The following is a 56,306-nucleotide window of genomic DNA, read 5'->3' on the forward strand; positions in this document are numbered from 1 at the left end:
GGAGACCAAGCCTAAGTCGCAGGCGCCCGCGCCGCGTAGCACGGCACCGCCCAAGGCCGAGCGTCAGGCCGCGCTCGCCGCTGCGGCGCGGGCAGGGCAGGCGGCTGCCGAGCACCTGACCGCCGCGGCCGACTGTGAACGACAGCATCGCGGTGCCCTGCTCGCGCGCAGCCCGGGAGCCGGCCGGATACTGCCGATAACGGACGAGATGTGCGGCGAGCCGGTCACGGTAAGACGGCAGTGCCGCAGCGGCAGCCGCCTGCCCTGCCCGCGCCGCAGCGGCGAGCGCGGCCTGACGCTCGGCCTTGGGCGGTGCCGTGCTACGCGGCGCGGGCGCCTGCGACTTAGGCTTGGTCTCCTCGCGCTTGGCGTAATCGCGCTTCGGTTTGGCGGGCTCGCGCTTAACCGGCTCCGGCTCAGCCGGCTGACGTTGCTGCGGCAGCACCACTTCGGGCGTCGGCAGCACCGGCGCCGGCGACTCCGGCAGTTGCTCGGCGAGCTGCTGCTGGGCTTCGGGCCGCTGAGGCGTTGCCTCCTCGTGCGGCGCCGGCGCTTCCTGCATCTCCGGCCCCGGCGCCAAATCCTGAGGCTGCGGCGCCGGCGCGGCGGGAACCGGCGCCATATCGACCATGATGACCGGCATCGCGACGCCCGGTGCCGGCGCCTGCTGATACCAGGCAACGGCGGCGGCGATCAGCCCGAAATGCGCCACCACGATCGCGGCCGCCGACAGCAGCCACTGGCTGCGGCCGCGGCCGGGCGTCTCGTGCAGCGCGTAGTCGTTCATGGCTGATCCCGGCCGTCGAGCCCGACCAGCGCGACCTTCAAGTAGCCGGCATCACGCAGCAGGTTCATCACCGCCATCAGCTCGCCGTAGCTGACCGCCTTGTCGGCGCGCAGGAAGATCCGCTCGTCCTTGTTGCCGTTCGTCGCGCTCTGCAGCGCCGCACCGAGCGCGTCGCGCGCCACGACGGCCTCACCGACTGCCAGCGTCAGATCCGGCTGCACCGACAGATACACCGGCTTGTCCGGGCGCGGCTGCGGCGCTGCGGTCGAGGCTGGCAGATCGACGCCGATATCGACGGTGGCGAGCGGGGCTGCGACCATGAAGATGATCAGCAACACCAGCATCACGTCGATGAACGGTGTGACGTTGATCTCGTGCGCGACCTCGAGATCGTCCTCCGCCGCAAACCGTCGTCCGCCGAGCCGCACGCCCATCGACTCACCCTGCCCGCATCTGCCGCGCCGAGCGGCCGCGATCGCGGCTGACCAGCAGCAGCACCTGCGCCGACGCATCGCCGAGCAGCGCCCGATACGCCGCAATGGCGCGGACGAGGTAGTTGTAGATCACCACCGCCGGCACTGCGGCGACGAGGCCGAGCGCGGTGGCGAGCAGCGCCTCGGCAATGCCCGGCGCCACCACCGCCAGATTGGTGGTGTGCGCTTCGGAGATGCCGATGAAGGCATTCATGATACCCCACACCGTGCCGAACAGGCCGACGAACGGCGCCACCGCGCCGATGGTCGCAAGAATGCCGGTGCCGCCGGCGATCTTGCGCGCCATCGCCGCCTCGACGCGCTCCAGCCGCAGCGCGACCCGGTCCTTGAAGTCGGCATCAAAGGTCCAGCCCGATAGGCTGCCTTCGCGCGCGGCGGTCTGAATCAGTTGCGAGACCGCGTCATGCGCGCCCTCGCTGCTGCGGCCGAGTTCGGCCAGAGTCGTATCGGTTTCGAGCTTGGCCAGACCGTCGCGGGCGCGTGCAGTCTCGCGCCGTAGCTCGATGGTCTTCGACAGCCACACCGTCCAGGTCGCAAGTGAAGCGATCGCGAGCCCGGCCATCACCACCTTCACGACGATGTCGGCATTCCGGAACATCCCCCACGGCGACAGATCGCGCGGCAGGTTGGCGATGTCGGCGGCGGCATGCGCGACGCTGCCGAGCAGCAGCGCAGCCGCGGCGCCGAGCGCGCCGGCACAGACGAGATTGCGGATCATCGACGGGACGCGAAACGGCGGCATCATCCACTTTCGGCAGGCAAAGGCGTTCGGCGCGGGGCCGCGAGCTATCGCACGGATCGCCGGCCGCTCGAAATCAATTCTGGCCCTTCCGCTCCTATGCCCGAGCGCCATCGCATAATCGCGGCGGACGCGGTTTGTTCTGGCTCAAAGCGGCGGTTTACCGGAACCTCATGGCAACCGGCGGCGGCCTTTCCCGACAGCGCTCCGCGACACGGAATTCCTCGGCAAATGCGGCAGAGATGCCGTTTGCAGTCGCGCGCGCGACCTGCCACACTCCGTGGAACACAACCGGCGCCATAAGCCGAGACAACAAGAAACGGGAGGACGGATGAGCTCCTACGAGACGATCCTGGTCGAGCGACCGGATCCGGCGGTCGCACGAATCGTGATGAACCGCCCCGAGGCGCGCAACGCGCAAAATCTGCAGATGACCTACGACCTCAACACAGCGTTCGACGACGCGGTGCAGGACGACACCGTCAAGGTGATTATCCTGGCCGGCGCCGGCCCGCACTTCTCCGCCGGCCACGATCTGCGCGCGCATACCAAGAACGACGCCGGCGTCGACTTTCCGCCGGTCGGCCATTGGGGCGGCTTTCGCGAGCCCGGCGCGCACGGACGGATGGCGCGCGAGCAGGAGATCTATCTGCAGATCACAAGGCGCTGGCGCAACCTGGCCAAGCCGATGATCGCCGAGGTGCATGGCAAGTGCATCGCCGGCGGGCTGATGCTGGCCTGGGCCTGCGACCTGATCGTCGCATCGGACAATGCCGAGTTCTGCGATCCGGTGGTGACGATGGGCGTCTGCGGCGTCGAGTGGTTCGTGCATCCCTGGGAGCTCGGCCCGCGCAAGGCCAAGGAGCTGCTGTTCACCGCCGATAGCTGGAGCGCGCAAGAGGCCCACCAGCTCGGCATGGTCAATCACGTGGTGCCCGCCGCCGAACTATCCACCTTCACCATGGCGCTTGCGCAGCGCATCGCCGCCAAGCCGAGCTTCGCGCTGAAGATGACCAAGGAAGCGGTCAACCGCTCGGTGGATATCCAGGGGCAGCCGGCGGCGATCGATCAGGCGTTCGCGCTGCATCAGCTTTGTCACGCTCACAATCTGCAGGAGTTCGGAATGATCGTAGACCCAATGGGACTACATCCATCGGTGCGCAAACAGGTGAAGGTGTAAGGCGATGGATCTGACGCCCAGTGACGAACAGCGGCTGCTGCGCGAAAGCGCCGACCGCTTCATCGCCGAGACCTACACAACGAAGCTGCGCGAGCAGAACGCCAAGGAGTCGTTCGGCTTCAGCGAAGCGATCTGGAAGCAGTTCGCCGATCTCGGCTGGCTGGCGCTGCCGCTGCCGGAGGCTCATGGCGGCATCGGCGGCGGCGCGATCGAAGTCGGCATCCTGATGGAAGCGTTCGGCCGCGGCCTGGTCAGCGAGCCGTATCTATCCACCGTGGTGCTCGGCGCCGGCCTCGTCGCCGAACACGGCCGCGACGAGCAAAAGGCCGCACTGCTGCCGAGCGTCGCAGAAGGAACGCTGCGGCTCGCCTTCGCCCATGCCGAACGCGCAGCCCGCGCAGATCTCGCTCGCGTCGACACCACCGCCCGCAAGGATGGCGACAGCTACATGCTGGACGGCGCCAAGGTCGCGGTGCTGGACGGCGCGTCGGCCGATCGGCTCATCGTCTCCGCAAGGCTGGCCAACAACGGCAGCGGCTCGCTGCGGCTGTTCCTGGTGCCGCGCGACACGGCCGGGCTGACGCTTGCGGACTATCCCCGGCTTGGTGGCGGACGCGCCTGCAATCTGACGCTGCAAGGCGTGCGCGTCCCCGCCGACGCCATGCTCGGCGGCGATGTCGATGCCTATCCGGCCGTCGAGGCGGTGGTCGATCGCGCGCTCGCCGCGCTGTCGGCCGAAGCCGTCGGCATGATGCAGACCCTGACCGACAAGACGCTCGACTATACCAAGGTGCGAAAACAGTTCGGCCGGCCGCTCGCCGCCAACCAGGTGGTGCGGCATCGCCTCACCGACATGTCGGTGCAGGTCGACGAAGCCCGCTCGATGGCGCTACGCGCCGCCCTCAAGGCCGAGGCGGACGCTGCCGAGCGCGGCCGCGCCGCCTCCGGCGCCAAGGCCAAGATCGGCAAGGGCGCGCGCTTCGTCGCCGAGCAGTCGGTTCAGCTCCACGGCGGCATGGGCGTCACCGAGGAACTCGACGTCGGCGCGTATTTCAAACGCCTGCTGGCGTTCGAGACGCTGTTCGGCGGCAGCACGCATCATTATCGCCGCCACGCCGCGCTCAGCGGCCGGCCTGTTTAAGCAAAGCGAGGCACCAGCATGGACATGACCTTCGGCGAAGCCGAGCTCGCCTTTCAACAGGAAGTCCGCGACTTCATCGCGGCCAATCTCACGCCCGACATGAAGCGGGCGGAGTCGCTCAACGCCTCGGTGTTCTCCGAGCCGGAGAGCGGCGTGCCGTGGCAGCGTGCCCTCAACGCCAAGGGTTGGGGTGCCCCGGGCTGGCCGGCCGAATATGGCGGCCCCGGCTGGACGCCGGCGCAGCGCTGGATTTTTGAGACCGAATGCGCGCACGCAGGGGTCCCGAGCCCGACGCCGATGGGCGTCAAGATGGTCGGCCCGGTGATCATCGGCTTCGGCTCGCCGGAGCAGAAGAACTACTTCCTGCCGCGGATTCTGTCCTGCGAGGATTACTGGTGCCAGGGCTATTCGGAGCCGGGATCGGGCTCGGACCTGTCGTCGCTGAAGACCCGTGCGGTGCGCGACGGCAACGAGTATGTCATCAACGGCACCAAGATCTGGACCACCCACGCGCACAACGCCAACATGATGTTCGCGCTAGTGCGCACCAGCGACGAGCCGCGGCAGCAGGACGGCATCAGCTTCGTGCTGATCGACATGAAGAGCCCCGGCATCACCATCCGCCCGATCCTGACGATCGGCGGCGACCACGAGGTCAACCAGGTGTTCTTCGACGACGTCCGGATTCCGGCGTCGAACCTGGTCGGCGAGGAAGGCAAGGGCTGGACCTACGGCAAATATCTCCTGGAGTTCGAACGCGGCTCGGGCATCGCCTCGGCGAAGCTCCGCAAGGCGCTGCACCGGGCGGCGGCGTTCGCCGAGTCGGAGGCGACCGGCCGGGCGATCGAGGATCCGGACATCGCGATCCGGATGTCGGAGGCCGAGGTCGATATCGACGCGCTGGAAATGACCGAGCTACGCGTGCTGTCGGCGCTGCAGAACGGCCAGAACCCCGGCGCGGTGTCGTCAATCCTGAAGCTGCGCACCAGCGAGATCTACCAGGCGGTGAGCCGGCTCGCGGTCGACGTGATCGGTAACGACGGCCTCTATGTCGAACCGACCCGCCCGCTGCACCGGCTCAACGCGCCGCCGGCAATTCCGGAGGACGAACTCGCCGTGATGCCGACGCATCTCAACGGCCGTGCCTACACCATCTTCGGCGGCACCTCGGAGATCCAGCGCGACATCATCAGCAAGCTGGTGCTCGGGCTGTAGGCCGCGGAAGAACTAACTCGCCCCGTCATGGCCGGGCTCGTCCCGGTCATGACGAGTCCGTGCGCTTCATCGATTGATTGGCGCGGACTTGGCCGTTGCCAAGGGTACTGAGTCCTCATCTTGAGGAGCCCGGCGAAGCCGGGCGTCTCGAAGGATGCGCCAAGGGCACCTGCGGCCATGGTTCGAGACGGCGCTTCGCGCCTCCTCACCATGAGGTCATGCCGGTGGCCAAGCTCCGGATCTGAAAATCACATATTCCGCTGGTCCTTCACCCGCACCGCCTTGCCCTGCGAGCGCGGCACTTCGCCCGGCGATTTCACCGCAACCTTGCAGGTGACGCCGATCAGCGACTTGATGTGATGCGTCACTTCGGCCGCCTTCTTGGCGAGCGCGGCCTCGTCGCGCGGGGCGTCGGGGGCGATCTCGACTTCGACCGTCATGGCGTCGAGCGCCTTCTCGCGGGTCAGCACGATCTGATAGTGCGGCGCGATGCCGGGGAAGCCGACCAGCACCGACTCCACCTGCGACGGATAAACGTTGACGCCGCGGATGATCAGCATGTCGTCGTCGCGGCCGGTAACACGCATGATGCGCAGATGGGTGCGGCCGCAAGCGCAGGGCTCAGTGTTGAGGCTGGTGATGTCGCGGGTGCGATACCGGATCATCGGCAGCGCTTCCTTGGTCAGCGTGGTGATCACCAGTTCGCCGACCGAGCCCATCGGCAGCACCTCGAGCGTTTCCGGATCGATGGTCTCGAACAGGAAGTGATCTTCCCAGCCGTGCAGACCGTTTTGCGCGACATGGCATTCGCAGGCCACGCCCGGCCCCATGATCTCCGACAGGCCGTAGACGTCGACCGCCTTGATGCCGAGCCGCGTTTCGAGGTCGCGGCGCATCGCGTCGCTCCACGGCTCGGCGCCGAACAGGCCGACCCGCAGCGGCGCATCGCGCAGGTTGACACCCATCTGCTCGGCGATCTCGGCGATGTTGAGCGCGTAGGACGGCGTCGAGCATAGCGCGTTGGCGCCGAAATCGGTGATCAATTGCACCTGCCGTTCGGTGCCGCCACCGGAGGCCGGCACGACCGTACAGCCGAGCCGCTCGGCGCCGTAATGCGCCCCAAGACCGCCGGTGAACAGGCCGTAGCCATAGGCGTTGTGGACGATATCGTCCGGCGAAATCCCGGCGCCGACCATCGACCGCGCCATCAGGTCGGCCCAGTTGTCGAGATCGGTCCTGGTGTAGCCGACCACGGTCGGCTTGCCGGTGGTACCCGACGAGGCGTGAATCCGCGGCATCTGATTGCGTGGCACCGCGAACATCCCGAACGGGTAGTTGTCACGCAGATCGGTCTTCTTGGTGAAGGGAAACTTCGCGATGTCGGCGAGCGAGGCCAGGTCGGCCGGCTTGACGCCGGCTTGGTCGAAGCTGTTGCGATAGTGCGGAACATCGCGATAGGCCCGCTCGACGATTTTGCGCAGCCGCTCGAACTGCAACGCCGCGAGCTGCGGCCGCGGCATCGTTTCGATGGCGCGGTCGTGCATATAGACGGTCTGTTCGCGCAATGCGGGTTGGGCGCTCATCGAAGCAATCCTTTGTCAGAAAATCAGGAAGCCGCCGCGACGGCGGGCGTCTTGGCCAGCGCGGTGCCGGCGGCCAGCGCGTCCATATTGAGATCGAGGAAACCGCGCGGCGAGGATGCGCGCACCACCTGCTCGACCGATTTGTGCTTGCAGATGCCCGACAGCTCGACCAACACGCCGAGCGCCACGATGTTGGTGACGCGCTCGCTGCCGAGCTCGATCGCGGTGCGGCTGAGCGGCAGCGGGTAGCGCTTGAAGCGACCGGCTTCCGGCAGTTCCGGGCACAGCCGGACATCGGATATCACCAGCGCGCCGGCCTTGAGTTTCGGCCACGACGGCTTGATGGCGATCTTGTCGAGCAGCACCAGATGATCGAATTCGATCGGCAGCGGATAGTCGACCTCGCCATGGGCGACCACCAGGTCTGCGTTGCAGAAGCCGCCGCGCGAGGTCGGCTCGTAGGTCTGCGATTGCGCGACGTGGCGGCCTTCCAGCGCCAGTGCGTCGGCGAGCAGCTTGGCGCTGAGCAACAGGCCTTGGCCGCCGGTGCCGCCGAAGCGCAGTTCAATGCGGGATGTCGACATGGCTGATCTCCCCGTCACTTGCCGGCGCGTGCCGCGGCGGCGGCGCGCAACGCCGCGCCGTATTCCGGCCGATTGTTCTGGGCCAGAATGCCAGTCGGCAGATCGGTCGAGCGGAACGGCTCATCGACGCTGTCGCGATACGCCGAGGGGCGCATCTCGCTCTTCTGCCGCATCACCATCTCGGCCGACGAGCCCATGTCGTTCTTGCGGCCGTAGACCTCGGTGCAGTCCGACACCACTTCGACGAAGGCGAAGCCCGGATGCTGCAGCCCGGCCTTGATCAGCTCTTTCAGCTTCGGCACATGCCGGGTGACTTCGCGGCCGACGAAGCCGGCGCCGGCGGCGGTCGCCAGCGCGCAGGCGTCGAAGTTCGGTTCGGAATTGCCGTGCGGCGTGGTGGTGGTCAGCCGCGTTTCCGACGTGGTCGGCGACACCTGGCCCCCGGTCATGCCGTAGATCTCGTTGTTGAGCATCAGGCAGGTGAGCTTGAGATTGCGCCGGCAGGCGTGGATCAGGTGATTGCCGCCGATAGCGAGGCAATCGCCGTCGCTGGTGACCACCACGACGTGCAGATCCGGCCGCGCCAGCGCAAGACCAGTCGCATAGGCCAGCGGCCGGCCGTGCGTGGTGTGGAAGGTGTTGGCGTCGATATAAGCCGACAGCCGTCCGGCGCAGCCGATCCCCGACACCACCGCGAGCTTGTCGCGGTCGATGTTCAGTTCGTGGATCGCCCACAGCAGCGCGCGCAGCGCCATGCCGTGACCGCAGCCCGGGCACAGGAAGTGCGGCATCATCTCCTTGCGGAGATAGTCGCGGACGTCGAAATGCGGCGCGTCGCGGAACATCTCAGACCTCCGAAGCAAGCTTGGCGGCGCTGGCTGCGATCTGCGCCGGCGTGATTGGTTCACCACTGATCAGATGCAGACCTTCGACGCGGCGGTCGCGGAGCTGACGCTCGATCTCGAGCCGGAGCTGGCCGATATTGAGCTCCGGCACCAGGATCGCCTTGGCGTTCCGGGTCGCTTCGCGCAGCGCGATTTCCGGAAACGGCCACAGCGTGACCGGGCGGAACAGGCCGACCTTGTAGCCCTCGGCGCGACAGGCATCGACGGCACGGCGGGCGGCGCGGGCGCTGATGCCGATCGCGACGATCACCACCTCGGCGTCTTCGCAGCGCACGGCTTCATAGCTGTCGATCAGGTCGCGATGGCGATCGAGCTTGGCGTACAGCCGGCCGAGATTGCGCGTCACCGTCTCGGGATCCTGGCTCGGGAAGCCGGTTTCGCTATGCGTCAGGCCGGTGGTGTGGGTGCGATAGCCGTCGCCGGGACGTGGCATCGGCGGCACCAGATCGGCATCGGCTGCGTAGGGCTTGTAAGCCTCGCGGGGGCCGCTGGCCCATTTGCGGGTGGCGTGCACCGGGACACGGCCGCCGAGCGCCACGGTCTCCGACGATTGCGCGATCACCTGATCGTACAGCAGGATCACCGGGGTGCGGCACAGCTCGGCGAGATCGAAAGCGCGGATGGTCTCGTCGTAGATCTCGCGCGCCGAGGCCGGCGCCAGCACGATCATCGGGTAGTCACCGTGGCTGCCGTAGCGGGTCTGGAAGATGTCGGCCTGCGACGGCCGCGTCGGCATGCCGGTCGAGGGCCCACCACGCATCACGTTGACGATGACGCAGGGAATCTCGGCGCCGGCGGCGTAGCCGATATTCTCCTGCTTCAACGAGAAGCCGGGGCCGGAGGTCGCGGTCAGCGATTTGACGCCGCCCATCGAGGCGCCGACCACCGCCGCCATCGCGGCGATCTCGTCTTCCATCTGGATGAACACGCCGCCGGCGGCCGGCAGCATGGTCGACAGCCGCTCGGCAATTTCCGAGGACGGCGTGATCGGATAGCCGGCGAAGAACTTGCAGCCGGCGTCGATCGCGCCTTGAGCGCAGGCGGCGTTGCCGGACAGCAGCTTGGCGGCGGCGGCTTTGGGAACGTGACGATCCGGCGCGTTCATTGCGCGGCCTCCATCGCGGGCGCTTCAGGGTCGAGATGGACGCGGATCGCAAAGTCCGGGCACAGCCATTCGCACAGCCGGCAGCCGGTGCATTTCTCCGGCGCCACCAGGGTGGCGATGCGATCGGCGTTCAGCGTCAGGCAGCGCTCGGGGCACAGCTTGACGCAGATTTCGCAGCTCTTGCACCAGGCGTCGGTGATCTCGAGCCGCGGCTGATATGGGGTGTGCGCCGGCATCGGCGCAGGCGCCGCATCCGCGGTCGCCGGCCCGCTCTTGGCCTCGGCGATCCAGTTGCGGCCGAGCTCGAACGCGGCCGAATTCACCGCGATGGTCTTTTTCGGCACGAACGCCGTGACGGTTCTTTCCCATTCCGGCAGCGCGAATTCCAGCACGGTCGACAGCGCTCCGAGCAGCACCACGTTGGCGGCGCGCTCGTTGCCGAGCTCTTCGGCCATCTTGGTGGCGTCGATCGCGTAGGCCTCCGAGACGTAGGCGGCAACCTGCTCGGCGGTCTCGGTCGAGTAGCGCATCGGCGCGCCGGGGCGGCGGCTGAGGCAAGCGAACGGCGGCACGATCCGCTTAGTGTCGCAGATGAACACGCCGGTGTCGCGCTTCAGATGCGGCAGCCAGCGCAACCCCTCTGCCCATTCCAGCGCGATCAGCACGTCGGCCTCGCCCTTGGCGATGGTTGGCGACCACACCCGCGGCCCGAACCGGACGTGGCTGAACACGGTGCCGCCGCGCTTGGCCATGCCGTGGACTTCGCTCTGCTTGACCTCGTAGCCATGCGCCTGCGCCAGCGACGCCAGCACCTTGGACACCAGGATCACACCCTGGCCGCCGACGCCGACGATCAGCACGTTGGTGGGCTCGGCCAATGCTGCGTTGAACGCCACCGGCTCGCTGTCCGCATTCACTGCGATGCTGCTCTGCTCGTTCATTGCGTCACCGCCGGGCTCGCGATCTTGATACAGTCGATGGTGCAGACCTGGGCGCACAGCGTGCAGCCGATGCACAGCGCCGGATCGATCTTCACCCGGTGCCGGCCCTCGAACCACTCGTCGCTCCAGGTCAGCGCCGGGCAGCCGAGATTCATGCAGGACTGACAGGCGGTGCACTGGCTGGTGATCACTTCCAGCGGCGGCCCCTTGATCTTGATCGGATCGAGCACGCACGGCCGGTTCGAGATCAGCACCGCGACGCCGCGGTAAGCGATCGCCTCGCGCAGCGCCTGATGGGTGGCTGCGAGGTCGTAACTGTCGACCTTCTTCACCCATTTGACGCCGCAAGCCTTGATCAGCGCCTCGTAGTCGACCTGCGGTGACGGCTCGCCGCGCAGGGTCTTGCCTGTGCCGGGATGCTCCTGGCCGCCGGTCATCGCCGTGATGTGGTTGTCGAGCAGCATCACCGCGATGTTGGCCTGGTTGTAGACCGCGTCGATCAGCGCCGGCAGGCCGGCGTGCAGGAAGGTGGAATCGCCGATGGTGGCGACCACCGGCTTGGTCTCGCCGGCCTTCGCCATGCCGATGGCATTACCGATCGAGGATCCCATCGCCACGCAGGTGTCGATGCCGCGCAGCGGATCAAGCACCGCCAGCGTGTAGCAGCCGATGTCGCCGGCGACGCGGGCGCCGGAGGCGCGCACCGCCATGAAGCTCGACGTATGCGGACAGCCGGCGCACAGCACCGGCGGCCGCACCACCGGCTCCGGCACCCATGCGTTGTAGGACGGCGGCGCCGGCAACAGGCCGGCCTTGACGAAACCGGCACGGACCACCTCGGGCGAGAACTCGCCGGCGCGCGGAAACAGCCGCTTGCCCTCGACCTTGATGCCGAGCGCGGCGATCTCCTTCTCGATGATCGGCTCCAGCTCCTCGACCACGAATACCTGATCGACCGACGCGCAGAACTCGCGCAACAACGGTTCGGGCAGCGGCCAGGACGCGGCGAGCTTCAGCACGGTGGCATCCGGCAGCACTTCGCGGACGTAAGGGTAGCAGGTGCCGGCGGTGACCACGCCGAAGCTGGTCTGACCTTTCTCGATCCGGCTGACCTCCGCGGTGCCGAGATAATCCTTCAGCCTGGCCTCGCGCTCGAGCACGAACAGATGACGGCCGCGGGCGTGCGCCGGGATCATCACGTTCTTCGACGGCCGCTCCAGGAACACGCGCGGCGGCACCTCGCAGCGCAGGCCGACCGACACCGTGCTGCGGGTGTGCGACAGACGTGTGGTGCTGCGCACGATCACGGGGGTGTCGAACTGCTCCGAGATCTCGAACGCCAGCTTGGTGAAGTCGTAGGCTTCCTGGGCGTCGCTCGGCTCCAGCACCGGGATACTGGCGAGCTGACCGTAGATCCGGCTGTCCTGCTCGTTCTGCGAGGAGTGAATGCCGGGGTCGTCGCAAACCACCAGCACCAGGCCGCCGTTGACGCCGATATAGGTCGCGGTCATGAACGCGTCGGCCGCGACGTTGAGGCCGACATGCTTCATCGCGCACAGCGCGCGGGAGCCGGCGAACGACGCGCCCATCGCGACGTCCAGCGCGACCTTCTCGTTGGTCGACCACTGCGCGTGCAGATCCTCGGCCGGATAGGTCGCCAGATTTTCGAGAACTTCGGTGCTGGGTGTGCCGGGATAAGCGGCGGCGACACGAACGCCGGCTTCCCAGGCGGCGCGGGCGATCGCCTCGTTACCGGTCAGCGGACGCAACTCTTTGACGTCTGTTTTCAACGCGGTGGCGGCTTGCCAAGGTGTGTGCATGATGAGCTCCCCCCGAGCGCACGCCGCTGCGGCGTTTAGAACGGCTGTAAAGGGGCCCTCTTTCCCAAATTTACCTTCTGTCGTATTTGCGCTAAGTCAACGGTACCTACAGTTATCGATCAGCATGATCACTACGCGCGCTGCATTTTCGGTGGTCATTTTGTGCTGAGTCAATTCTGTGCAGTGCAGCGACGCTTACTGCTACGCAACAGCGGATCGTGATCGCGACCGGACGGATAGTTGGACTTTAGACGAACAAGTGAGGACTGCATGACGACGACGCCCCCGGACAGCGTCCCGAACACACCGGCTTCGGGCAAACCGACGCCGGAGCGCGGCCCGGACAAGCATGTCGAAGCGCGGATGGCCCGGATTGAGGCCGCGGTGCAGCGGATGCAGATGTTCGTCGTGATGGCGGTCGGCGTCGCCGCTATCCTGTGGTGCCTGGACGTTGCCACCCAACTGATGCCCTTCCCGCCCTCGGCCGCGTGGTACTATGGCGGTCAGGCGGTTGCGGCTCTGATCGGCATGGGGATCGCCTATGCGGTGGCCAAGCTGATCGGCTATCCGCTGGAAGTGCTGAAGCGGGCCTGAGCCGCCGGCGCGCTTGGCTGCGCGGTTTTGGCGCCGTTGGTCGCACCAAGCTGTCGCGTCATCGCGGCGTAAATCTGCTAGGATACCGCGGGCGGTGAATTTCGCCCGTGTGGGACATGATGCGTCGAACTTTCCAGAAGCCTACGGCCAAGCCGGGCGCAGCCCCGGCCAACGACATCGATCTGTCGGAGATCGCCAGCAGCGGCGAGGCGTTTCGCGCGATCGTCACCGCCTTGCTGCATCTGATCGTCGCCCAGCAACCACGGGTAAGGCGCCGTGATCCGTCCGGCGTGCACCAGATGCGGATCGCGCTGCGGCGAATGCGGGCGGCGATTTCGGTGTTCGGCGACTTGGTCGACGGAACCGACACCCAGCGAATGAAGCGCGAACTGAAATGGCTGGCCGGCCGGCTGGCGCCGGCGCGCGATCTGCATTTGCTGGAAGTGAAAATCAAAGGCGCAAAGCTCAGGGCAGCCTCGCCGACCTTTCTGAAGCGGCTCGGTGCCGATCGCGGCGCCGCCTTCGACAGCGCCAGAGCGACGGTGGATCTGCAGCGCTTCCGCAAGCTGCTGGCCGATCTGGAGCACTGGATCGAGGCCGGCGAGTGGACCAAGAGGGCGGACGCGGACGACCGGCCATCGGCCGAGGTGTTCGCCCGGAAGGTGCTGACGCGTCGCGCCCGCAAGCTCAACAAGCGTCTGGCGAAGCTGGAACAGCTCGACGACGAGGAACGCCACCGGGTTCGGATCGCCGCCAAGAAGCTGAACTACGCAATCGGCTTCTTCGAGAGCCTGTTCGACGGCAAGGCCGGCAAGCGTTTGAAGCGGTTCAGGAAGCATCTGAAAAAGTTGCTCGACGCGCTCGGCGCGCTGAACGACGTCGCGGTGCACCGCAAGCTCGCCGGCAAGTTCGCCCGCCGGGCGCAGGCCAAGCTCGATCCCGACGCCGCCCGCCAGCTCGCCGACCTTGATGATGCCGAGATCCGGCGGCAGATGAAGACGGCCATCAAAGCCGCCGGCAAGCTTGCAGAGGATCCGCTTTTCGGCGATTGACGGCGATCGAGCCGCGCTGAAGGACACGATGCAGCCAGACCCCCACCCGCTCGTTGAGGCGGCGACCAACACCTCGCGCTTCGCGGTGACGCGGCGCTGGCTGGCGCGGATCTCCGAGTGGTCGGCGAAGGCGACGTTCCGGATCAAGCGCGGCACCCCGGCGGTCACGATCGCCGAACTCGGCAAGAGTTGGCCGCTGACCGAGGCGCAGACCGCCACCCTGCTGCAGCTCGGTGAGACCAAGCCCGGGGCGGCGTTCATCGACGAGAAGGTCTCCAACATCAACCGCGCGGCATTCCACCGCTCGGCCTTTGTGCTCAACGCGGCGACGCATCTGCTGTTCGTCGACCTCGCCGCCCAGCTCCTGCTGTCCCTGTGGGAATTGAAGGGGGTGCTGGTCGCAGCCAATCTGCTGCTGGCGCTGATCGCACATTTTCAGATGCGGGAGAATTATCGCGCCCTGCTGGCCGGGCCGCGGCAATTGCCGAAAAAGCGCCGACTGCTCGGGCTGCTGCGCAATCCGCGGTACAATAAAGCGGTGAAGAAGAGCTCCAGGCCCTACGCGCGCAGCGCCTGGAAGGAGCAGACGCTGTACCGCACCGCATATTTCGCCAACGCCGCGGTGATCTTTCTCGGCTCACAGTTCATCCTGCCAGCCGAGCGGTTGATTTTCCCGTTTGGATTCCTGGTCGGCAAGATCACCGGCCTGATCACCACCATGGTGGTGTTTTTCGACGGCTGGCGCGGTATCCGCGCCGGCGACGACGCCCGCCTGGCGCGCGAACGCGAGGTCTCGGTGTATCGCAATCTCAAGATCTGAGGCTGCTCGACTGGAGGGCGCCTCAATGATGCGCCGCTTCGCTCTTGCCCCAGCTCAGGAACAGGCCGATGTCACCCGGGATGCCATCGGGAAAATCGACCACGCGGGCCTGCAGCACGAAGCCGTGCGACCGCAGCTCCGCCTTCCAGCGCAGATAGATGTCGGCGGCCATGCCGCGCAGCGTGGAGGGCCATTCCGGATCGGGGGCGTTCACGGCACGGCCATGATCGCTGCATAATTCGGCCGGAAACCGCAGCAGCAGGCTTTCCTGCTCGCCCTTCTTGGCGGCTGCCCGCGCATTGCGCAGCAGCTTCTGCCAGGTCTCGTCCGACAAATGCGACGCCAGCATCTCGCTCGCCAGGCGATGGTGCTTGTCGTCGGCAAGCTCCTTGGCGTGCTTGCGCTTTTCGTCTTCCTCATGTTCGTGCTCGATGCCGAGTTCACGAAACGCTGCGGCCGACAAATCGTCGGTCGCCGGAGCGTGCGAAGGTGGCGCCGGCGGGGCAGCGGGACGCGACAGCGCCGCCAGCTTTTCGGACGGCGCCGGCCAGGCATTGGGATCGTCGTGCACCGGGTCGCGCCCGATATGATTGGTGCCGGTCATGGTCTTGAGCAGGTCGGCGCGGCTGACAATGCCGACGATGCGACCAGCGCGCAGCACCGGCACCCGCTTGATCCGCTTCTCGACCAGGACGTCGGCGACATCGGCCAGCGCCGCGGTTTCCTCGACCGTCACCACCGGGCCGACCATCACATCCCTGGCGGTCCGGGTATCGGACTTCAGGAACCGGAGGTAGTCAGGATGCACCGCCTCGCCTTCAGAAAGGATCTGCAGCCACCAGTCGTGACGCGCCTCGCGCGCGGTGTCGTCGCGCGGCATCAGGTCGCCCTCACTGACGATACCGAGCGGAGCACCGTGACCGTCGACCACCGGAACGGCACTGATGCCGTGCCTGAGCAGGGTCTCGGCGATCGCGTGAACGGGCGTGTCGGGTTGCACCGTCACGATGGCGGTGGTCATCACGTCTGCTGCCTTCATGGGGAGACTCTTCGATCGTTGCGGCCGCTACATGATACGCGGCTTGTATGGCGGTCAGGTGCGCGCTGGGCGCGGAACGGGTTTGTCGCGGCGCAGCGGCTCGTTCGGCCCGCCGTCAAGCAACTGCCATATTCCGCCACTGCTTTGCATTCGAACATCCCATATCCGGCGGCAACTGCGGTCGATCGACGCAGAACTGCTGCCACGGTGTGCATTGATCATTGAATCACAGCGCCGACGGTCGGCGCACTCGGCAAACGCCCGGCGTCGTTCATCAACCCTAACAAATTACGAAACTATCGGCCGCGATGACGGCGCCGCACTGGTCGTGCTACATCTCGCCGGACGGAGCCAGACGGTTTTGACATACCTCAACGCACCGTTGCAGATGCGTGTTCATTTGATTTTCGACAATGCAGCTCGCGGCGGGCGAAACCTATACACCTCGCGCCGGCCTGCCATGAATGGAAAGACGTAACATGGAGTATCTCTCCGCGCTCGGTCCACTGCTGATACTTATTTTGTTCGGTGGTGGCCTCGTGATCGCTGCGTATCTGACGTTCGACGATATGCGGTCCCGCGGCGGTTCGTTCGATACCGCCGCCTTCGCCGCATCGATCCGCAACACGGTCGAACGGGTCAAGGCACTGCCCACCACGACGCTGATCATGATCGGCGCAGTCGTCGTCGCGGCGCTGTTCGTCTACCTGGTGTCGGCCAGCGGCTACTATGCCCGGCCGGCCGCGGTGGAAAGCAGCTCCAGCCCGGCGGCCGTTGAAGCCGCCGCGGCGCCGGCCCCCGAGGCCGCTGCGCCCGCCCCGGCGGCCAAGGCCGCTCCGGCGCCTGCCACCAAGGCTCCGCCTACCGACAAGCAGGCCGCGGCTGCGGCCCCGGCGATCGCCTCGGTCCGTAACGTCACCTCGACCAGTTGCGCCTCGGACGGCTGCCCGGTGACCTGCGCCGCCAACGAGACGCTGACCTCGGCCTATTGCGTCAACGGCGGTGCCGCCCGGCTTGCCGATCAGCTCACGGTCAAGGACGGCGCAGTGACGGCGAAGTGCAGCCCCAGCGCCAGTTCGATCAAGGTCGCCTGCGCCCGCAAATAGCAGCCGGCCTCACGCGCCCGACCGGATTTAGGCACTGCGTTCTGCCCATCGAGCCCGTGCTTCGCGCCGGGCTTTTTGTTGTTCGCAGCAGGACAAAGCGCTGGATTGCCGGTTGGCTGCCGACGGCAGAGCGCCGCCCTGCTTCATCGCAGGACGGCGCAATGCACGACGTCAGCGGTTCGCTCGGGCCGTGACGGCCCTTACTCCTTCTTGTCCATATTCCAGAACACCGGGGTCGCGGGACCATCGAGCACGCCGGTCAGTTCGGTGCGCCACACCGTCGGGGTCTTGTACTGGCCGACGTGCAGATAGGTCACTTCCTCATAGACCCGCTTCTGGAGATCGGTCGCGATCGCCTTCTGATCCTCAGGCGACGTCGCCCGGACGAACTTGTCGAGCAGCGCTTCCATCTTGTCATCCTGCGGCCAGCCGAACCAGCCGCCGGTCTTGCCCTTGCCGTTGAGCATGACGTTGGCGACCGGGTTCATCACGTCCGGCACCACCCAGTTGGTGAAGAAGATATTCCAACCGCCTTCGGCCGGCGGCTTCTGGCTGGCGCGGCGCGACACCACGGTCTGCCAGTCGGTCGCTTGCAGGTCGACCTTGAAGCCGGCCTCGCGCAGGAGCTGCGCGGCGACGATCGGCTGCGCCTTCAGGGTGACGACGTCGCCCGGCGCCATCAGCACCACCGGCGTGCCGTCGTAGCCGGATTCGGCGAGCGCCTTCTTGGCCTCCGCCATGTCGTCGCCCTTGGTTACCGGCGCCGAGTCGACGTCGGTGGCGAGCGGAGTGCCGCAGCCGAAGATCGCGCCGCAGATCTGGTAGTAATCGGGATTGCCGACCAGCGCGTCGAGGATCGGCTTCTGGTTCATCGCCAGCAGCGCCGCGCGCCGCACCTTCGGATTGTCGAACGGCGGATACAGGAAGTTCATCCGGCCGATGGTGACGTAGCCGAGCTTGTTGAGGGTCTCGATCTTCAGTTCCTTGTCCTGCTGCAGCACCGGCAGGATGTCGAAGGACGGGTTCTCGACGAAGTCGATGTCGCCCGATTGCAGCGCGTTCACCGCGGTCTGCGCGTCCGGCATGGTGATCCATTCGACGCGGTCGACCTTCACCACCTTGCCGCCCGAGGTCCAGCTCGGCGCTTCCTTGCGCGGCACGTAGTCGGCGTTCTTGACGTATACCGCCTTGACGCCGGGCTGGAATTCAGACGCGACGAACTTGAACGGACCGGAGCCGATCTGCTCGGGGATCGCCTTGTCGGCCGGGGTCTCGGCGATCCGCTTCGGCATCATGAACGGCACGATCGACGACGGCTTGGCGATCGACTCCAGCACCAGCGCGTAAGGCTCCTTCAGCTTCAGCACGATGGTCTTGGCGTCGGGCGCCTCGAGGCTGGCGGTGAACTGCATCAGCTTCTGGCCCATGCCGTCCTTCTTGCCCCAGCGCTGCAGCGAGGTGACGCAATCCTCCGCGGTGACCGGCGCGCCGTCGTGCCACTTCAGCCCGTCGCGCAACGTGAAGGTATAGGTCAGCTTGTCGTCCGAGACCTTGTACTCGGCCATCTGCGGCTGGACCTTGAAGTTCGAATCCATCGCCAGCAGCGTGTCGTACACCATGTAGCCGTGATCGCGGGTGATGTACGCGGTGGTCAGGCCGGGGTCGATGATACGCAGATCGGAATGCATGACGGCCCGGATCGTCTTGGCATCGACGGCAGCCGGCAGCGACAGCGATGCGGCGAGCGCGAGCGCCGGCAAGGCGAATTTCGACGCGACGACCGAGTGCATCCAACGCGGTGGATGAGACATTCGACTTCTCCTGACTTGAAACTGATCAGTCACAGATGATTGCTTGTGCAAGGCGACGAGCCTCAGGCGCGACGCCGCGCCGATCGACGCAATGCCGCATCCTGATAATCGAGACTTGCACCAAGCGTGCCAAGCGTCAATCATCCGGCGGCGGCGCGGTCCGCACCCGGCCGCGTAGTCGCCCACGAATCTTCGCTTTACAAAGTCATCGGCAATCAGTCTCGTAAGCCACCTTTCAACCGAGAGCGCGCAATGAACCCCGCAAATCTTCCATTCGATTCCGACACGATGCTGCAAGGATTGCGCGCATGGGTTGAGTGCGAGAGTCCTACCTGGAACGCCGCCGCGGTCGAGCGCATGCTCGATCTCGCAGCGCGGGAGATGGCGATCATGGGCGCGACAATCGAGCGCATCGCGGGCCGGCAAGGCTTCGCCGGCTGCGTCCGCGCGCGCTTTCCGCATCCCAAGCAAGGCGAGCCGGGTATCCTGATCGCCGGTCATCTCGATACTGTGCACCCTGTCGGCACCATCGAAAAACTGATGTTCCGCCGCGAAGGCAACAAAGCGTTCGGCCCGGGCATCTTCGACATGAAGGGCGGCAACTACCTGACGCTCGAAGCCATCCGCCAGCTCGCCCGCGCCTCGTTCACCACGCCGCTGCCGATCACGGTGCTGTTCACGCCGGACGAGGAAGTCGGTACACCGTCGACCCGTGACATCATCGAAGCTGAAGCGGCCCGCAACAAATACGTGCTGGTGCCGGAGCCCGGACGCCCCGACAACGGCGTCGTCACCGGCCGCTACGCGATCGCTCGGTTCAACCTGGAAGCGACCGGCAAGCCGAGCCACGCCGGCGCGACGCTGTCGTCGGGTCGTTCCGCGATACGGGAAATGGCCAGGCAGATTCTGGCGATCGACGCGATGACCGGCGACGATTGCACCTTCAGCGTCGGCATTGTGCACGGCGGCCAGTGGGTCAATTGCGTCGCCACCACCTGCACCGGCGAGGCGCTGAGCATGGCCAAGCGTCAGGCCGATCTCGACCGCGGCGTCGAGCGGATGCTGGCGTTGTCCGGCACCAGCAACGACGTATCGTTCAAGGTGACGCGGGGCGTCACCCGCCCGGTGTGGGAGCCGGACGCCGGCACCATGGCGCTGTACGAGAAAGCCCGTGCGGTCGCCGCCCAGCTCGGCACCAGCCTGCCCCACGGCAGCGCCGGCGGCGGCTCCGACGGCAATTTCACCGGCGCGATGGGCATTCCGACACTCGACGGTCTCGGCGTGCGCGGCGCCGATGCCCACACGCTGAACGAGCATATCGAGATCGACAGTCTCGCCGAGCGCGGCCGGCTGATGGCGGGATTGCTCGCGACACTGGACTGAGCGCGGGCTCGGGCCGGCGCTCGCACCCATGCGCGCGCTGGCACGGGACTTGCTGAACTTCGAACGTGACTTTCGACAGCCGAGCGCAGGTGATGATGACGAACCGCATGGTCGAGATAAGTTTTGCTAATCGTCGATCGAAATCCGTGATGGAGCGCCGATGCTCGGCTATCTGATCCGCCGCCTGCTTGCGGCCATCCCGGTGATGGGCGTGGTCGCGCTGTTCGTGTTCCTGCTGCTGCGGCTGACGCCGGGCGATCCCGCCGCGATCATTGCCGGCGACAACGCCAGCCCTGAACAATTGATGCGCATCCGCGCCACGCTCGGGCTCGACGAACCGCTCTATGTACAATTCTTCACCTGGGTCGGCCGGCTGTTGCATGGCGATCTCGGCGTGTCGCTGATCTCGCAGGTGCCGGTGCTGCAGATGATCGGCCAGCGCATCGAGCCGACCATCACGGTGGCGCTGTCGACCATCGTGGTCTCGGTGATCGTCGCGGTTCCGCTCGGTGTCGTCGCCGCCTGGAAACACGGCACCTGGATCGACCGTTTCGTGATGGGGCTGTCGGTGATCGGCTTCTCGGTTCCGGTGTTCGTGATCGGCTACGTCCTGATCCAGATCTTCGCGATCGAGCTGCGCTGGTTTCCGGTGCAGGGCTTCCGATCGCTGTCGCGGGGCTTCGGCCCGTTCTTCGAGCGGCTGGTGCTGCCGACGCTGACGCTGTCCTTCATCTACATCGCGCTGATCGCGCGCATGACGCGCGCGGCGATGCTCGACGTGCTCGGCGAGGATTACGTCCGCACCGCCCGCGCCAAGGGTATCACGGAAAGCCGGGTGCTGCTGCGCCACGCGCTGCGCAACGCCGCGGTGCCGGTGATCACCGTGATCGGCACCGGCTTCGCGCTGCTGATCTCGGGCGTCGTCGTCACCGAAAGCGTGTTCAACCTGCCCGGCATCGGCCGCCTCACGGTCGATGCCGTGCTGGCGCGGGACTATCCGGTGATCCAGGGCATGATCCTGCTGACCAGCGGCATCTATGTCGCCGTCAACCTGCTGATCGACCTGGCCTACACGCTGCTCGATCCTCGAATCCGCTACTGAGGGCGCGCACCATGGCAATCGATACCATGTCCGAACCGACCCTCCCGGTGCCGCGGCCGCTGCGCCCACGCCTCGGCTTCCTGCTGTCGACGCCGATCATCGCCGTCGCCACGATCAGCCTGACGCTGATCGTATTGTCGGCGATCTTCGCACCGTGGCTGGCGCCGCACGATCCGGTGACGCTGGCGCCGGCACAGCGGCTGAAACCGCCGAGCGCCGAATTCCTGCTCGGCACCGACGCCTACGGTCGCGACCTGCTGTCGCGCATCATCTATGGCGGGCGGGTGTCGCTGCTGATCGGCGTCGGCGCAGCGATCGTGTCGATCGCCATCGGCCTCGTCATCGGCCTGGTCGCCGGCTTCTTCAAATGGGTCGACGCGGTGATGATGCGGGTGATGGACGGCCTGATGGCGATCCCCAGCATCCTGCTGGCGATCGCCGTGGTGTCGCTGTCCGGCGCCAGCCTGACCACGGTGCTGATCGCCATCACCATCCCGGAAGTCCCGCGGGTCGCCCGGCTGGTGCGCTCGGTGGTGCTGTCGGCACGTGAGGAACCGTACGTCGAGGCCGCGATCTCGCTCGGCTCCAGCCTGCCGAAGATCATGTGGCGGCACCTGATGCCCAACACCGTGGCGCCGCTGATCGTGCAGGGCACCTACATCGCGGCGTCCGCGATCCTCACCGAAGCGATCCTGTCGTTCCTCGGCGCCGGCATCAGCCCGGAGACGCCGACCTGGGGCAACATCATGGCCGAGGGGCGCGCGGTGTTCCAGATCAAGCCGATGCTGATCTTCTGGCCAGGACTGCTGCTGTCGATCGCGATCCTGTCCGTCAACTTGATCGGCGACGCCGCCCGCGACGCGCTCGACCCGCGGATGAAACAGCGCGAGGGCTCGCGATGAGCACGTCCTATCTGTTGGCTGCGCAACACGCACGGCCCTCACCTCTCCCCGCGCGCGGATGCACGACATGACCGACAACGTCCTCGAAATCGACAACCTCGTGGTGCGGCTCGGTCGGACCGAGCACGGCGACAAGGTGATCGACGGCATCTCGCTGACCGTCGGCGCCGGCGAGACGATGTGTCTGGTCGGCGAAAGCGGCTCCGGCAAATCCGTGACGTCGCTCGCCACCATGGGGCTGCTGCCGAAGGGCGCGCTGCACGCCAGCGGCGGTGAAATCCGCCTCGCCGGAGAGAACGTGCTCGCCGCCAGCGAGCGCCGGCTGCGCCAGCTTCGCGCCTCGCGAATGGCGATGATCTTTCAGGAGCCGATGACCGCGCTCAATCCTGTCGTGCCGGTCGGCAAACAGATCGACGAGGTGCTGCGCTTTCACACCGATTTCGGCGCGCGAGAGCGGCGGCGGCGTATCCTCGACATGATGGAGCAGGTGCGCCTGCCCGAAGTCGAGCGGATCTTCGCGTCGTATCCGCATCGCCTGTCGGGCGGACAGCGCCAGCGCATCATGATCGCGATGGCGCTGGTGCTGGAGCCGAAGCTGCTGATCGCCGACGAGCCGACCACCGCGCTCGATGTCACCACGCAGAAGCAGATCCTGACCTTGATCCGCGAATTGCAGCAGGCGCACGGCACGGCGGTGCTGTTCATCACCCACGACATGGGCGTGGTGGCCGAGATCGCCGACCGGGTCGCGGTGATGCGCCACGGCCGGCTGGTCGAGACCGGGCCGCTCGAGGCCGTGCTGCGTCGGCCGCAGATGGACTATACCCGCAATCTTCTCTCGGCGGTGCCGAGCCTGGTGCCGCGGCCACCGCGTGAGCACAAGGGCACCCCGGTGGTGCTGGAGGCCAACGAGCTCGGCAAGGTGTATCGCGAGCGCTCGTTCCTCGGCAAAGCCCGCGAGGTGGTCGCCGCGAAAGATGTGACGCTGACGCTGCACAAGGGCCGCACGCTCGGCATCGTCGGCGAAAGCGGCTCCGGGAAGTCCACCGTCGCGCGCTGTATCGTGCGCCTGATCGACCCGACCTCGGGCGGCATCCGGCTCGCCGGACGCGAGATCTCCGAGCTGTCGCGACGGCTGCTGCGGCCCCACCGCAAGAAGATTCAGATCGTGTTCCAGGATCCGTATCGCTCGCTCAATCCGCGCGTCAGCGTCGGCGAGAGCATCGCCGAGGGGCCGATCAACTACGGCATGCCCCGCGCCGAGGCTCTGGCGAAAGCGCGGCAGCTACTCGAACTGGTGCATCTGCCTGCGGACGCGATCGACCGCTTCCCGCATCAGTTCTCCGGCGGCCAGCGCCAGCGCATCGCGATCGCCCGCGCCCTGGCGCTCGATCCCGACGTGCTGGTGGCGGATGAGGCGGTGTCGGCGCTCGACGTCTCGGTGCAGGCGCAGGTGCTGAAGCTGCTCGACGAAATCCAGACCCGGCTCGGCATCGCACTGCTGTTCATCACCCACGACCTGCGCGTCGCCGCGCAGATCTGCGACGATGTCGCGGTGATGGAGAAAGGCCGTGTCGTCGAACAGGGCCCGGCCGCCGAAGTGCTGACCCATCCGAAACAGGCCTACACCCGCCAACTGCTCGAAGCCGCCCCTGGCCGCTACTGGGACTTCGCCAATTTCCGTCCCGTCAACGAAGCGCGGCAGGCGGCGGTGAGTTGATCATCCCTCCCGACTGTCATTCCGGGGCGCTCACGCAGTGAGCGAACCCGGAATCCCGAGATGACCTGAACCTCTGGATTCCGGGTTCGCGCTGCGCGCGCCCCGGAATGACGAAGCAAGAGAACAATAACCATGACCCGCATCGCCGTCGGCTGCTTCCTGCACGAAACCAACACCTTTGCGCCCACCAAGGCGACCTGGGAGGCGTTCGTGCATGGCGGCGGCTGGCCGGCGATGACGATCGGGGCTGACGTGCTCAAGGTGATGCGCGGCATCAATGTCGGGCTCGCCGGCTTCGTCGAGGACGCCGAAGCCAAGGGCTGGGAGCTGATCCCGACCATCGCCTGCGGCGCCAGCCCATCGGCGCACGTCACCGAGGATGCGTTCGAGCGTGTCGTCAAGATCATGATCGACGGCATCAAGAACGCCGACAAGCTGGATGCGGTGTATCTCGATCTGCACGGCGCGATGGTCACCGAACATCTCGACGATGGCGAAGGCGAGATCCTGGCGCGGGTGCGCGAAGTGATCGGCCCGGATCTGCCGCTGGTGGTCAGCATCGATCTGCACGCCAACGTCACGCCGCAGATGATCGAGCATGCCGATGCGTTGATCGCCTATCGCACCTATCCGCATGTCGACATGGCCGACACCGGCCGCGCCTCCGCTCGGCATCTGGAGCTGCTGCTGAGCGGCCAGCGATTCGCCAAGGCGTTCCGGCAACTGCCGTTCCTGATTCCGATCTCGTGGCAGTGCACATTCGACGAGCCGACCAAGGGCATCTACGACAAGCTCGCGGCGCTGGAGAGCGATCAGGTGCCGACGCTGTCGTTCGCGCCGGGCTTTCCGGCCGCCGACTTTCCGGACTGCGGCCCGTCGGTGTTCGCTTATGGCCGCACCCAGGCCGATGCCGACGCGGCGGCGGATGCGGTGGCCGCGCTGGTGGCCGGCCACGAGGACGATTTCGACGGCAAGATCCATTCCCCGGACGACGGCGTGAAGCTCGCGATCGAGCTGGCGCGCACCGCCGCCAAGCCAGTGATCATCGCCGACACCCAGGACAACCCAGGCGCCGGCGGCGATTCCGATACCACCGGAATGCTGCGCGCGCTGGTGCGCAACAACGCGCAGCGTGCCGCGATCGGCGTTGTCTACGATCCCGACGCAGCCAGGGCCGCCCATGCAGCCGGCGTCGGCGCGGTGATCTCGCTCGAGCTCGGCGGCAAGTCCGGCATCCCCGGCGACGCGCCGTTCGAAGAGATCTTCGTGGTCGAGCACCTTTCCGACGGCCGCTTTGTGGCTCCCGGGCCGTATTTCGGCGGACGCGAGATGGAAATGGGGCCGTCCGCCTGCCTGCGGATCGGCGGTGTTCGTGTGGTGGTGGCATCGAACAAGGCGCAGCTCGCCGACCAGGCGATGTACCGCTATGTCGGGATCGAGCCGACCGCGCAGGCGATCCTGGTGGTGAAAAGCTCGGTGCATTTCCGCGCCGACTTTCAGCCAATCGCCGAGCGCCTGCTGATCTGCGCCGCGCCCGGCGCGATGCCGGCCGATACCGCCTCGCTGCCATGGACGCGGCTACGAGCCGGTGTTCGTGTCAAGCCGAATGGACAGCCGTTCGTCAGGCCGAACTAACAATTCGGCACAACGTCTGACGTCACGCGGCGGTGACGCCGTCCCTCGTGATCGCACCAGTCGATAGTCGGACTATCATGTGCGCACGAGTCGATTTTCGCGCGCACCAATGTACGTAGATACCATTCTTGCATTGGAACGATCCGCGGCACGCGTGAATTGGAACCTTCCCGGTTTCACGCGATTGGCTCGACAGTTCGCTCAAGTTCAAGAGAGGTCGCAGATGCCGTTGATCAGCGGGCAAGCAATCGACACAGGTAGCATCAAGCAACATCATGCACGGACGGGTCTCGCCAATCCGGTGGCCGGCGTGCGGACCGACATCACCAGCGTGGTCGGACGGCTCGCAGTGTATGCGGCAGGCTCCGAGCAGCCGAACGACAACGCCACGCCGTTGCTGTTGATCCACAGCATCAACGCCGCCGGCTCTGCCTACGAGGTCAAGCCGCTGTACGATTACTACGCACAGCATCGTCCGGTGTACGCCATCGATCTGCCCGGCTTCGGCCAGTCCGATCGCGACGATCGCGAATACACCGCACGGATGATGACCGACGCGGTGCACGCCGCCGTCGAGCAGATTCGACGCGTCCACGGCGAGCAGCCGATCGACGCGCTGGCGCTGTCGCTGGCCAGCGAATTCCTCGCCCGCGCCGCCACCGAGACGCCGCAGGCGTTTCGCTCTCTCGGCCTGATCAGCCCGACCGGCTTCGAAGGCAAGGCCCGCGACGCCCGCACGCCCGGCACCCGCGGCCGCTCCTGGATCATCGACCTGCTCCGCGTCAAGCTGTGGGACCGCGGCTTCTTCAAGATGCTCACGGCGCGGCCGGTGATCCGCAAATTCCTGGAGAAGGCGTGGGGCTCGAAGGACATCGACGAGCCGATGGTCGACTACGACTACGCCACGACGCATCAGCCCGGCGCCCGCCACGCGCCGTACTACTTCGTCGCCGGCTTCATGTTCAGTACCGACATCCTGAACGTCTACGAACAGCTCCGGCTGCCGGTCTGGATGGCGCACGGGGTGCGCGGCGATTTCGTCGACTATCGCCACAAGAGCCGCGTCGCCGGCCGCTCGAACTGGACCATCGTGCAGTTCGACACCGGCGCGTTCCCACACTTCGAGGTGCTGGATCAAGTGGTATCTTCATACGGTCAGTTTTTGTCCAAACTGCAACCGAGCGAACTCGGCAAGCCGACGCTGGCGCACTCGGCGTGATCTGCGACTGCGCCGCGCAACTCCACGCGCCTTGATCAACAACAGCGTGAGTTGCGTTCGCCTCGCAGTTGAAGAAACTAGACCCGACGCGATCGATTGAGCGCGTGACTCGCGGCGCGGCCGCCTCTTGGCCGCGCCGTGACGACTTCAGTTGCGGAGGTTGCCGACGGAAATGAACTACGCACAGCTTCTCACCGGACCGACAGAGATCGAGACCCCGGCTGCCGCGCCGTTCACGCATCACGAGATCCTCCCGCTGGTGCAGCCGTTCACGCGGCGCGGCTATCAGGTCGATCTCGCCGCCAGCGACCGACTGGCGCGGCGGCTGCTGTTCAAGCCGCTGATCCACGACGAGGCCGGCTGCGGCGGAATCGATGCGACCGAGCTGCTGCAACTCGATAATCCCCGTCCCGGCCTCAACCAGCTCACCCGCACGCTGACGCTGGAAGACGGCCTGACCGCCACGCTGGAAACTCAGGGCGGCGATCTCGATATCCTGCTGCAGCGAATCGAGCACGTGCTGCCGCAACAGCAATTCCGCAGCGTCGAGAGCACGCTGGTGGCACTGAGCTATCGTCTCACCCCGGACAACGGGCGGCAGGTCGCGGGCGCGGCGCATCGCGTGCTGCTGCGCGGCGAGGCCGAGATCGCCGGCTTCCGCGTGTTACTGCGCGGCGCGCCAGTGCGCGGCTATCCGGCCGAAATCGACATCACCCCGAGCACCCCCGGCGTGGCGCTGCCGGAGGATCTGCTCGCGGTGATCGGCTGGGCGTGGTCGCCGCTGCGCAAGAGCAAGGCGGGTTTCACCGGCAAAATCAGAGTTCGCGGTCAGGAGCCGGAGCTGAGCCGCCGCGTCGAAGCGGCGCTGGAAAAGACCGTGGCGCATCTCGCCCGCACCCTGACCCGGCCGCCCGCAGCCTACTACGAGACGCTGCGCGGCGCGCGCTGGACAGTGACGTTCCGACGCGGAATTCCGGCGTTGTTCTTCGGCGGTCTGATCGCCGGCGCGGCCAGCCTGACGCTGATCGACGTGCCGCAGGATTCGATCTTCAACCTGCTGCTGATGGGGGCGCCGCCGCTGTTGATGTTCGGCGCGTTCGGGATGCGCGAGACGCCGTCGCTGGAGATTCCGCCGCTGCCGCGGCGCTGGAAGGCGACGTGGCTGCCGGAACCCGAGCCGGCGCGACAATCGATGGATGCACAGACGACCTGACGAGCGAGGAAACGATCGATGCACGGCAACCCGATGAACATCCCCCCGGTCTCGATCGCGGCCGCCAAGGCTGCGCTGATCGAGCAATATGCCGACCCGACGCTGCGGCGGCGCGCGTCGATGCTGTGGGGTACACGCGGGGTCGGCAAGTCGTCGATCGTGCGCCAGGTCGCCATCCATTATCGGGTGCCGCTGATCGATCTGCGGCTGACCACGATCGAGCCGGTCGATATCCGCGGCGCCATCTACGCCGATGAGAACCTCGCCAAGACGGTGTGGTTTCCGCCGGAGTTCCTGCCGTCGCGCGACCAGCCCGAGGGTGTGCTGTTTCTCGACGAGCTCACCGCCGCCGACCAGCGGCTGCAGATCTCGGCCTATTCGCTGATCCTCGACCGCCGGGTCGGCAATTATCACCTGCCGGACGGCTGGCAGGTGGTGGCCGCCGGCAACGCAAGCTTCCACGGCGCGATCAGCCACGACATGGGCACTGCACTGGCCGACCGGATGTTCCACTTCAACGTCCAGACCGCGATCGACGCCTTTCTCGGCCACGCCATGACCCACGATTTCGCGCCGGAAGTGATGGCCTATCTGAAGATCCGCCCCGACAAGCTCGACGACACCCAGACACAGCTCGCCGGCGACCATCTGATCGGCGCCAGCCCGCGCGGCTGGGAGGACATCTCCAACGTGCTGAAGTCGGGCTTGTCCGACCACGCCAAGCGGCTGTTCGTGCAGGGCCGGATCGGTGCCGCCAATGCGGCGGAATTCTTCGGCGTGCTGCGCGAGATCCAGGCCGGCACCGATGTGCTGAAGCTGCTCGCCGCGCGCCCAGGCCCGGAGACCGCGGCGCTGCTGCCGAAGTCGCTCGATGCCTTGTACGGCATGCTGTACGGGCTGCTGGCCGCCTGCACCGACAAGGAGACGCTGGCGCGGGCGCTGGAGATCGTCGAGCAACTGCCCGAGGTCCGCAGCAGCGCGCCACTGCCGATCCGCGAAGCACAGACGCTGGCGATGGAGCTGTTGATGCAGCGCGGGCTGGAGAACGGCCTCGAGGCCGCGATCCTCGACAGCCCGGCCTATGCCCGCTACGCTGATCGGCGGCAATTGGAAGCCGCCGATGCCTGAGCCGGGCGCGCTCTACTGCCACCGCGGCACGCGCGCGATCCAGCGCATGGTGGAGTTCGCACCCTCGACCGGCGGACTGGCGCTGTGGGTGCAACATCGCGATCTGCCGGACGATACACCGGCAGACACGCCCGCGGCGGTGACTGACGGCACAACCGTGTACTACAGCGCGGCGTTCGATCGGTTGCCCCTGCCCGATCAGGTCGGCCTCGTCGCACACGAGGTGCTGCACATCGCGCTGCGCCACTCGCAGCGCTTCGTCGAGCTGCAACGCACCCAGGGCGACGTCGACCTCGAACTGTTCAACATCTGCGCCGACGCCATCGTCAACACCACCCTGGCGCATCTGAACTGGCTGCATCTGCCGGACAACGCGGTGATGCTCGAACAGATCGTGTTCAAGGCGCTCGGCCGCGAGCAGCAGCCGGAATCGGCGCTGCTCGAATGGGACGTCGAGAAGCTGTATCGCGCGATCGACGACCGCGACCGTGACGGCACCAGCGGCAAGCAGCAGTCCGGCCGGCAATCGCAGCAAGGCTCCGAGGCGGACTCGTCGGGCTCCGGCGGCAAGGACCAGGCGCAATCGCAATCCGGCACGTCGGAGAGCGAGACCGCTCAGCGCAGCGATGGCACTCGTTCTGCCAAGGTACGGGCGCTCGGCGCCGACGGCGCGCGAGATCTGGTGCCAAACCCGGAATCCCAATCGGCCCCCGAACACGAGGCCGAGCAGGCGCGCGAATGGAGCGAGCGGATCCTGCGCGGCCACGCCGGCGACGGCGCGTTCTCGATACTGCGCGCGCTGATCGCCGATCTGCCGCGCAGCCGCACGCCATGGGCGCAGGTGCTGCGCGTGCAGCTTGCGCGCGGCCTCGCCCGCAAACCGGCGCTGACCTGGTCGCGCCCGACGCGCTCCTACATCGCCAACCAGGGCCGCGCCGGAAATCATCGGATGCCGTTCGAGCCGGGCTTCAGCCCGACCAAGAACGAGCCGCGGCTGGCGCTGATCATCGACGTCTCCGGTTCGATCGACGATCAGTTGATGCAGCGCTTCGCCACCGAAATCGAGACCATCACGCGGCGCCAGGAAGCCGGGCTGGTGCTGATCATCGGCGACGAGCGGGTGCGGCAGGTCGAGTTCTTCGAACCGGGCCGCCGCTTTGTGCTCAGCGAGATCGAATTCGCCGGCGGCGGCGGCACCAACTTCACGCCGCTGCTCGCCGAGGCCGACCGGCACAAGCCGGATATCACCGTGGTGCTGACAGACCTCGAAGGCCCTGCCGAATTCAAGCCGCGCTGGCCGGTGATCTGGGCGGTGCCGCAGCAACACGCGAATGCGGTGCAGCCGTTCGGGCGGCTGCTCGCACTCGATTGACGGGCGTGCACGACCAAAAGAGGCTCAGGAGCATGACATGCTTCAGGTGACCGGAATTCCGGATGCGTGCGACAATCTCGCGCCGATCCCGATGGAATGCGACGCGCCGTTTCTCGCGATCAAGGGCGAGCTGCCGCGCGAGCTGAACGGCACGCTGTATCGCAACGGCGCCAACCCGCAATTCGTCTCGCCGAACGCGCACTGGTTCTTCGGCGACGGCATGCTGCACGCGTTTCGTCTGGAGAACGGCCGCGCCTCGTATCGAAACCGCTGGGTCCGCACGCCGAAATGGCTCGCCGAGCACGAGGCCGGCCGGCCGCTGTACGGCGAATTCAACCTCAAGCTGCCGGACGCGCCGCGCTCGGTGCCGGAGGACGGCAACGTCGCCAACACCAACATCGTGTTCCACGCCGGCAAGCTGCTGGCACTGGAGGAGGCGCATCTGCCGATGCAGATCGAGCCGGGCACGCTGGAAACCCGCGGCTATTGCGACTACGGCGGCGCACTGAAGGGACCGTTCACCGCACATCCGAAGTTCGACCCGGTGACCGGCGAGATGCTGTTCTTCGGCTACAACGCCGGCGGACCGCTGACCCGCACGATGTCGTTCGGCGCCGTCGACGCGGCGGGATGCGTCACCCGGCTGGAGCATTTCAAGGCGCCGTATGCGGCGATGGTGCACGACTTCATCGTCACCGAGCACTACGTGCTGTTTCCGATCCTGCCGCTCACCGGCAGCATCTGGCGCGCGATGCGCGGCCGACCGCCTTACGCCTGGGATCCGCGCAAGGGCTCCTGCGTCGGGGTGATGAAGCGCTCCGGCTCGACCCGCGACATCCGCTGGTTCCGCGGCGAGGCCTGCTTCGTGTTCCACGTCATGAACGCCTGGGAGGACGGCACCCGAATTGTCGCCGACGTGATGCAATCCGAGGAAGCGCCGCTGTTCACCCACCCCGACGGCCGCCGCACCGATCCGGAGAAGGGCCGCGCCCGGCTGTGCCGCTGGAGCTTCGACCTCGCCGGTAACACCAACGCCTTCAAGCGCAGCTATCTCGACGACATCAGCGGCGAATTCCCGCGGATCGACGAGCGCCGCGCCGGCCTGCGCAGCGGCCACGGCTGGTACGCCTGCGCCAGCCCGGAAACGCCGATGCTCGGCATGCTGACTGGCATCGTCCATGTCGACGGCAACGGCCATCGCCGCGCCCGCTATCTGCTGCCGACCGGCGACACCATAGGCGAGCCGGTGTTCGTGCCGCGCATTGCCGACGCGGCCGAAGCCGACGGCTGGCTGCTCGCGGTGGTGTGGCGCGGCTGCGAAAACCGCAGCGATCTTGCGGTGTTCGACGCCTCCGACATTGCGGCCGGCCCGATCGCCCTGGTGCAACTCGGCCACCGCATCCCCGACGGCTTCCACGGCAACTGGGTGGCGGCGGGCTAGGTCGCGCACTTGCCGCTCCGCTGTCGTCCGCTATCACTCCTGGCACCCACGTCGTCATTCCGGGGCTCGAGCGAAGCTCGCGAACCCGGAATCTCGAGATTCAGGGCACTCCCGAGCCCGCAACGCAGATCGACGATATGGTCTGCGTTCACGTTGCGGAACATCTCGAGATTCCGGGTTCGCCGCTCCGCGGCGCCCCGGAATGACGGAGTGTGAGCGAGACTAACTACCTGCCCTCACCTCCCCCACCGGTCCTGCCAGACCTTCTCGCCGATCAGGCACGATACCCGTACCGGGCGCTGCTCGTCGGCGATCGGGACGATGCGGGCGGGCGGAGTGTGCCCTGCGACTTCCATCACCAGCTTGGTATGGATCGCTTCCTTGAACTTGGCGCGATCCTTGATGGTCACCACGAAGGCGCCAGGGCCGCCGATCACGCAATCTTCGTAGTAATAATCGAGATTCTCGATATCCATCATCGAGTAGGACGGTTCCTTCACCATGATCGGCAGGCCGTTGATGACGATACCCTTGGCGACCGCGGCGTCACGCGCAATCGTCACCGGCTCGCCGTTGTTGTTCGGACCGTCGCCGGAGATATCGATCACCCGGCGCAGCCCGTGATACGGGTTCTGCTCGAACAGCGGCAGCGCGAAGTTGATCGCACCGGAGATCGAGGTGCGCGAGGCGCGGCGCAGTGGCGCCTTCATGATCTCGGCCGCGACCGCGTCGGCCGACTCCGGCCCGTCGATGATCTGCCACGGCAGAATGATCTTCTGATCGCTGGAGGCGGCCCACTCGAAATACGTCACCGCGATCCGGCCGTTGGGGCCGGTCTTCAGGGTCTTGAGGAACTCGCTGGACATCAACGCCTGGGCATAGCCTTCGCGTTGCACCGCGAGTTCGTCGACATCCATCGAGTAGGAGACGTCGACCGCCAGGACCAGCTCGACATCGACCTGCTTGGCATCGTCGCGGGCGGCTGCGGATTGTGGCGCCTGATTGGGCGCGGCGACTGCGGCCACACCGGCGGCCGCCGCAGCGGCCAGCACAATTCCGATCGAGACCCACCCGCGCATCAGCAGCCCTCCGGTCGACCAAGCACGATGGTGACATGCAACTGAGGTGACGGAAAGCTGGCGGACCGGTTCCATCCCGATCACTTTCCAGTCACTGATGATCATGGTTCGTGAACAAGCAGCGGCCGGTTTCGCCGATGCCGCCGACGCTGTAGGATATGGCCCGCAGTTACTTCACCCAGCGAATCCACGGGTCGGCCCCGCATGAGCAACATCGACCTGAAGCCGAAGACCAAGGCCAAAATCAAGGTCGAGCGACCGAAGCTGCACAAGGTGATCCTGGTCAACGACGACTACACGCCGCGCGAATTCGTGGTGTCGGTGCTAAAGGCCGAATTCCGGATGACCGAGGATCAGGCCTACAAAGTCATGCTCACCGCGCATCAGCGCGGCGTCTGCGTCGTCGGCGTGTTCACCAGGGACGTCGCCGAAACCAAGGCCACCCGCGCCACCGACGCCGGCCGCGCCAAGGGCTACCCGCTGCTGTTTACGACCGAGCCGGAGGAGTGATGCGGACGGCGGGATTTCACCTCTCCCCGCGTGCGGGGAGAGGTCGACCCGACGGAGCGAAGCGACGACGGGTCGGGTGAGGGGGCGTCTCAACACGGCCGAGCCTCTCGGCCTTGCAGAAACGCCCCCTCACCCCAACCCTCTCCCCGCAAGCGGGGCGAGGGAGCCTATTCACTCGTGCGGCAGCACTGTGCTCAACTACCAACTATCGATTAGTTGGCTGTAGCGCGGCTCAGCATCGTCAGCGACTCTCCGGTCTCACAGCCCTTCAGCCGCGAGCGGGGTTTCGTCGGTCAGGCCATGCACACGTTCGGCGTGGGAGAAGCCGGCCATCGGGAATTCGCCGAGGTCGCTCCAGCCTTCCGAGCACAGACCGACGAAATCGCTGGAGGCGACCACGGTGCGGCCAAGTCTCGCGGCGAGCCGCTCCAGCCGCGCGGCGAGATTCACCGCCGGGCCGATGCAGGTGAAGTCGAGCCGGTTGCCGCCGCCGATATTGCCGTAAAGCACCTGCCCGACATGCAGTGCGACGCCGAACCGGAAGCTCTCGATGACGTGGCTGCCTTCGACGAAATTCAGCGCCGCGATGCTGGCGCGACACTCGTTGGCGGCGGCCAGCATCCGGCCGCAGACCTCGGCGGCGTCCGCGCCGTCGTCGGCAATCGGAAACACCGCCAGCAGGCCGTCGCCCATGAATTTCAGCACCTCGCCGCCGTGGCGCGCGATCGCCGTCACCTGACAGTCGAAATACGCGTTCAGCACCTTAACCATGATCTCCGGCGGCAGGCCGTCGGACAGCGCCGAGAAACCGCGCAGATCGGACAGCCAGATTGCGGCGCGCAGATGATCGGCATGGCCGCGGCGGATCTGGCCGGCGAGAATCCGGGCGCCGGCGCGGTTGCCCACATAGGTGTCGAGCAGCGTGGTGGCGATATCGCGCAGGCTGATCACTTCGACCAGCCGCGACAGCGGCGGCATCATCGCGCGCAGCGCCCCGAGCTGGACCTCGGTGAAGCCGCCGGGCTGCTTGGTGGCAAAGCTGGCGGCATGATAGCTGCCGTCGAGAAACCGCAGCGGCAACGCGACGTAGTCGGTGACGGCCTCGGCTCGCAGGTCGTCGAGGAATGGAAACCGGGCACTCTCCGGATCGTCGAGCCGGAAGCGGACCTCGACGCCGTAGTCGTACAGGATCTTCAGCGGGCTGCGCTGATACTCCTCGGACATCTCGACGTCCTGGGTGGTCGAACCGACCTCGACCTCGCCGTCGGCACGCCAGATGAAGCGGTGGCCGTAGATGTCTGGGTGCAGGGTCTCCACGAATACGCCGACCCGGTGCAGCGGCATCCCGGCGGCGACGAGCTGCTCGCAGGTCAGCTTCATCTTCATGGCCGGGTCCGGCTCGGAGCGCGCGCCGTCGCTCAGCCAGTCGAGAATGCCGCGGATCTGTTCGGAATGCATGACAGCACTCTAGCCGCCCGACGTGGCGATTTGTAGCAGGGCCGGACTCATGGCAGTCATCCGCCCGACTCCCGAGGCGGAAGTGAGGCCGTGAGCGTCCCGACCTGCGATCAGCCGCCGATTTGGCCGCGGTGGCGCAGCAGATGATCGGCCAGCACGCAGGCGACCATCGCCTCGCCGACCGGCACCGCGCGGATGCCGACGCAGGGGTCGTGGCGGCCCTTGGTCAGGATCTCGGTGTCGGCGCCGGCGCGATCGACGGTCTTGCGCGGGGTCAGGATCGACGAGGTCGGCTTCACTGCGAACCGTGCCACCACCGGCTGGCCGGTCGAAATGCCGCCCAGGATGCCGCCGGCGTGGTTCGACAGGAACGCCGGCCCCGCATTGCCGTGCCGCATCTCGTCGGCGTTCTGTTCGCCGGTGAGTTCGGCCGCGGCGAAGCCGTCGCCGATCTCGACGCCCTTGACGGCGTTGATGCTCATCAGCGCCGCGGCCAGATCGCCGTCGAGCTTGCCGTAGATCGGCGCTCCGAGCCCGGCCGGTACGCCCTCGGCGACGATCTCGATCACCGCTCCGATCGACGAGCCGGCCTTGCGGATGCCGTCGAGATAATCGGCGAACAACGCCGCCGCATCCTTGTCTGGGCAGAACAGCGGGTTGTTGCCGATCTCGTCCCAGTCCCATTTGGCGCGGTCGATCTTGTGCGGGCCGATCTGCACCAAGGCGCCGCGCACCGTCATGCCGGCGATCACCTTGCGGGCGACCGCGCCGGCCGCGACCCGGCTCGCGGTCTCGCGCGCCGAGGAGCGGCCGCCGCCGCGATAGTCGCGAATGCCGTACTTCGCCTCGTAGGTGAAGTCGGCATGGCCGGGGCGATACTTGTTCTGGATGTCCGAATAGTCCTTGGAGCGCTGGTCGGTGTTCTCGATCTGCAGCGCGATCGGGGTGCCGGTCGTCACCTGCACGCCGGTCTCGGGGTGCACCATCACGCCGGACAGGATCTTCACCTGATCGGCTTCCTGCCGCTGGGTGGTGAAGCGCGACTGGCCCGGCCGGCGGCGGTCGAGATCGCCCTGGATGTCGGCCTCGGTCAGCGGGATCAGCGGCGGGCAGCCGTCGACCACACAGCCGATCGCCACCCCATGGCTCTCGCCGTAGGTGGTGACGCGAAACAGATGGCCGAAAGTATTGAACGACATGGCGCAGACCGCCCCTTTTGGATTGCGCCGGTTTGGTAACGCGCCGGCCGGACAGGGTCAAACGGACCCTGAGAACCCTCTCCCCTTGTGGGAGAGGGTGGCGAGCGAAGCGCGCCGGGTAAGGGGTACGAGGGGAGAAGGAAAGAGCTCAGCTCACGATCTCGAAGCCACCGTCGCGGAACACGTAGACGGCGCCCTGCTGAATCGGGCCTTCCAGCGCCTCGCGCGGGGTCTTGAAGCCGAGCGCGACGAACAGGGTGCGGCCGGTGCCGACATGACCGACCGCGACGGTGTCGCGGGTCAGCGAGGCGACCCAGTCGGTGATGAAGGGCAGCCGCTGGGCGTAGCTCTCACCGCGCAGCGGGGCGACCGACCAGCGGTCGGCGTGGCGCGCGGCGTAAATCTGCGGATCGGAGCGCTGCATCTCCTGCAGGGTGAAGCCTTCCCAGGCGCCGTAAGTGATCTCGCGCAGCCGCTCGTCGATCGCGTAGCCTTCCGGCTGCAAGCCGAGCGCGCCGCGGACCAGCTCCATTGTGACGCGGGCGCGGCCGAGCGGGCTCGCCCGATAGTCGAGATCCGCAGGCTGCCGGCCGTCACGCCGCAGCAGACCGCCGAGCACGCCGCCGGCCGACGTCGCCTGCCCTCGCCCCTTGTCGTTGAGCGGAATGTCCCGCGTGCCCTGATAGCGCCCGGTCGCGTTCCAGTCGGTCTCGCCGTGGCGGATGAAGTAGATGGTGGGCATATTGCTCTTACGTCATTGCCGGCTTGGCCCGGCAATCCATCAAGCACGTCGATTTGAAGGATGGATGCGCGCGTCAAGCCCGCGCATGACTCAACTGTCAGTCCTTCCCGCCCAGCGAGATGTCCGGCGCATCGGGGTTCTTCATGCCGACGACATGGTAGCCGGAATCGACGTGATGGACCTCGCCGGTGACGCCGCGCGACAGGTCGGACAGGAAGTACAGCGCGCTGTCGCCAACCTCGTCGATCGTCACGGTGCGGCGCAGCGGCGCGTTGTATTCGTTCCACTTCAGAATGTAGCGGAAGTCGCCGATGCCGGAGGCGGCCAGAGTCTTGATCGGGCCGGCGGAGATCGCATTGACGCGGATGTTCTTCTCGCCGAGGTCGGCGGCGAGATAGCGCACGCTGGCTTCCAGCGCGGCCTTGGCAACGCCCATCACGTTGTAATGCGGCATCCACTTCTCGGCGCCGTAGTAAGTCAGGGTGATGATCGAGCCACCCTCGGTCATCAGCTTCTCGGCGCGCTGGGCAATCGCGGTCAGCGAGTAGCACGAGATCAGCATCGACTTGGAGAAGTTCTCCGGCGTGGTGTCGACATAACGGCCGTCGAGTTCGTCCTTGTCGGCGAACGCGATGGCGTGGACCACGAAGTCGATCTTGCCCCACTTCTCCTTCACCGCCTCGAACACCGCGTCGATGGTGGCGCCGTCGGTGACGTCGCAATGCCCGAGCACCAGGCCGCCGAGTTCGGCGGCGAGCGGCTCGACCCGCTTCTTCAGCGCGTCGCCCTGATAGGTCAGCGCGACCTCGGCGCCCTGGGCGCGGCAGGCCTTCGCGATGCCGTAAGCAATCGAACGATTGTTGGCGACGCCGAGGATGACGCCGCGTTTGCCCTGCATCAGGCCGGAAGCTGTCGACATGGGGTGTCCTATCGTCTTGCAATCGGCCTTCGACCTACACCACCGGCCGGACCGGGTACAGCCTATTGTCCGCGTGCAGTTTCAACCATTTGGGCGAGCCGAACAGAGCCGCCCGCGAGACCGAACGAGGCTGACACGGCGCGAGGCCGGAGGAGCGCGCCGGTGGCCGCGGCAGCCGAGGCCACGCTTCGCGACCGTCTTGATCCGCCTCAGCCGAGATCGCTACGCGGATTGTAGGGATGATTGTCCCGCCACTTCTGCATCAGCTTTTCGAGCTCGGCGTCGTGACCGTCGGGCAGGATGATGCGGGTGGTAACGAACAGATCCCCGGTCGCGCCGCCCTTCGGCAGCCCCTTGCCCTTGAGCCGGAAGATGCGTCCACTCGAGGTGTTCTTGGGGATCGACAGTTCGATCGTGCCGGTCAGCGTCGGCACCCGCACCTTGGCGCCGAGCACAGCCTCGTACAGCGTCAGCGCCAGTTCGAGCTTCAGATCGTTGCCGTCGATCTTGAAGTAAGGATGCGGAGCGATATTGACAGTGATCAGCAGATCGCCAGCGCGGTGACCGGGCGCGCTTTCACCCTGGCCTTTCAGCCGAATCTGCTGCCCCGCGCCGACGCCGGCCGGAATCTTGACGTTGAGCTCCTTGCCGGTCGGCAGCCGCACCCGCTTTTCGGTGCCCCGCGCCGCCTCTTCCAGCGTCACCGTCATCGAGACAGTCTGATCGAGATCGGGGGCGAAGCCGGTATCGAAATCGAAGCCCTGGCTGCGACCGCGCGGACCCGCACCGGCGCCGCGCGCGCCGGCCGCCCCGCCGAACATCGAATTCAGGATGTCCTCGAAGCCGGCCGCGCCGCCGAAGCCGCCACCGGGGCCGCCGCCGCTACGGAAGGAGTATTGCTCGAAGCCGCCGGAGCCGCCCGCGCGACCGCCGCCGCCGGGGAAGCCCTGAAAGCGCGGCTTGCCTTCGGCGTCGATCTCGCCGCGGTCGTATTGCTTGCGCTTGGCCTCGTCGCCGATGATCTCGTTGGCGGAATTGATTTCAGCAAAACGCGCGGCGGCTTTGGGATCGTTCTTGTTGCTGTCGGGGTGATGCTTTTTTGCCAGCTTGCGATAGGCGCTTTTGATCGCCGCAGCGCTGGCGTCCCGCTGCACCCCCAGGACCTCATAGGGGTCGCGCATCCGTCTCGTCTCCTTCAGGAATTCCAACTGTGGGCGAACGCCCGTCGCCAGTCATCTGGGGGTTTCATGTCTTTTTTGCAACCGGAATCGGCCCGATGGCGGACGCAATCGGTGGTTCAGGAACGCCGCCAAGGTTTGAGCGCGCGGATTTCCCAATGACCACGCGCGGTGCGGCAGGCTGCCCCCTGCATCCAGCTCTCGGTCTTGTCCCTGACATAGGAGGCGAGGAAGTCGCGACAGGTGCGGCCTTCGGCGCTGTAGGCGGCGGCCAGCGGCGTCACCGAGCCACGCGCGCCCGTTGCCGGGTTCTCCCACGGCTGGCTGGAATCCTTGTCCCCTTTGGTCAGAACGTCGGACGCCGCGATCCGCGCCAACGCCAGATCGGCCTCGGTCGGGCCGTCGTCCTTGGCGGGCAGCACCGCACTGATCGAGCCGGTGAAATCGCTGGAGTCCATCTGCGCGAACGGCCCGTCGCGGCCGGTCATGCCGCAGCCGCCGAGCGAGGCACCGATTAGAATCGCTATCATTGCCGAAAACGACGGCAGGATCGCCGATAGGCCAATGCGTTGCCGTACCCTATATAGGTCGAACCTAGACAGGACCTGCAGCGCGTTCCGGACCGCGGTGAAGCACAACTCGGATTCCCTCGCATGAGCGACCCTACGATCAGACCACAGAGTGAGTTAACGCCCGGTGATTTCACCGCGGCAGAGAATCCGTTTGCGCTGTTTACCGAATGGCTTGCCGAAGCGACGCGGTCCGAACCGAACGACCCCAATGCGATGGCGCTGGCCACGGTCGACGCCGAGGGCCTGCCTGACGTCCGCATGGTTCTAATGAAGGGCTATGACGAGCACGGTGTCGTGTTCTACAGCCACATCGCCAGTCAAAAGGGCCGCGAGCTGGCCGAGAATCCGAAAGCGGCGCTGCTGTTTCACTGGAAATCGCTACGCCGGCAGGTTCGGATGCGCGGAACGGTGACGCCGGTGACCGACGCCGAGGCCGACGCCTATTTCGCCACGAGGCCGAAGCAGGCGCAGATCGGCGCCTGGGCGAGCAAGCAGTCGCAGCCGCTGGAAAGCCGGTTCGCGTTCGAGCAGGCGATCGCCAAGGTGGCGGCGCGGCATCTGGTCGGCGAGGTTCCGCGGCCGCCGGGCTGGAGCGGCTGGCGGATCACCCCGTCGCGAATCGAGTTCTGGCACGACCGTCCATTCCGCCTGCACGACCGCATCGAATTCCGCCGGGACACCCCGGATCACCCCTGGACCAAGACAAGGCTGTATCCATGAGCCCCGACTCCCAAAAGCCGCGCACGCCCGAGAGCAACGCGCCGCGCCGGACCATGATTCTGACCGGCGCCAGCCGCGGCATCGGCCACGCCACGGTGATCAGATTCTCCAGCGCGGGCTGGCGAGTGATCACTTGCTCGCGGCACCCGTTTCCCGAGCAGTGCCCGTGGGGCGCCGGCCCCGAAGACCATATCCAGGTCGATCTCGGCGACCGCTCCGATACGCTGCGGGCGGTCGACGAGATTCGGGAGCGGCTCGACGGCGGCGCACTGCACGCGCTGGTCAACAACGCCGCGATCTCCCCGAAGGCACCGGGCGGCGCGCGGCTCGGCTCGATCGACACCGAGCTGGACACCTGGGAGCACGTTTTCCGGGTGAATTTCTTCGCGCCGATCATGATGGCGCGCGGGCTGATCGAGGAGCTGAAGGCGGTCAAGGGCTCGGTGGTCAACGTCACCTCGATCGCCGGCTCGCGGGTCCATCCGTTCGCCGGCGCCGCCTACGCCACCTCGAAGGCTGCGCTCGCGGCACTGACCCGTGAGATGGCAGCCGACTTCGGACCGGTCGGGGTCCGGGTGAACTCGATCGCCCCGGGCGAGATCGACACTTCGATCCTGTCCCCCGGCACCGAGAAGATCGTCGAGGAGCAGATCCCGATGCGCCGTCTCGGCACCCCGGACGAGGTCGCCAAGATCATCTACGTGCTGTGCACCGAGACCTCGTCCTACCTGAACGGCGCCGAGATCCACATCAACGGCGGCCAGCACGTCTGACCGGGCGGACAAGCCCGCGCCTCACCCCTAAAACACCGCCGCCCCGGTTCCGATCCTATCGGAACCGGGGCGGCGCAGATGGTCGCATCGGATGCGTGCGGCGTGGCGGCTGGGCGGCCACGCCGGTCGTCGTCCATCAATCGGCGCGGAATCGCCGCGGAGAGCGCCATCGCGCCGGCGACTGCAACGCGATCCCGGCGCTCGAACAATCGTCCTCCGATTCGTCATCGAGCAGCGCCGCCCCGCAGTGTCTGCACCGGCGGCCCTCGCCTGCGGCTGCGCGCGGGCCGATCGGCTCGGCACGATAGCTCGCGAGGTCGACGACGTTTCGGAGATCGGGGTTTACGACTGTTTCAACCATGCTGTCCTCGTAGCGTAGGCCAGCGTTATCGCAGCAAACTGATCTGCCAAATCTTCAGCCGAATGTTCGAATTTTACCGGACGCCGGCCGTCACGAGAGATGCTTTCCAAAGAACTGCGTCGCACGACTCCACGCCAGTTCCGCCGCTTCGCGATCGTGCACCGCAGCGCGCTGCTCGTTGACGAAAGCGTGGTCGGCCTCGTAGCGGAAGAATTCCGCTGACTTTCCAGCCGCTTTCAATCCGGCCTCGAACGCGTCGACCACTTCCGGCGTGCACCAATCGTCACGGTTGGCGAAGTGGCCCTGCATCGGCACCATCACGTCCGACGGCTTGGCGGCCTGCTCCGGGGGGATGCCGTAGAACACCACAGCGGCGCTCAGCTCGGGGATCTTGCAGACACCGATCACCGTGACCGCGCCGCCGAGACAGAAGCCGGTCAGCCCGACCTTGGCGCCATTGCGCGCCAGATAATTGACCGCGCCGCGCACCGTCTGGGTGGTGGCGTCGATGAAATCGAGCGAGCTCATCTCTTTGTTGGCGGCGTCCGTGTCGTGATAGGGCACCACCGTGCCGTTGTAGAGGTCGGGCGCCAGCGCGTCGAAGCCGGCCTGGGCGAAGCGATCGGTCAGTCCCTTGATCTGATCGGACAGCCCCCACCATTCCTGGATCACCACCACACCCGGTGCCCTGCCGCTGGCGGCATTGGCGAGATACCCGCGCGCTTCCTTGCCGTCCGGACGATTGAAACTGATCAGCGTGCCCATCGCGTCTCCCCTGCGCTCCTGCAAATGCTTTTGATTATTTTGTCCGGAGCGAGGACGAGATGCAATCGCTGCGCCGCAATGCGTCATGGATGCAGACAACAAAAAAGCCCCCGGAGGGGCTTTCCTGTCTGTTTGCGATGAGCGTCCGATCAGTGGACGTTGGACCACACCTTGCGCTTGGTGAAGTACAGCAGGCCGGACAGGATGATCAGGAAGATCATCACCTGCAGGCCGAGGCGCTTGCGGGCTTCCATGTGAGGCTCCGCGGCCCAGACCAGGAACGCCGAAACGTCCTTGGCGTACTGATCGAGCGTCTCCGGCGTACCGTCGTCGTAGGTCACCATGCCGGCCTGAATCGGCGGCGGCATCTTGATCGAATGGCCCGGGTACCACTTGTTGTAGAACGCGCCGTCGGGGAGGCTGAAGCCCTCCGGCGGAGTGTCTTCATAGCCCTGCAGCAGCGCGGCGATGTAGTTCGGGCCCTGCTCCTGGAACTGGGTGAACAGATCGAAGATGAACTGCGGGAAGCCACGCGAATAGGTGCGCGCCTTGGCCAGCAGCGACATGTCCGGCGGAACCGCGCCGCCGTTGGCAGCACGCGCGGCCTGCTCGTTCGGGAACGGCGAGTGGAAGGTGTCGGCGAGCCGGCCGGGACGCTCGAACATTTCACCCTGGTCGTTCGGACCGTCCTTGATCTGGGCTTCGGCAGCGATCGCCTTGACCTGATCGATGGTGAAGCCCGGGCCGCCCGGCTCGGCGAGGTTGCGATACTGCAACAGCTTCATCGAGTGGCAGTTGGCGCAGACTTCCTTGTAGATCTTGTAGCCGCGCTGCAACTGGGCGCGATCGTAGGTACCGAACGGACCTGCGAAGCTCCACTCCAGCGACGGCGGATTCTCGCCGCCTTCCGCCGCCTTGGCCGGCTGGATGCCGCCGACCATCAGGCTGCCGGCGAACAGCACCGCCGCGACGCCGGCCACCGCCTTGGTCACCTTGCCCTTGTTGAGGACGTCTTCGGCGATCGAGTTCGGCAGCGGCAGGGTCTTCTCCATCCGACCAAGCACCGGGAGCACGATCAGGAAGTAGGCGAAGTAGAAGAAGGTGAACACCTGGGCGAGCGTGGTGTAGATGCCTTCCGCCGGCTTCGAGCCGAGCCAGCCCAGCATCAGGCAGGTCGCCACGAAGGCCCAGAAGAACCGCTTGGCCATCGGCCGATAGCGGGACGAACGCACCTTGCAGCTATCCAGCCAGGGCAGGAACAGCAGCACGATGATCGCACCGAACATCGCGATGACGCCCAGCAGCTTGTTCGGGATCGAGCGCAGGATCGCGTAGAATGGCAGATAATACCATTCCGGCACGATGTGCGGCGGGGTCACGCCCGGGTTGGCCTGGACGTAGTTCTCCGCGTCGCCGAGGTAGTTCGGCATGTAGAAGATGAACCACGAATAGAACACCAGGAAGCACGACATGCCGAACACGTCCTTGAGGGTCGCGTACGGCGTGAACGCCACGGTGTCCTTCTCGGTCTTCGGCTCGACGCCGGCCGGGTTGTTCTGACCGGTCACGTGCAGCGCCCAGACGTGCAGCACGACCACGCCGGCGATCACGAACGGCAGCAGATAGTGCAGCGAGAAGAAGCGATTCAGGGTCGGGTTGCCGACCGAATAGCCGCCCCACAGCAGCGTCACGATGCTGTCGCCGACGATCGGGAACGCCGAGAACAGGTTGGTGATCACGGTGGCGCCCCAGAAGCTCATCTGGCCCCACGGCAGCACGTAACCCATGAAGCCGGTCGCCATCATCAGCAGGTAGATGATGACGCCGAGGATCCACAACACTTCGCGCGGCGCCTTGTACGAGCCGTAGTACAGGCCGCGGAGCATGTGGACGTAGACGGCGATGAAGAACATCGACGCGCCGGCGGCGTGCATGTTGCGCAGCAGCCAGCCGTAGTTGACGTCGCGCACGATCCGCTCGACCGAGTCGAAGGCGAGATCGACGTGCGGGGTGTAGTGCATCGCCAGCACGATGCCGGTCACGATCTGCACCGCCAGCATCATCGACAGGATGGCGCCGAACGTCCACCAGTAGTTCAGGTTACGCGGCGTCGGGTAGGCGATGAAGGAGGAATGAACGAGGCCCGCGATCGGCAGGCGCTGCTCCAGCCACTTCATCAAGGGGCTTTGTGGCTGATAGGTCGAGGGTCCGCTCATGATGCGATCCTAGTAAGCAATGGTACGGCGCGCGGGAACGTCAGCCGATCTGGACTTTGGTGTCGGAGACGAATTGGTAGGGAGGAATCGGCAGATTGAGCGGCGCCGGCCCCTGGCGGATGCGGCCGGAGCTGTCGTACTGCGAGCCGTGGCACGGGCAGAAGAAGCCGTCGTAGTTGCCCTCGTGCGCGATCGGGATGCAGCCCAGATGGGTGCAGATGCCGACCACGACCAGCCAGTTCTCGTGGCCTTCCTTGGTCCGCGCCTGATCGGTTTCCGGATCCTTCAGATCGGCCAGCGGCGTGTTGCGCGCTTCATCGACCTGCTTCTTGGTGCGGTTCATGATGTAGATCGGCTGACCGCGCCAGAAAACCTTGATGTCCTGTCCTTCGGCGATCGGCGTCAGATCGACTTCGATCGGAGCGCCGGCGGCGATCGTCGAGGCATCCGGGTTCATCTGCGAGATGAACGGCCAAACCGCAGCCGCCGCACCGACGGCGGCAACCGCGCCGGTTGCGATGTAGAGAAAATCACGGCGTGTCGGTTCCGCCGAAGCCTCTGTGGTCACGATCCAAAGCCCTTTCATCTCTGCGACCGGCACAGCTCTCTCGACAGATTTGCGAGATCATTGCCCGGGGAGGTCGCGAGATCGGCGGCCTTCAGATGCCCCGGGCCGCTTGTCATGGCCGGTCGGGTAGAACAGACAGTCCAGAATCGTTCTATTGGCACCCTTGCCGGTAGAGCGCAAGCCCGCGAACGGCTAATTGGCGCGCCTCGATCGATTCAAAGATGTGCCATGACACACCACACGTTATCGTTCAGTTGATAGGGAGCATTACGGGATGCGGATCGCCCTGTTTCAACCCGACATCCCGCAAAATACCGGGACTATTCTTAGGTTTTGCGCCTGTTTGAACGTCGAGGCGCACATCATCGAGCCGGCCGGGTTTCCGACTTCGGACAGGCATTTCCGCCGCTCCGGGATGGATTACCTGGATCAGGTGAGCATCGTCCGTCACGATTCCTGGCTAAAATTCGAGCAATGGCGGGAAAACGCGGGTTGCCGGCTGATTTTACTTACGACCAAAGGTGAAAGACCTTATTTCGAACAGCGTTACCAGCCGACTGACGTACTGATGCTCGGCCGCGAAAGCGCCGGCGTTCCGGACGACGTTGCAGCAGCAGCCGATGCGCGGGTGGTAATTCCCATGCAGCCCGGCCTGCGCTCGCTCAACGTCGCGATGGCCGCCGCGATGGTGACCGGCGAGGCGCTGCGGCAAGTCCAGTTTGTACAGTGAGGACCGACGCGTGAGTTACGCGGTTAAGGAGATATTTCTGACGTTGCAGGGCGAAGGTGCCCATGCGGGCCGCGCAGCCGTGTTCTGCCGGTTTGCCGGCTGCAACCTGTGGACCGGACGCGAGCAGGACCGCGACGAGGCCACCTGCAAATTCTGCGATACGGACTTCATCGGCACCGATGGAACGCTCGGCGGCCGCTACGCCGGCGCGGAGCTGCTCGCCGACACCATCGCCGAGCAATGGACCGGCGATCCGCGCGAGCGCTACGTGGTAATCACCGGGGGTGAGCCGCTGTTGCAGCTCGACGGCGAACTGATCGCCGCACTGCACACGCGTGGCTTTGCGATCGGGGTCGAGACCAACGGCACGATCGAGCCGCCCGACGGAATCGATTGGCTCTGCGTCAGCCCGAAGGCCGGTGCCGAACTGCGCATCCGTCGCGGCGACGAGCTGAAACTCGTCTATCCGCAGCCCGGCGCGATGCCGGAACAGTTCGCAGCGCTCGATTTCGAGCGTTTCTCGCTGCAGCCGATGGACGGCCCGGAACGCGACGACAACACCACCCGGGCGATCGCGTATTGCCTGATGCATCCGCAATGGCGGCTCAGCCTGCAGACTCACAAGATCACCGGCATCAGGTAGCTCGCGCCGTCGTGATCCGTCTGTCATGACGAATCGCTAGGCTGCCCGAAGGTCAACAAACCGACGGGAGCCGATCATGGACTTGAAACCGGGCGATATCGTCATGCTGAAATCCGGCGGCCAGGCGATGACGGTTGCCGAAGCCGGCGAAGACAGCGCCGTGTGCCTCTGGATGGGCGAAGAAGGCGATCTGTTCCGCGAGACGCTGCCGCTCGCAGTCCTCGATTCCATCGCGGTCGAAGTCGACGATGAGGACGACAACGACGATCTCGACGAAGACGAGCAGACCAAGGTCGCCTGAGCGGCGTCCGAACACGAGCGTCCTCTACCCTCCTGCACGGTCGCCGATTGCCCCGGCAGCCGTGTTCATGTGTAGCAACGGATCAGTACCGGAGACGCTTCCCACGCCTGTCGTCCGGTGGCCTGAGGTCGACGGCCTCGGGCTTATGGCCGGTTGTCTGCCGCATCGGGGCTGGCGCCGATGCGGAGACGCTTTACTCGACTGGGATTCAAAGCAGGTGATCGCGGGCGAACCGCGCCGCGGTCTGGTCGGCGATGGTGCGTAGTGCGGCCGGCTCGAGCGGAAAATCGGCGGCGAGCCAGGCATCTTCGGCCAGCGTCAGCACATGACCGAGTGCCGGTCCGGCCGCGAAGCCGCGGGCGAGGAAGTCCGCGGCCTTGAGCGGGAATGCCGGCGCCTGCCAGCGCTCCGGCAGCGCGATCAGAGCGTGCCAGGGAGCCGGATCGGCGCCACGCCCGGCGCGCGCCCAGGCCAGCATCATGCGGTCGTGGAACCGGGCTTCGCCGAGCCGATACAGACGCCGCCGCGCGGTGGCCTCGTCCATGCCGGCGAGCCGCCACCAGCGATGCCCCATCGAGTCGAGCCGCTTGGCTTCGGCGTTGGAGAGCCGCAGCCGCTGCGCCAGCCGTTTGGCGTCTTCCGTCACCGCGACCGCCAGCGCGCCGAGCCGCCGGACCGGATCGGCCTCGAGCCCGAGCGCGCGTTCGGCGCCGATCATCGCGGCGAAAGCGCCGAGATAAGCGACGCCGCCGAGCACCGCGAGCAGTAGCCCGCCGTCGGCCATCGCCACCACCGAGGCCTCGGCGCCGCCCGCGACCATCAGCTTCAGCATCTCCATCCGCAGCCGCTCGGCGGATAACGTCGAAAGACCGTCGCGGCCGCGGATGCAGGCCAGATAAGCATCGCGATCCGGCGATCCGGCGCCATAGGCGGCGTGGATGCGGAAGAACCGCAGGATGCGCAAGTAATCTTCGGCGATGCGCTGATCCGGATCGCCGATGAACCGCACCCGCCGCGCCGCGATATCGGCGAGACCGCCGACGTAGTCGTGCACCGTGCCGTCGGCTGACATCGACAGGGCGTTGATGGTGAAGTCGCGGCGCTGCGCATCGCGCGCCCAGTCGCGGCCGAATGCCACTTTGGCCTTGCGGCCGAACGTCTCGACGTCCTCGCGGAGCGTAGTGATTTCGAAGCCGTGGCCCTCGAGCACCAGCGTCACCGTGCCGTGCTCGATTCCGGTGGGCACCGCCTTGATGCCGGCGGCCTTGGCGCGCCGGACCACCTCGTCCGGCAGTGCGGTGGTGGCAATGTCGACATCGCCGATCGGCAGCCCGAACAGCGCGTTGCGGACCGCACCGCCGACCACCCGCGCCTCTTCGCCGTCCCCGTTCAGCAGCGCCAGTACCCGCGCCGCCGGTCCCGTATGCAGCCACGGCGCATCGCTGCGCACCGGCACGTCGGTCATTTCTCCACCCCAGGCACCAGCCTGCCGTTCTCCAGATGCGCCGGGACATAGGTCGATCCCGGCGGAGCGCCCGAATAATGCACAAGCAGCAGCAAGCTCAGAATCACCAGTACCAGTGCCGACGCCACCAGCCAGCCGACAACCCGCAGCGGCCACGACGAACGCTGCAGCATTGCCGAACGGGTCGCGATCAGGAAGACCGCGTAGAGCACGAAAGGTATGAGGAAAATTGCGAGCTCGGTGAGAACCACACGGATCATGGCAGGCAAACCCGTTCGTACAGCGCGCGCAAAATCCCGGCAGTCGCGCCCCAGATGTAGCGCTCGGCGAACGGCATCGCGTAGTAGGAGCGCTGCGCGCCGCGAAACTCCTTGCTGTGCAATTGATGATTGCCGGGGTCCATCAGGAACGCGAGCGGCACTTCGAAGGCGTCGTCGACTTCGGATTTGTTGATGGCGAGCTCGAAACCGGGCCGCACCCGCGCCACCGTCGGCAAGATCCGGAAACCGAAGCTGGTACCGTAGACGTCGAGATAGCCGATCGGCTCGACATAAGAGCGATCGAGCCCGACCTCTTCTTCTGCCTCGCGCAGCGCGGCGTCGAGCGGCGAATTGTCGGTGGGGTCGATCTTACCGCCGGGGAAGGCGATCTGGCCGGCATGGTCGTTGAGATGCGCCGCCCGCATCGTCAGCAGCACGGTCGGCTCGGCATGCTCGACCACCGGGATCAGCACCGCGGCGGGGCGGATCGGCCGCTCCTGGGCGATCGTGCGCAGCATCTGCTCGTTGCCGTGATCGCCTGCGGTCGGAACGATTGCGGCGTCGGTCAGCGCCGGCGGCACGTCGAATCGCAGCCGCCGCCGGGCGCGATCGAAAAATTCCATCGAACTGATACTGCGGCCAGTCGACTGCGTGCCCGTCATCGGTCCGGTCAATGCGCTTCCCTCGTCAGCTCGGCATCGGCCATGGCGAAGAACGAGCCGCCTGACACGATGCCGAACATCGAGTGACCATCGACCATCCGCTCCTCACCGATGTCAACAAGATCGTAGTACAATGCCCGCGTCACCTTGGCCCATAGGCCGGCACGAACGTGAAGGTACGGTGTCACTCCGCCGTCGGGGGCGAATTCGAACCGCAGCCCACTTTCGCCGTCGCACGTCACCCAATCGTCGACATTGGTACGAAAGCGCAGCAGCGGGCCGCGCGCGTCATGGTCCTTGATCATTTCGACGGCGAGAAACGGCGCGTCATCGACGATGATGCCGACCTTTTCGACCGGCGTGACCAGGAAGTGCTTGTCGCCCTCGCGCTTTAGAATGGTCGAGAACAGCCGCACCAAAGCCGGGCGGCCGATCGGGGTGCCGAGATAGAACCAGGTTCCGTCGGAGGCGATCCGCATGTCGAGGTCGCCGCAGAACGGTGGGTTCCACAGATGCACCGGCGGCAATCCCTTGCCACCGGCCGCACGCGCCGCAGCGTCACGGGCGGCCTCGGTGAGACCGTCAAGATCGTGCGATGAACCCTGCCCTTGCTTCGCCATTGTTTACCCTGACCCTCGAATTCTGAACTGGCACGATAGCTGCTCAATTTCGCCACGCGCAGCTTGATTTAACTCTCCACATCGTGATCCGCGCCATCTCGCGATGCTCATAATGTGGGGAAAGATTTGGTGAATGAAACCAGAGCCTTCGCCGGAGCGCGGCGAACCGCCTAACATGGCCTCATCAAGGGCAACCGGCCCGGCGGCGACAAGTTCGGACAGGAGAGACCAAGATGGCCGGCGCAGACAGTGTCGAGAAACTCGAAGACGTCATCGTTCGCTCGGCCGAGCAGGTCGCAGGTGAAGTGCGCGCCGCCAAGGAGGCGATCGCGACCGTGATCTTCGGTCAGGATCGCGTGGTGGAAAATACCCTGGTGACGATCCTGTCCGGCGGCCACGCGCTGCTGATCGGCGTCCCCGGTCTCGCCAAGACCAAGCTGGTGGAAACCCTGGGTGTCACGCTCGGGCTCGACGCCAAGCGTATCCAGTTCACCCCCGACCTGATGCCATCGGACATTCTCGGCGCCGAAGTGCTCGACGAGACCACTGCCGGCAAGCGGTCGTTCCGCTTCATCGCCGGCCCGGTGTTCGCCCAGCTTCTGATGGCCGACGAAATCAACCGGGCCAGCCCGCGCACCCAATCGGCGCTGCTGCAGGCGATGCAGGAGCAGCACATCACCGTCGCCGGCGCCCGGCACGATCTGCCGAAGCCGTTCCATGTGCTGGCGACCCAGAATCCTCTGGAACAGGAAGGCACCTATCCGCTGCCCGAAGCCCAGCTCGACCGCTTCCTGATGGAGATCGACGTCGACTATCCGGATCGCGATGCCGAGCGCCGCATCCTGTTCGACACCACCGGTGCCGAGCAGAGCGCACCGAAAGCGGCGATGAGCGGCGAAACGCTGCTGTCGGCGCAGCGGCTGGTGCGCCGGCTGCCGGTCGGCGACTCGGTCGTTGAAGCGATCCTGTCGCTGGTGCGCTCGGCGCGTCCGGGCCCCGAGGCCGGCGAACTCGGCAAGCTGATCGCCTGGGGTCCGGGGCCCCGCGCCAGCCAGTCGTTGATGATGGCGGTGCGCGCCCGGGCGCTGCTCGACGGCCGGCTGGCGCCGTCGATCGACGACGTCCTCGACCTCGCCGAGCCGGTGCTGAAACATCGCATGGCGCTGACGTTCTCGGCGCGCGCGGAAGGCCGCACGATTCCGGACGTAATCCAGAAGCTCAAGAGCCGGATCGGCTGATGGCGCAGCCCGGCGAGCATCGCACCCAGGAGACGCTGGCGGTCCGCCGTGCCGACGGCGAAAGCCGCTCGCTCGCGGCGTCGCTGCCGCGGCTGATGCTCGAGGCCCGCCGGATCGCCAACAACGTCACCCACGGCCTGCACGGCCGCCGCCGTGCCGGCGCCGGCGAGAACTTCTGGCAGTATCGCCGCTTCGTCTCCGGCGAGCCGGCCACGAGCGTCGATTGGCGCCGCTCGGCGCGGGACGATCATCTCTATGTCCGCGAGCTGGAATGGGAAGCCGCCCACACGGTCTGGCTGTGGCCCGACCGGTCGCTGTCGATGGCGTTCGCCTCCAAGGGCGCGCGCGACAGCAAGCTGGAGCGCGGCCTGATCGTGAGTTTTGCGCTGGCCGAACTGCTGGTCGCCGGCGGCGAACGTGTCGGCATCCCCGGACTGATGAACCCGACCTCCAGCAACAACGTCGTCGACAAGATGGCGCAGGCGATCCTGCACGACACCACCCATCGTGGCAGCCTGCCGCCGTCGTTCGTGCCGTCATCGCTGTCCGAGATCGTTGTGCTGTCCGACTTCTGGTCTCCGGTCGGCGATATCCGTCCAATGCTGGCCGGACTGTCGGCCTCCGGCGCCCACGGCACGCTGGTCCAGATCGTCGACCCGGCCGAAGAGAGCTTCCCCTATGCGGGACGGGTCGAATTCGTCGAGCCCGAAGGCGGCGGCGCGATCACCGCCGGGCGCGCCGAGAAGTGGGCCAGCGACTACGTCGCGCTGGTCGCCGCGCATCGCGACGCGATACGGCTCGAGACGTCGAAGCTCGACTGGCTGTTCTCGACCCACACCACCTCGCGCTCGGCCGCCGAGCTGTTGCTGTTCCTGCACGCCGGCATGACCACCGCCAAAGGCGCCGCCGGCAAAGCGGGGCGCGGCGCATGATCGGCAGTCTGCCCCTCGGCTTCGCGCAACCGCTGCTGCTGCTTGGTCTGCTGGCGCTGCCGGCGCTGTGGTGGCTGCTGCGGGTGATGCCGCCGCGGCCGCGGCGGATTGATTTCCCGCCGACCCGGCTGCTGTTCGACATCGCCCCGAAGGAAGAAACGCCGTCGCGGACGCCATGGTGGCTGACCGCGCTGCGGATGCTCGCCGCCGCGCTGGTGATCGTCGCCCTCGCCGGCCCGATCTGGAATCCGCAGACCGCCGCTGGCGGCAGCCAGGCACCGCTCTTGCTCCTGCTCGACGACGGCTGGACCGCGGCGTCGAGCTGGGAGGCACGGATCACCGCCGCCGACGAGCTGATCGCCGAAGCCGACAGCGCGCGCCGCGCGGTGGCGCTGGCACCGCTGTCGGAGACCACGCGCGATCCGGCCCTGATGCCGGCCGGCACCGCACGGGTGGCGCTGCGCCAGCTCGCACCGAAGCCCTACGCGGTGAACCGGTCCGAAGCGCTGCCCGGGATCGAGCGGTTCCTGAAGACCGCGGGCGATGCCGAGTTGGTATGGCTGACCGATGGCATCGACACCGGCCGCGGCAGCGAGTTCGTCACCGGGCTGAATCGGCTGGTGCAGAATCGCAGCGTCACCATCGTCGAGGGCGGCGCCCCGCCCGCCCATGCGCTGGTCGCCGCCGAGAACGCCGCGGCGAAGATGACCGTCAAGGTGCTGCGCGCGGCGACCGGCGGTCTCGACGCCGGCACGGTGCGGGCGCTCGACGGCAAAGGCCTGCCGATCGCCGAGGCGCGCTATAGCCTCGCCCCGGGCGCCTCGGAAACCGACGCCGCGTTCGAACTGCCGGTCGAATTGCGCAACGACATCGCCCGGCTGGAGATCGCAGGCGAACGCTCCGCCGGCGCCGTGCAGCTCCTCGACAAGCGCTGGCGCCGCCGCGCCATCGGTATCGTGTCCGGCGCAAGCAGCGACACCGCGCAGCCGCTGCTGGCGGCGACGTTCTATCTCACCCGCGCGCTGTCGCCGTTCGCCGACCTGCGCCAGGGCGAACGCGCCGCGCCGCAACAGGTGATCGCGCAATTCCTCGATCAGAAGCTGCCGATGATCGTGCTCGCCGATGTCGGCGCGCTGTCCCCGGAAATACGCCAGCGGCTCGATTCCTGGATCGAACAGGGCGGCGTGCTGGTGCGGTTCGCCGGCCCCCGCCTGGCACGCCAGGACGACGACGATCTGGTGCCCGTGAAGCTGCGCAAAGGCGGCCGCAGCCTCGGCGGCAGCCTGACCTGGGAGAGACCGCAGCAACTCGCCGCGTTCTCCGGCGACGGCCCGTTCGCCGGCCTCGCAGTGCCGGGTGACGTCACTGTCAACCGGCAGGTGCTTGCGGAGCCGGACGCGACGCTGCCCGGCAAGAGCTGGGCCTCGCTCGCCGACGGCACCCCGCTGGTGACCGGCGAGCATCGCGGCAAGGGTCTGGTGACGCTGTTCCACATCAGCGCCGACATGCGCTGGTCGAACCTGCCGATGTCCGGCACCTTTGTCGAGATGCTGCGCCGGCTGGTCGACATGTCCGGCTACACCGCGGCGCCCGGAGCCGGGGTCGCCGCCGATCCCAACGCCGCCGAGACGGTGTCGCCGCTGCGAAACCTCGACGGTTTCGGCGCGTTCGGCCCACCGCCGGCCTCCGCCAAGCCGATCCCGGCCGACTACCGCGAGCGCGGCACGGTGGAACATCCGCCCGGCTTCTACGGCCCCGCGGATAGTCCGATCGCCGTCAACGCACTGGCGGCCGCCGATCGGATCGCACCGCTCGACAGTTCGGCGATCAACGCCCGCCGCGCCGCCTACAGCAATGCCGAGCCGCGCGACCTGCGCGGCGCGCTGCTGGCCTCGTCACTCGGCCTGTTCCTGCTCGACGCGTTGATCGTCGCCGTGCTCGGCGGCGGGCTGGCCGCGCTGCTGATGCGCCGCCGCCGCACCGCCGCCGCCGCGCTGGCGCTGATCGTGGCGCTGCCGCTGGCGTCGATGCCGGTGCCGCTGCACGCGCAGAGCGCCAAGGACGAGTTCGCAATCAAGGCAACGGCACAGACCCACCTCGCCTATGTGATCACGGGCAATGCCGACGTCGACGCCATCGTCAAAGCCGGGATGAACGGCCTGACGCTGTTCCTGGCGCAACGCACCGCGCTGGAAGCCGGCGAGCCGGTCGGCGTCGATCCGGCGCGCGACGAATTGTCGTTCTTCCCGCTGATCTACTGGCCGATCGTCGCCGGCAGCCCGAAGCCGCCGCAGGCAGCGCTCGACAGGATCGACGCCTACATGAAACAGGGCGGCACCGTGATCTTCGACACCCGCGACGCAGTCGAAGCGCAGCCCGATCCCAGCGGCGCGTCGCAGACCCCCGGTATGGTGACGCTGCGCAATGTGCTGTCGTCGCTCGACGTGCCGGAACTGGAGCCGGTGCCGCGCGAGCACGTGCTGACCAAGACCTTCTATCTTCTGCGCGACTTCCCCGGCCGCTTCACCGATGGCCAGACCTGGGTCGAGGCGCTGCCGCGCGAAACCGACGATGACGACACCACCCGCCCGGCGCGTGGCGGCGACGGCGTGTCGCCGATTATCATTACGTCGAACGACCTCGCCGGCGCCTGGGCGATGCGACCCGACGGCCAGCCGATGCTGCCGCTGACACCGGGCGAGCCGCGCCAGCGCGAATTCGCCTTCCGCGCCGGCGTCAACATCGTGATGTACACCCTGACCGGCAACTACAAGGCCGACCAAGTCCACGCCCCCGCGCTGATCGAGCGGCTGGGGCAGTAGTTAGCTTATCCTTCGAGATGCCCGGCTTCGCCGGGCTCCTCAGGATGAGGGAGAGGTCTCGCTTGAGGCGGGACGACGAAGCGAGGACCTCATGGTGAGGAGCATCGCGCAGCGATGCGTCTCGAACCATGAGCGACGAGGAGAACAGCTTGCACTACGGCATCGCCTTTGCGCCTCTGGTCCCCACCCTCGTGCTGTGGGTCGCCGTCGCCGCTGTCGTGGTAATCGCGGTGGCGCTGCTACTCGGGCGGGCGCGCGGCGCCTGGGTGCGGATCGTGGCACTGGCGCTGATCGTGCTGGCGCTCGCCAATCCGTCGATCACCCGCGAGGAGCGCGAGCCGCTGTCGTCGGTGGCGGCGGTGGTGGTCGACAAGAGTCCAAGCCAGGATTTCGGCAAGCGCGCCGAAGAGGCCGAGCAGGCCAAGGAGACGCTGGTCGGCCGGCTGAAGCAGATCAGGGGGCTCGAAGTCCGCGTCGTCGAAGCTGGCCAGGCCGATGGCGAGACCGACGGCACCAAGCTGTTCGGCGCGGTGACCTCGGCGCTGTCCGACGTGCCGACCGACCGCGTCGCCGGCGCCTTCCTGATCACCGACGGCCGGGTCCACGACATCCCGGCGACCGCCCAGGCGCTCAGCTTCCAGGCCCCGGTGCAGGCGCTGATCACCGGCCGCAAGGACGAGCGCGACCGCCGCGTCGCGATTGTGGCGGCACCGCGGTTCGGCATCGTCGGCCAGACCCAGACCATCACCTACCGGCTCGACGACCAGGGCATCACTGGCGACCGCGCCCGCGTCACGGTTCGGCGCGACGGCGAGCTTCTGAATCAGCGCACCGTGCTGAGCGGCCAGACCGTCAGCATCGACGTCGAGATCAAGCACGCCGGCCAGAACATCGTCGAGATCGAAGCCTCGCCGGTCGATAACGAGCTGACGCTGGTCAACAACCGCGCCGTGGTGTCGATCGACGGCGTGCGCGACAAGCTGCGGGTGCTGCTGGTGTCGGGCGAGCCGCATTCCGGCGAGCGCACTTGGCGCAACCTGCTCAAATCCGACGCCAGCGTCGATCTGGTGCACTTCACGATTCTGCGGCCGCCGGAGAAGCAGGACGGCACGCCGATCAACGAATTGTCGCTGATCGCCTTCCCGACCCGCGAGCTGTTCCAGCAGAAGATCAACGAGTTTCAACTGATCATCTTCGACCGCTACGCCCGCCAGGGCGTGCTGCCGATGGCGTATTTCGACAACATCTCGCGCTATGTCAGGAACGGCGGCGCGGTGCTGGTGTCGGCCGGGCCGGACTACGCCTCGACCACCTCGATCTGGCGCACGCCGCTCGACACGCTGTTGCCGGCCGAGCCGGTCGGCGTCACCGAGAAGCCGTATCACGCGCGGCTGTCGGACGCCGGCAAGCGCCACCCGGTGACGCGCGGGCTCGAAGGCTCGGCATCCGAACCGCCGGCCTGGAGCCGGTTCTTCCGCACGGTCGACACCCGCAACACCACCACGGCGCCGCTGATGACCGGCGCCGACCATATGCCGCTGC

At 66.6% G+C, this 56,306-nt stretch carries 52 protein-coding genes; 27 read left to right on the forward strand and 25 right to left on the reverse strand.

Annotation, left to right across the window (positions count from 1 at the left end):
* The 3 genes from DU475_RS05170 to exbB form a co-directional block, all read right to left on the reverse strand.
* The coding region (locus DU475_RS05170; protein WP_246700244.1) for an energy transducer TonB at positions 1 to 787 on the reverse strand (787 nt) is incomplete at its 3' end.
* Positions 784 to 1,221 carry a TonB system transport protein ExbD gene (exbD, locus tag DU475_RS05175; protein ID WP_164631053.1) on the reverse strand — a complete coding sequence of 146 codons (438 nt, stop codon included), beginning with the start codon at positions 1,219 to 1,221 and terminating at the stop codon, positions 784 to 786. The genes exbD and DU475_RS05170, both read right to left, overlap by 4 nt.
* Before the next feature lie 4 nt (positions 1,222 to 1,225).
* Complete coding sequence (gene exbB, locus DU475_RS05180; protein WP_164631055.1) at positions 1,226 to 2,026, reverse strand: tonB-system energizer ExbB; 801 nt, start codon at positions 2,024 to 2,026, stop codon at positions 1,226 to 1,228.
* A gap of 325 nt (positions 2,027 to 2,351) precedes the next feature.
* Between exbB and DU475_RS05185 the strand changes: the two genes are divergently transcribed.
* Genes DU475_RS05185 through DU475_RS05195 form a run of 3 tightly spaced genes read left to right on the forward strand, consistent with a single transcriptional unit; the run spans position 2,352 to position 5,556 of the window.
* Positions 2,352 to 3,200 carry an enoyl-CoA hydratase gene (locus tag DU475_RS05185; protein ID WP_164631058.1) on the forward strand — a complete coding sequence of 283 codons (849 nt, stop codon included), beginning with the start codon at positions 2,352 to 2,354 and terminating at the stop codon, positions 3,198 to 3,200.
* A 4-nt stretch (positions 3,201 to 3,204) separates the two neighbouring features.
* Positions 3,205 to 4,341 (forward strand): acyl-CoA dehydrogenase family protein, encoded by a 1,137-nt coding sequence (locus tag DU475_RS05190; RefSeq protein ID WP_164631060.1) that lies wholly within the window; start codon positions 3,205 to 3,207, stop codon positions 4,339 to 4,341.
* An 18-nt stretch (positions 4,342 to 4,359) separates the two neighbouring features.
* Positions 4,360 to 5,556 carry an acyl-CoA dehydrogenase family protein gene (locus DU475_RS05195; RefSeq protein ID WP_164631062.1) on the forward strand — a complete coding sequence of 399 codons (1,197 nt, stop codon included), beginning with the start codon at positions 4,360 to 4,362 and terminating at the stop codon, positions 5,554 to 5,556.
* Between the two features lie 248 nt (positions 5,557 to 5,804).
* Here DU475_RS05195 and DU475_RS05200 read toward each other — a convergent pair whose 3' ends face one another.
* From DU475_RS05200 to iorA, 6 genes are read right to left on the reverse strand one after another with little or no spacing between them, the layout of a single operon-like run.
* Positions 5,805 to 7,139: a phenylacetate--CoA ligase family protein gene (locus DU475_RS05200; RefSeq protein ID WP_164631064.1), complete on the reverse strand. Its 1,335-nt coding sequence runs from the start codon at positions 7,137 to 7,139 to the stop codon at positions 5,805 to 5,807.
* Positions 7,140 to 7,162: 23 nt separating this feature from the next.
* Positions 7,163 to 7,723, reverse strand: a complete 561-nt coding sequence (locus DU475_RS05205; RefSeq protein ID WP_013503872.1) for a 2-oxoacid:acceptor oxidoreductase family protein — start codon at positions 7,721 to 7,723, stop codon at positions 7,163 to 7,165.
* Between the two features lie 14 nt (positions 7,724 to 7,737).
* A complete protein-coding gene (locus tag DU475_RS05210) occupies positions 7,738 to 8,568 on the reverse strand; it encodes a thiamine pyrophosphate-dependent enzyme (RefSeq protein WP_164631066.1) in 831 nt (276 codons plus the stop codon).
* A gap of 1 nt (position 8,569) precedes the next feature.
* The gene (locus tag DU475_RS05215; RefSeq protein ID WP_142882036.1) at positions 8,570 to 9,733 is read right to left on the reverse strand and encodes a 2-oxoacid:acceptor oxidoreductase subunit alpha; all 1,164 of its coding nucleotides are present in this window, start codon (positions 9,731 to 9,733) and stop codon (positions 8,570 to 8,572) included.
* Positions 9,730 to 10,674 (reverse strand): 2-oxoacid:acceptor oxidoreductase family protein, encoded by a 945-nt coding sequence (locus DU475_RS05220; protein WP_114357646.1) that lies wholly within the window; start codon positions 10,672 to 10,674, stop codon positions 9,730 to 9,732. Before DU475_RS05220 ends, DU475_RS05215 begins: the two co-directional genes overlap by 4 nt.
* Positions 10,671 to 12,494, reverse strand: coding sequence for an indolepyruvate ferredoxin oxidoreductase subunit alpha (gene iorA / locus DU475_RS05225; RefSeq protein WP_164631068.1), 1,824 nt, complete (start codon positions 12,492 to 12,494; stop codon positions 10,671 to 10,673). The genes DU475_RS05220 and iorA overlap by 4 nt, the downstream gene beginning before the upstream one ends.
* Before the next feature lie 270 nt (positions 12,495 to 12,764).
* On the opposite strand from iorA, the gene DU475_RS05230 reads away from it, so the two are divergent.
* The 3 genes from DU475_RS05230 (at position 12,765) to DU475_RS05240 (ending at position 14,960) form a co-directional block, all read left to right on the forward strand.
* Complete coding sequence (locus DU475_RS05230; protein ID WP_013501167.1) at positions 12,765 to 13,088, forward strand: hypothetical protein; 324 nt, start codon at positions 12,765 to 12,767, stop codon at positions 13,086 to 13,088.
* A gap of 119 nt (positions 13,089 to 13,207) precedes the next feature.
* Complete coding sequence (locus tag DU475_RS05235) at positions 13,208 to 14,140, forward strand: CHAD domain-containing protein (RefSeq protein ID WP_047307279.1); 933 nt, start codon at positions 13,208 to 13,210, stop codon at positions 14,138 to 14,140.
* A 28-nt stretch (positions 14,141 to 14,168) separates the two neighbouring features.
* Complete coding sequence (locus DU475_RS05240) at positions 14,169 to 14,960, forward strand: hypothetical protein (protein WP_164631069.1); 792 nt, start codon at positions 14,169 to 14,171, stop codon at positions 14,958 to 14,960.
* 22 nt (positions 14,961 to 14,982) lie between these two features.
* Here DU475_RS05240 and DU475_RS05245 read toward each other — a convergent pair whose 3' ends face one another.
* Entirely contained in the window at positions 14,983 to 15,999 is a 1,017-nt protein-coding gene (locus DU475_RS05245; protein WP_013501164.1) for a CBS domain-containing protein, read from the reverse strand.
* 479 nt (positions 16,000 to 16,478) lie between these two features.
* Here DU475_RS05245 and DU475_RS05250 point away from each other — a divergent pair, with 479 nt between their 5' ends.
* Positions 16,479 to 17,105, forward strand: a complete 627-nt coding sequence (locus DU475_RS05250; RefSeq protein WP_164631071.1) for a hypothetical protein — start codon at positions 16,479 to 16,481, stop codon at positions 17,103 to 17,105.
* A 200-nt stretch (positions 17,106 to 17,305) separates the two neighbouring features.
* Here DU475_RS05250 and DU475_RS05255 read toward each other — a convergent pair whose 3' ends face one another.
* On the reverse strand, positions 17,306 to 18,916 hold the full coding sequence (locus DU475_RS05255; protein ID WP_164631073.1) for an ABC transporter substrate-binding protein: 1,611 nt from the start codon (positions 18,914 to 18,916) through the stop codon (positions 17,306 to 17,308).
* A gap of 252 nt (positions 18,917 to 19,168) precedes the next feature.
* Between DU475_RS05255 and DU475_RS05260 the strand changes: the two genes are divergently transcribed.
* The 10 genes from DU475_RS05260 (at position 19,169) to DU475_RS05305 (ending at position 32,031) form a co-directional block, all read left to right on the forward strand.
* Positions 19,169 to 20,299, forward strand: a complete 1,131-nt coding sequence (locus DU475_RS05260) for a M20/M25/M40 family metallo-hydrolase (RefSeq protein ID WP_013501161.1) — start codon at positions 19,169 to 19,171, stop codon at positions 20,297 to 20,299.
* A 160-nt stretch (positions 20,300 to 20,459) separates the two neighbouring features.
* Positions 20,460 to 21,401, forward strand: coding sequence for an ABC transporter permease (locus DU475_RS05265; RefSeq protein ID WP_013501160.1), 942 nt, complete (start codon positions 20,460 to 20,462; stop codon positions 21,399 to 21,401).
* 11 nt (positions 21,402 to 21,412) lie between these two features.
* Positions 21,413 to 22,303: an ABC transporter permease gene (locus DU475_RS05270; protein ID WP_013501159.1), complete on the forward strand. Its 891-nt coding sequence runs from the start codon at positions 21,413 to 21,415 to the stop codon at positions 22,301 to 22,303.
* 67 nt (positions 22,304 to 22,370) lie between these two features.
* Positions 22,371 to 24,023, forward strand: coding sequence for an ABC transporter ATP-binding protein (locus tag DU475_RS05275; protein WP_164631076.1), 1,653 nt, complete (start codon positions 22,371 to 22,373; stop codon positions 24,021 to 24,023).
* A 132-nt stretch (positions 24,024 to 24,155) separates the two neighbouring features.
* Entirely contained in the window at positions 24,156 to 25,658 is a 1,503-nt protein-coding gene (locus DU475_RS05280; protein WP_164631077.1) for a M81 family metallopeptidase, read from the forward strand.
* A 223-nt stretch (positions 25,659 to 25,881) separates the two neighbouring features.
* Positions 25,882 to 26,877 carry an alpha/beta fold hydrolase gene (locus DU475_RS05285; protein ID WP_164631080.1) on the forward strand — a complete coding sequence of 332 codons (996 nt, stop codon included), beginning with the start codon at positions 25,882 to 25,884 and terminating at the stop codon, positions 26,875 to 26,877.
* Positions 26,878 to 27,049: 172 nt separating this feature from the next.
* Positions 27,050 to 28,090 (forward strand): hypothetical protein, encoded by a 1,041-nt coding sequence (locus tag DU475_RS05290; protein WP_164631082.1) that lies wholly within the window; start codon positions 27,050 to 27,052, stop codon positions 28,088 to 28,090.
* 18 nt (positions 28,091 to 28,108) lie between these two features.
* A complete protein-coding gene (locus DU475_RS05295; RefSeq protein WP_164631084.1) occupies positions 28,109 to 29,218 on the forward strand; it encodes a MoxR family ATPase in 1,110 nt (369 codons plus the stop codon).
* Positions 29,211 to 30,590 carry a vWA domain-containing protein gene (locus DU475_RS05300; protein WP_164631085.1) on the forward strand — a complete coding sequence of 460 codons (1,380 nt, stop codon included), beginning with the start codon at positions 29,211 to 29,213 and terminating at the stop codon, positions 30,588 to 30,590. Before DU475_RS05295 ends, DU475_RS05300 begins: the two co-directional genes overlap by 8 nt.
* Positions 30,591 to 30,627: 37 nt before the next feature.
* The gene (locus DU475_RS05305; protein ID WP_164631087.1) at positions 30,628 to 32,031 is read left to right on the forward strand and encodes a carotenoid oxygenase family protein; all 1,404 of its coding nucleotides are present in this window, start codon (positions 30,628 to 30,630) and stop codon (positions 32,029 to 32,031) included.
* A gap of 236 nt (positions 32,032 to 32,267) precedes the next feature.
* Here the strand turns inward: DU475_RS05305 and DU475_RS05310 are convergent, their stop codons facing one another.
* The gene (locus tag DU475_RS05310; protein ID WP_164631089.1) at positions 32,268 to 33,110 is read right to left on the reverse strand and encodes a DUF1194 domain-containing protein; all 843 of its coding nucleotides are present in this window, start codon (positions 33,108 to 33,110) and stop codon (positions 32,268 to 32,270) included.
* A gap of 204 nt (positions 33,111 to 33,314) precedes the next feature.
* Between DU475_RS05310 and clpS the strand changes: the two genes are divergently transcribed.
* Positions 33,315 to 33,620, forward strand: coding sequence for an ATP-dependent Clp protease adapter ClpS (clpS, locus tag DU475_RS05315; protein ID WP_142882017.1), 306 nt, complete (start codon positions 33,315 to 33,317; stop codon positions 33,618 to 33,620).
* A gap of 258 nt (positions 33,621 to 33,878) precedes the next feature.
* Here clpS and DU475_RS05320 read toward each other — a convergent pair whose 3' ends face one another.
* From DU475_RS05320 to DU475_RS05345, 6 genes are all read right to left on the reverse strand, one after another.
* Complete coding sequence (locus DU475_RS05320) at positions 33,879 to 35,078, reverse strand: adenylate/guanylate cyclase domain-containing protein (RefSeq protein ID WP_013501149.1); 1,200 nt, start codon at positions 35,076 to 35,078, stop codon at positions 33,879 to 33,881.
* A gap of 110 nt (positions 35,079 to 35,188) precedes the next feature.
* Positions 35,189 to 36,277: a chorismate synthase gene (gene aroC / locus DU475_RS05325; RefSeq protein WP_013501148.1), complete on the reverse strand. Its 1,089-nt coding sequence runs from the start codon at positions 36,275 to 36,277 to the stop codon at positions 35,189 to 35,191.
* Positions 36,278 to 36,425: 148 nt separating this feature from the next.
* Positions 36,426 to 37,019 (reverse strand): histidine phosphatase family protein, encoded by a 594-nt coding sequence (locus DU475_RS05330; RefSeq protein WP_047309911.1) that lies wholly within the window; start codon positions 37,017 to 37,019, stop codon positions 36,426 to 36,428.
* 97 nt (positions 37,020 to 37,116) lie between these two features.
* Complete coding sequence (fabI, locus tag DU475_RS05335) at positions 37,117 to 37,938, reverse strand: enoyl-ACP reductase FabI (protein ID WP_013501146.1); 822 nt, start codon at positions 37,936 to 37,938, stop codon at positions 37,117 to 37,119.
* A 209-nt stretch (positions 37,939 to 38,147) separates the two neighbouring features.
* Positions 38,148 to 39,119, reverse strand: coding sequence for a DnaJ C-terminal domain-containing protein (locus DU475_RS05340; RefSeq protein ID WP_164631096.1), 972 nt, complete (start codon positions 39,117 to 39,119; stop codon positions 38,148 to 38,150).
* 116 nt (positions 39,120 to 39,235) lie between these two features.
* A complete protein-coding gene (locus DU475_RS05345) occupies positions 39,236 to 39,646 on the reverse strand; it encodes an RT0821/Lpp0805 family surface protein (RefSeq protein WP_041807106.1) in 411 nt (136 codons plus the stop codon).
* A gap of 123 nt (positions 39,647 to 39,769) precedes the next feature.
* On the opposite strand from DU475_RS05345, the gene pdxH reads away from it, so the two are divergent.
* Together pdxH and DU475_RS05355 are read left to right on the forward strand one after the other, a co-directional pair.
* Entirely contained in the window at positions 39,770 to 40,408 is a 639-nt protein-coding gene (gene pdxH, locus DU475_RS05350; RefSeq protein ID WP_013501143.1) for a pyridoxamine 5'-phosphate oxidase, read from the forward strand.
* Positions 40,405 to 41,181 carry an SDR family NAD(P)-dependent oxidoreductase gene (locus tag DU475_RS05355; protein WP_013501142.1) on the forward strand — a complete coding sequence of 259 codons (777 nt, stop codon included), beginning with the start codon at positions 40,405 to 40,407 and terminating at the stop codon, positions 41,179 to 41,181. The genes pdxH and DU475_RS05355 overlap by 4 nt, the downstream gene beginning before the upstream one ends.
* A 451-nt stretch (positions 41,182 to 41,632) precedes the next feature.
* Here DU475_RS05355 and DU475_RS05360 read toward each other — a convergent pair whose 3' ends face one another.
* The 3 genes from DU475_RS05360 to petA form a co-directional block, all read right to left on the reverse strand.
* A complete protein-coding gene (locus DU475_RS05360) occupies positions 41,633 to 42,307 on the reverse strand; it encodes a dienelactone hydrolase family protein (RefSeq protein ID WP_164631098.1) in 675 nt (224 codons plus the stop codon).
* 149 nt (positions 42,308 to 42,456) lie between these two features.
* Entirely contained in the window at positions 42,457 to 44,523 is a 2,067-nt protein-coding gene (locus DU475_RS05365; RefSeq protein WP_013501139.1) for a cytochrome c1, read from the reverse strand.
* Between the two features lie 40 nt (positions 44,524 to 44,563).
* The gene (gene petA, locus DU475_RS05370) at positions 44,564 to 45,091 is read right to left on the reverse strand and encodes a ubiquinol-cytochrome c reductase iron-sulfur subunit (protein WP_041807719.1); all 528 of its coding nucleotides are present in this window, start codon (positions 45,089 to 45,091) and stop codon (positions 44,564 to 44,566) included.
* A 274-nt stretch (positions 45,092 to 45,365) separates the two neighbouring features.
* Here petA and DU475_RS05375 point away from each other — a divergent pair, with 274 nt between their 5' ends.
* From DU475_RS05375 to DU475_RS05385, 3 genes are all read left to right on the forward strand, one after another.
* A complete protein-coding gene (locus DU475_RS05375; protein ID WP_047309909.1) occupies positions 45,366 to 45,821 on the forward strand; it encodes a tRNA (cytidine(34)-2'-O)-methyltransferase in 456 nt (151 codons plus the stop codon).
* Between the two features lie 10 nt (positions 45,822 to 45,831).
* A complete protein-coding gene (gene queE / locus DU475_RS05380) occupies positions 45,832 to 46,464 on the forward strand; it encodes a 7-carboxy-7-deazaguanine synthase (RefSeq protein WP_164631100.1) in 633 nt (210 codons plus the stop codon).
* A gap of 76 nt (positions 46,465 to 46,540) precedes the next feature.
* Positions 46,541 to 46,765: a YodC family protein gene (locus DU475_RS05385; protein ID WP_013501135.1), complete on the forward strand. Its 225-nt coding sequence runs from the start codon at positions 46,541 to 46,543 to the stop codon at positions 46,763 to 46,765.
* Between the two features lie 208 nt (positions 46,766 to 46,973).
* Here DU475_RS05385 and DU475_RS05390 read toward each other — a convergent pair whose 3' ends face one another.
* The 4 genes from DU475_RS05390 to DU475_RS05405 are packed head-to-tail and all read right to left on the reverse strand — an operon-like array spanning position 46,974 to position 49,772.
* On the reverse strand, positions 46,974 to 48,230 hold the full coding sequence (locus DU475_RS05390) for a CCA tRNA nucleotidyltransferase (protein WP_013501134.1): 1,257 nt from the start codon (positions 48,228 to 48,230) through the stop codon (positions 46,974 to 46,976).
* A complete protein-coding gene (locus DU475_RS05395) occupies positions 48,227 to 48,490 on the reverse strand; it encodes a DUF6111 family protein (RefSeq protein WP_013501133.1) in 264 nt (87 codons plus the stop codon). The genes DU475_RS05390 and DU475_RS05395 overlap by 4 nt, the downstream gene beginning before the upstream one ends.
* Positions 48,487 to 49,152: a CoA pyrophosphatase gene (locus DU475_RS05400; protein ID WP_185966178.1), complete on the reverse strand. Its 666-nt coding sequence runs from the start codon at positions 49,150 to 49,152 to the stop codon at positions 48,487 to 48,489. The genes DU475_RS05395 and DU475_RS05400 overlap by 4 nt, the downstream gene beginning before the upstream one ends.
* Positions 49,153 to 49,160: 8 nt before the next feature.
* Entirely contained in the window at positions 49,161 to 49,772 is a 612-nt protein-coding gene (locus DU475_RS05405; RefSeq protein WP_047309908.1) for a DUF1285 domain-containing protein, read from the reverse strand.
* Positions 49,773 to 50,005: 233 nt separating this feature from the next.
* On the opposite strand from DU475_RS05405, the gene DU475_RS05410 reads away from it, so the two are divergent.
* The 4 genes from DU475_RS05410 to DU475_RS05425 all read left to right on the forward strand — a co-directional run.
* Entirely contained in the window at positions 50,006 to 51,010 is a 1,005-nt protein-coding gene (locus DU475_RS05410) for an AAA family ATPase (RefSeq protein WP_013501130.1), read from the forward strand.
* Positions 51,010 to 51,942 (forward strand): DUF58 domain-containing protein, encoded by a 933-nt coding sequence (locus DU475_RS05415; RefSeq protein ID WP_164631102.1) that lies wholly within the window; start codon positions 51,010 to 51,012, stop codon positions 51,940 to 51,942. Before DU475_RS05410 ends, DU475_RS05415 begins: the two co-directional genes overlap by 1 nt.
* Positions 51,939 to 54,764 carry a DUF4159 domain-containing protein gene (locus tag DU475_RS05420; RefSeq protein WP_164631104.1) on the forward strand — a complete coding sequence of 942 codons (2,826 nt, stop codon included), beginning with the start codon at positions 51,939 to 51,941 and terminating at the stop codon, positions 54,762 to 54,764. The genes DU475_RS05415 and DU475_RS05420 overlap by 4 nt, the downstream gene beginning before the upstream one ends.
* Before the next feature lie 149 nt (positions 54,765 to 54,913).
* A partial coding sequence (locus tag DU475_RS05425; protein WP_164631106.1) for a hypothetical protein occupies positions 54,914 to 56,306 on the forward strand: 1,393 nt, incomplete at its 3' end.

It is taken from the genome of Rhodopseudomonas sp. WA056 (assembly GCF_010906995.1).
GTDB classification, from domain to species: Bacteria; Pseudomonadota; Alphaproteobacteria; order Rhizobiales; family Xanthobacteraceae; genus Rhodopseudomonas; species Rhodopseudomonas palustris_G.

Coding starts and splice junctions, on each gene's coding strand:
- DU475_RS05265 (WP_013501160.1), top strand. CDS start 20,460: ATGCTCGGCTATCTGATCCGCCGCCTGCTTGCGGCCATCCCGGTGATG.
- DU475_RS05285 (WP_164631080.1), top strand. CDS start 25,882: ATGCCGTTGATCAGCGGGCAAGCAATCGACACAGGTAGCATCAAGCAA.
- aroC (WP_013501148.1), bottom strand. CDS start 36,277: ATGTCGTTCAATACTTTCGGCCATCTGTTTCGCGTCACCACCTACGGC.
- DU475_RS05340 (WP_164631096.1), bottom strand. CDS start 39,119: ATGCGCGACCCCTATGAGGTCCTGGGGGTGCAGCGGGACGCCAGCGCT.
- DU475_RS05405 (WP_047309908.1), bottom strand. CDS start 49,772: ATGGCGAAGCAAGGGCAGGGTTCATCGCACGATCTTGACGGTCTCACC.
- DU475_RS05300 (WP_164631085.1), top strand. CDS start 29,211: ATGCCTGAGCCGGGCGCGCTCTACTGCCACCGCGGCACGCGCGCGATC.
- DU475_RS05395 (WP_013501133.1), bottom strand. CDS start 48,490: ATGATCCGTGTGGTTCTCACCGAGCTCGCAATTTTCCTCATACCTTTC.
- DU475_RS05385 (WP_013501135.1), top strand. CDS start 46,541: ATGGACTTGAAACCGGGCGATATCGTCATGCTGAAATCCGGCGGCCAG.
- DU475_RS05260 (WP_013501161.1), top strand. CDS start 19,169: ATGAACCCCGCAAATCTTCCATTCGATTCCGACACGATGCTGCAAGGA.
- DU475_RS05390 (WP_013501134.1), bottom strand. CDS start 48,230: ATGACCGACGTGCCGGTGCGCAGCGATGCGCCGTGGCTGCATACGGGA.
- DU475_RS05220 (WP_114357646.1), bottom strand. CDS start 10,674: ATGAACGAGCAGAGCAGCATCGCAGTGAATGCGGACAGCGAGCCGGTG.
- DU475_RS05280 (WP_164631077.1), top strand. CDS start 24,156: ATGACCCGCATCGCCGTCGGCTGCTTCCTGCACGAAACCAACACCTTT.
- exbD (WP_164631053.1), bottom strand. CDS start 1,221: ATGGGCGTGCGGCTCGGCGGACGACGGTTTGCGGCGGAGGACGATCTC.
- DU475_RS05345 (WP_041807106.1), bottom strand. CDS start 39,646: ATGATAGCGATTCTAATCGGTGCCTCGCTCGGCGGCTGCGGCATGACC.
- DU475_RS05360 (WP_164631098.1), bottom strand. CDS start 42,307: ATGGGCACGCTGATCAGTTTCAATCGTCCGGACGGCAAGGAAGCGCGC.
- DU475_RS05190 (WP_164631060.1), top strand. CDS start 3,205: ATGGATCTGACGCCCAGTGACGAACAGCGGCTGCTGCGCGAAAGCGCC.
- clpS (WP_142882017.1), top strand. CDS start 33,315: ATGAGCAACATCGACCTGAAGCCGAAGACCAAGGCCAAAATCAAGGTC.
- DU475_RS05210 (WP_164631066.1), bottom strand. CDS start 8,568: ATGTTCCGCGACGCGCCGCATTTCGACGTCCGCGACTATCTCCGCAAG.
- DU475_RS05275 (WP_164631076.1), top strand. CDS start 22,371: ATGACCGACAACGTCCTCGAAATCGACAACCTCGTGGTGCGGCTCGGT.
- DU475_RS05240 (WP_164631069.1), top strand. CDS start 14,169: ATGCAGCCAGACCCCCACCCGCTCGTTGAGGCGGCGACCAACACCTCG.
- DU475_RS05320 (WP_013501149.1), bottom strand. CDS start 35,078: ATGCATTCCGAACAGATCCGCGGCATTCTCGACTGGCTGAGCGACGGC.
- pdxH (WP_013501143.1), top strand. CDS start 39,770: ATGAGCGACCCTACGATCAGACCACAGAGTGAGTTAACGCCCGGTGAT.
- DU475_RS05400 (WP_185966178.1), bottom strand. CDS start 49,152: ATGACGGGCACGCAGTCGACTGGCCGCAGTATCAGTTCGATGGAATTT.
- DU475_RS05200 (WP_164631064.1), bottom strand. CDS start 7,139: ATGAGCGCCCAACCCGCATTGCGCGAACAGACCGTCTATATGCACGAC.
- fabI (WP_013501146.1), bottom strand. CDS start 37,938: ATGTCGACAGCTTCCGGCCTGATGCAGGGCAAACGCGGCGTCATCCTC.
- DU475_RS05205 (WP_013503872.1), bottom strand. CDS start 7,723: ATGTCGACATCCCGCATTGAACTGCGCTTCGGCGGCACCGGCGGCCAA.
- DU475_RS05255 (WP_164631073.1), bottom strand. CDS start 18,916: ATGTCTCATCCACCGCGTTGGATGCACTCGGTCGTCGCGTCGAAATTC.
- DU475_RS05245 (WP_013501164.1), bottom strand. CDS start 15,999: ATGAAGGCAGCAGACGTGATGACCACCGCCATCGTGACGGTGCAACCC.
- DU475_RS05305 (WP_164631087.1), top strand. CDS start 30,628: ATGCTTCAGGTGACCGGAATTCCGGATGCGTGCGACAATCTCGCGCCG.
- exbB (WP_164631055.1), bottom strand. CDS start 2,026: ATGATGCCGCCGTTTCGCGTCCCGTCGATGATCCGCAATCTCGTCTGT.
- DU475_RS05375 (WP_047309909.1), top strand. CDS start 45,366: ATGCGGATCGCCCTGTTTCAACCCGACATCCCGCAAAATACCGGGACT.
- DU475_RS05290 (WP_164631082.1), top strand. CDS start 27,050: ATGAACTACGCACAGCTTCTCACCGGACCGACAGAGATCGAGACCCCG.
- DU475_RS05310 (WP_164631089.1), bottom strand. CDS start 33,110: ATGCGCGGGTGGGTCTCGATCGGAATTGTGCTGGCCGCTGCGGCGGCC.
- DU475_RS05410 (WP_013501130.1), top strand. CDS start 50,006: ATGGCCGGCGCAGACAGTGTCGAGAAACTCGAAGACGTCATCGTTCGC.
- DU475_RS05235 (WP_047307279.1), top strand. CDS start 13,208: ATGCGTCGAACTTTCCAGAAGCCTACGGCCAAGCCGGGCGCAGCCCCG.
- DU475_RS05415 (WP_164631102.1), top strand. CDS start 51,010: ATGGCGCAGCCCGGCGAGCATCGCACCCAGGAGACGCTGGCGGTCCGC.
- DU475_RS05355 (WP_013501142.1), top strand. CDS start 40,405: ATGAGCCCCGACTCCCAAAAGCCGCGCACGCCCGAGAGCAACGCGCCG.
- DU475_RS05195 (WP_164631062.1), top strand. CDS start 4,360: ATGGACATGACCTTCGGCGAAGCCGAGCTCGCCTTTCAACAGGAAGTC.
- DU475_RS05215 (WP_142882036.1), bottom strand. CDS start 9,733: ATGAACGCGCCGGATCGTCACGTTCCCAAAGCCGCCGCCGCCAAGCTG.
- DU475_RS05270 (WP_013501159.1), top strand. CDS start 21,413: ATGGCAATCGATACCATGTCCGAACCGACCCTCCCGGTGCCGCGGCCG.
- DU475_RS05250 (WP_164631071.1), top strand. CDS start 16,479: ATGGAGTATCTCTCCGCGCTCGGTCCACTGCTGATACTTATTTTGTTC.
- DU475_RS05420 (WP_164631104.1), top strand. CDS start 51,939: ATGATCGGCAGTCTGCCCCTCGGCTTCGCGCAACCGCTGCTGCTGCTT.
- DU475_RS05185 (WP_164631058.1), top strand. CDS start 2,352: ATGAGCTCCTACGAGACGATCCTGGTCGAGCGACCGGATCCGGCGGTC.
- iorA (WP_164631068.1), bottom strand. CDS start 12,494: ATGCACACACCTTGGCAAGCCGCCACCGCGTTGAAAACAGACGTCAAA.
- DU475_RS05330 (WP_047309911.1), bottom strand. CDS start 37,019: ATGCCCACCATCTACTTCATCCGCCACGGCGAGACCGACTGGAACGCG.
- DU475_RS05365 (WP_013501139.1), bottom strand. CDS start 44,523: ATGAGCGGACCCTCGACCTATCAGCCACAAAGCCCCTTGATGAAGTGG.
- DU475_RS05295 (WP_164631084.1), top strand. CDS start 28,109: ATGCACGGCAACCCGATGAACATCCCCCCGGTCTCGATCGCGGCCGCC.
- DU475_RS05230 (WP_013501167.1), top strand. CDS start 12,765: ATGACGACGACGCCCCCGGACAGCGTCCCGAACACACCGGCTTCGGGC.